Source organism: Microcystis sp. 0824, from assembly GCF_003112475.1.
Taxonomy (GTDB): domain Bacteria; phylum Cyanobacteriota; class Cyanobacteriia; order Cyanobacteriales; family Microcystaceae; genus Microcystis; species Microcystis aeruginosa_C.
In genome coordinates, this window is record NZ_BDSM01000070.1 from 61,133 (window position 1) to 110,027 (window position 48,895).

A 48,895-nucleotide genomic window follows, 5' to 3' on the forward strand; every position below is an offset into this window, starting at 1 on the left:
GACTACTGCGCTTGGAATATTTGGGCGAGTTTCCACGATAAACCAGCTTTACCCTTCCGTTATCAACCTTTAGGCGAAATGTTGACCCTCGGAGTCGATGAAGCTACCATTAGCGGTTTAGGACTAGAATTAGCCGGTCCCCTTGCCCATCTTACCCGTCGCTTAGTCTATCTCTACCGTCTGCCCACCCTTAACCATCAAATCGCCGTAGCATTCAACTGGATTACCCAACCGCTTTTATCCCTCATTTCTGAGTAGCGAGTTCAGATATTCCTCCACTAACAAACTATCTCGATCGGTCAATTCCTGACCATCGAGACGATTTAAAAGCATTACTGCACCAAATAACCGATTATTAACCCTAATTGGCACAGCTAAAGCCGTTTTTATCCCCAAAGCCACCGCTATATCCTGACGAATGCGATTATCTCCTCGGGTTTGTCCCACCACCACCGGACAACTACCCCGGTAAACCACCGTACACAATCCCGACGTGGCAATATCACCCCTTTTGCCCACAATTGCCTGGCTGTTTTTACCCGCACCCGCGCGATAATCAATACTATCACCGTCAAATTCGGCAATGATAACCGTTTCTGTTGGAATTAAACCTAAAATTTCTTCAGCAATGCGATCGAGATTAGTTAATTTTTCCATAATGGGTTAGGGGTTGAGGAAATGGGGTGTTATACTCAAAAAAAGAGCAATTCATTAACTTTAGTCTATAGTTTGTGAACTGAAGTCACTAACCCCGCCCTAAAAGGGACGGGGTTTGCCTAAACCAATTTAGGCGACGCAAGTAGAGACTACCGCATCGAGACACAATCTGGCACAGACCTCCGAATACTTCCCTAGTTCGGATTCCCTCTCAGCTTTATTGGTAAAGCGTTGTTAGACAAGACATCTTGATTGTGTTGCGGTAAGGGACTTTAACTTTACTCTTAAGGATTATCTCCATGGCAAGAGTTCCTGTTATCTCAAAAGACGGAAAACCGTTAATGCCCACCAAACCCAGTCGGGCTAGACGGTGGATTAAAGAAGGAAAAGCTATCGGCAAATTCAACGACTTAGGTATTTTCTATGTCCAGCTAATCGATGAACCTTCCGATAGTAAAACCCAAACGATTGCTATTGGTATTGACCCAGGTAAATTATTCTCTGGAATTGGCGTTCAATCCTCTCTTTTTACTCTTTGGAAGGCTCACTTAGAACTTCCTTTTAAACGAGTAAAAGAGCGGATGGACAATCGGTGCTTAATGCGAAGAGGACGTAGAGGAAGACGGATTAACCGCCAACTTCCTTTTAATCTAAGAGCGCATCGACAAAAACGATTTTCAAATAGAAGACAAGGAAAATTAGCTCCCTCAATCAGAGCTAATCGTCAACTTGAACTTCGAGTCGTTTCCGAACTAACCAAAATCTATCCAATTACCGATATTTATTTTGAGTACATCAAAGCCGATATTGATCTAACTTCCGGTAGAAAAGGAGCTAAGTCTGGAAAAGGTTTTTCGCCGGTTATGGTTGGACAAAAATGGGCTATTGAGCAACTGTCTCAATTGGCAACAGTCCATACTCGCGTTGGTTGGCAAACCTCTAATCTCAGAAAACATTTGCGACTAGAAAAGTCTAAAAATAAAGCAGAACAATCACCAGAAAGTCATGCTAACGATGGAATTGCTCTTGCCTGTTTTCAATTTTTAGATTATTTGCCATTCCATACTTCTAATGGACATGGATATGATTGGAAGGGTTATGTTAAAGTAACAAACGCTCCCTTTGCTGTCATCAAACGTCCTCCTGTTAGTCGTCGTCAACTTCACCTGATGGTTTTTTCTAAAGGTGGTAAACGACGTAAATATGGTGGCTCTACCACAAGACATGGGTTCCGTAAAGGAGATTTAGTTTCTTCTCCCAAAGGGATTGGTTATGTAAGTGGAGATACCGAAAAACAGCTATCTGTAAGCGATACCAATGGTCAACGATTGGGACAGATAGCTGTTAGTAAGATTCAGTTAATTCGTCGTTCTAACGGTTTAATTGTTTCTCGCTAACTCATATAAAGCTGCCCTCCGCTATCGCTAAAGGGCGGGGTTTCAGACCCATTTTTTCGATGAAAGATAACACCCCCAAAGTAAAAAGTCTCAAATCTTATCTTCAGCATTTGCCTCAAGATGCGTCGGAAGCGATCGTTAGCACCAACTTTGCACCTTACCTGATATCATATTTAGGATTTTCAACCACGGAGATAATTCCACAGTACGACACGGGAGGCGGTGGGATTACCGACTTTGCCACTCGGAGAAACCTAGAAAACGATATTTTTTTGCAGACAAAGAGTAATCCTTTTCTGCTGATAGAGTTAAAAGGTAGAGATATTAACCTAACTGAAAATAGTCCAAGTTATAAGGCAACTGTCAATCAGTTAAAGCGTCAGTTATTAGGGAATAACTGTAAAGCATCCCAATGGGGAATTATCACTAACGGTTCACACATCCAGTTATTTAGAAAACATGGTAAAATCATTTTTCCTGCCACTACTTGCATAGCAATAACTCCTGAGAACATTGATGAGACCGTAGCTCTGATCAAGACAAAAATTGACAAGACTCCCAAAGCATTAACGGTTACTGTTTACAATAATAAAGGCGGTATAGGCAAAACCACCACCACCGTAAATCTTGCCGCTTTCCTTGCCCTTTTAGGTAAAAAAGTTTTAGTTTTAGACTTTGATTTTAATCAACGAGATCTAACTAAATCTATCCTAACTATAAACCCAGAAGATGGACTACTAGAAAAGGCTTTAACTGACCGCAATATTGATATAAAATCAGTGATCATTCCCTATATTTTTAAGAATTCAAAACGACAAATTACTTTCGATGTTGTTCCTGCTGATCCTAAAATGGCAGAGTATCCGGAATTTCAGTATAATTCTCAAATGAAAATATTCACTCTCCATAGAAAATTAGACTTAGCTAGATATGAATATGATTACATCTTTATAGATGCAGCTCCCAATTGGCGATTTCCTAGCCAGCTGGCTGTTTATGCTGCCGATGTTGTCCTCTTACCCACAAAACATAACAATTCATTCTCCCTTAATAATGCAGCCACTGCCATCAAGGAGTTTCTGCCGCAAATGCAAGAATTAAAAAAAGATGGGACTCCCATAGCCTTACCAATTTTTTTCAACGGTGAGAAGATTACTCAACCACAGTTAGAACTTGCCCAAAAAGAAATTAATCAAATACTAAAAAATGACAAAACCCTTGTACACTATTTTTATCCCAGATACACTAATGCCAGTAAAAATTTACATATTCATCACCTGCCAGAATACGCTATTATAGCCAGTGCTGCCTTCGCTCGCGTGCCTGCCGTCTATAAAAATCGTTCCGCTTATGACTACTACCAAGACTTAGCAAAGGAGTATTTTTTACAATGATGGAATATACCGATATTGGTACTTTGAAGTATCTCTACTTAGATGAAATAGAAATTACCAATGGGACCGATGCTGATAGTTTTTTAATTGAAGTTGCTGCCAAACTATTACAGCAGACAGGTGGACGCAATTGGCTGCCTGTAATCGTCAAAGAATTATCAGAGGATCGCTATGAAGTTATCGGCAACTCATTTGTTTATGCTGTGGCTGAAAGGGCTGGACTAGAAAGAATTTGGTGTATTATTGCCGATGGAACAGAAGATGCTAGGAATATATCCAGAGTTTTGGCAAGAGAAGAAACCCCAAAACTAAATCTGTCAACAGCTTCAAGAGAAGAAATTAAATCTGCTTTACAGTTCTTAATTGAACAACCGAATAGCCCCCTAAAAACAGTTAAATTAGCTACTGCTACTGCTAGGATTGATGAGGCTCCCCGTCAATTCTGGAAGAGTTTAGACTCAATTGTTGCCCTCAAGTGTGGAATTACAAAAGGGAAGGGATTAGATTTACTCAAAACTGTCTTTTATCTCACTCCTGAATCTCAACAAGATGCAGTGATTGAGGAGTTTTCAGAAGAAACTCTCAAACTTAAGACTGTTTCCGAATTAAAGACTCTAGCCAAAGAAAAAGGAATCGTTGGTTTAAGCAAGATGAAGAAAGCAGAGCTAGTCAGAATATTGGCGCAATAAGAAAAAGGAGTATGAATTATGAATTATGAATTATGAATTATCAATTGCTAGAAGATATTGAAAGTGAATTAAAATGGCAGCAAAGCCTTTCTAACGAAGATATGGAATTGGGAGCTTTTTCAACGTGAACCACTATCGAGTCATCCCGGGCTTGAGCATTGATTATGCTTGTGGAGTCCATCTGTTATCATCTTGGGTAGTTCTCTAAGGATTTAGTCCCTTTGACATCCTCGCCGCCGTAAAACGGACGGCGATTCCCAAACCTCACGATTTGGGTTTCTGCTTCTTTCCCGAAGGATTTTTCGCACCTGCCGCCCCAGTTTTACTCTGTTCTGGTCTTATGGTCGCTCTACAGACTGACACCGCAAGCCCTGCGGCCAAAATGTTTTTACTGGCGTTAACATCTCGGTCATGGTGAATCCCACAGTCTGGACAATCCCATTCTCGAATATTTAACGGCATTTTCTCAGCAATATACCCGCAATTACTACACTTTTTAGAGCTAGGAAACCATCTATCTATTTCGATGTAATTTCTTCCGTACCAACGGCATTTATAGGCTAACTGCCGAGTGATTTCTCCCCAACTAACGTCAGATATTGCCTGAGATAATTTAGGGTTTTTGACCATATTCTTGACGGCTAAATTCTCAACCACAATCGTTTGGTTTTCACGAACTAATTGAGTGGTTAGCTTGTGTAAATGGTCTTTTCTGTTATCAGTAATTTGAGCGTGAATTCTGGCTACTTTGATTTTTGCCTTTTCTCGATTCTTTGAGCCTTTCTGTTTTCTAGAAAGATTTTTTTGTGCTTTTCCCAGTCTCCGATAATGCTTTTTAAAATGCTTGGGATTAGATACTTTATCGCCATTGCTGGTAATTACTAGGCTACTAATTCCTAAGTCAATTCCAATGGCTTTATCTGTTACTGGTAAAGGCTTAATCCTTGGGTCATCAAATCTAATTGAAATATGCCAACGTCCAGAAGGATGTAATCTGACTGTTACTGTGCTTGGTTCACAGCTTTCTGGGATTTGTCTTGACCATCGAATAGGTAAGGGTTCCGTGCATTTGGCTAAATAGATTTGTCTGTCTTTAAATTTAAAAGCAGACTTGGTAAATTCGGCACTTCCTCCCTGATGTTTTTTCTTAAAGTTAGGATACTTAGTACGACCAGCAAAGAAATTAGTAAAAGCTGTTTGTAGGTGTCTTAACCCTTGTTGTAAAGGTACACAGCTAACTTCGTTTAAAAAGTCTAATTCTTCTTGTTTTTTCCAATCGGTCAACATTGAAGAAGTTTGAACATATCCTACTCTTTCTTGCTTTTCGTACCATGCTTGTGTTCTGAGATGGAGAGCTTTATTGTAAACTAATCTTACACAGCCCAATGTGCGCCGCAATAGCGACTCTTGTTCGGGTGTGGGGTAAAATCGAAACGAATAGGCTTTTTCCATACCTCACATTTTAGCATATAGCGTTTTTCAGTCTGCTGAGGTACAAAAGTTATGGGTTTTAGGCAAAAGGCAAGAGGCAAAAGGCAAAGGGGAAGAAAATAGGTGTACCTCACTAGCTTAGGAAACGCTATATATTTCGTAAATGTGCTAATATTTAACAGTAAAGCCGTCGTAGAACGACGGGGTTTCAGACCCAAATTTTCGATGAAATGGCGAGTGATACTTGAACCCGATCCCGATACAAACGAATGGGCAATTTGGTGTCCGGAACTGCCCGGATGCACATCTGCCGGTATTACACAAGAGGAAGCTCTCAATAATATACGCGAAGCGATCGAGCTTTATTTACAACCTGATGCTATCGACCTTCTACCAGGAGCAGTAATCCGTGAGGTTATGGTGGGATGACTCGACTCAGGAGAATGAATGCTGACGAGGTTGAGCGCATATTACGCAAGTATAACTTTGAACTGATCTCTCAGAAGGGTAGTCATAGAAAATGGCGTGGTAGGGATCAAGATACTCAAGTTATCGTACCTTACCATCAAGGGAGAGATTTACCTACTGGAACATTGCGTAACATCATGATTACAGCCATGATCCCAGAAGGAGAGTGGAAATCTCCATAAACTTCATCTAAAGTCCATCTGTCTAACCAATCACTGCACCCGACCGAGAGTTAGACTGATAATATCATTCAAGGTTGGGCTTCGGCCGTGAGCTTTTGCCGAACGGTTGAAGCATGAAACCCAACGCCCGATCATGTTAGGCTACTGCTAACCCATCCTACAAATAATTGTGTCTCCCTACTTATAACAAATCACTCCAGTATCAATTATGAGTTAGGAAGTGGGAAGAAAAAAGCTGCCGACTGCCTCCTGACCTACCCTTTCAGCAATAAATCGCTAATTTCCGACTGACAATGACCAATTAAACGATTAAGGGCTTTTTTTCCTTGTTTACCTTGATAATCTGAGCGATCGCTCTCAGTAATTCCATAGGGACGACCGATCGCCACCTTGACACGATGATAAAAGACAACGGGATGCCAACCATCTTGATCGAATAAAGGTTCCGTGGTATCTAACCAGCGCAGCAAACGCACGGGAAAAGGACTAATAACAGTTTCCGACTCGGAGAGAATAGCCACAGGTAAGACAAATAAATTCTCCACGGGACAACGCAGGGCTAAATGGGCAAATCCGCTCTGAAAACGGCTAATTTGACGAGGAGCAGTCAAATTTAACATCGGCGATCCACCTTCTGGAAATAAACCGATCCATCGTCCGGACTGTAAAAAATCCGTTGCTTGCCGAAAAAAAGTCCGGTGGCGTTTTTCAGGGGTATCAAAGGGAAAACATCCCAATTCTCCGATTAATTCCCGCAAAAGCGGCGTTTTTCCCATGTAGTGATGACAGGCGATCGGGAGAGTTTTGCCCAAAGCTTGAATTAAGATCGGCGCGTCCAAAAAGCTACGATGGTTACTTACCACGATCGCCACTCCTTGGCCGGGTAGATTTTCTTGACCGACGGTAAACAGACTCGTGCGCGTGGTATCAAGAATTAAACGAGAGGTGGATAGGGGGGTAAGCAGCTTCATGGAAAAAAAAAATCGGCCTTAAGATTGTTTTTATTGACTTAGACTACAACTAAAGGATAAAACAGAATTAGAGGATCATAAAATATAAGGGATTATGTCCCAATCATCTACGGACCAGCCTCGGGGCAGCCTCGTCTATTTAAAAAAATAAATTTCATGAATGATTTGAATGAGCGAAAAACATTTGCTTTAACAACACCTCTTTATTATGTCAACGATATCCCTCACATCGGTAGTGCTTACACGACGATCGTAGCGGATGTTATGGCACGATGGCAGCGGTTACAGGGCAATTCTGTCCTCCTAATTACAGGAACCGACGAACACGGACAGAAAATCGAACGGACTGCGGCAGCCAAAGGACTCAATCCCCAGGAACACTGCGATCGCATCGCCACCAGTTTTGCCAATCTCTGGGCCAAGCTACACATCCAGTATGATCGCTTTAGTCGCACCACTGCCCCCCGTCATCAGGCAATTGTTAACGAATTTTTTGAAAGAGTCTGGGAAAAAGGCGATATCTATCTCGATCGCCAACAGGGTTGGTATTGCGTCGCCTGTGAAGAATTTAAGGAAAAAAGAGAACTGTTAGATAATGGCTGTTGTCCCATTCATACTAATCTGGCCGCCGAATGGCGCGACGAGGAAAACTATTTTTTCCGTCTCTCTAAATATCAGACGCAACTAGAACAACTTTACCAAGAGCAACCCGATTTTATTCAACCGGAAAGCCGACGTAATGAGGTTCTCAACTTTGTCAACCAAGGACTACAGGACTTCTCCATCTCTAGGGTTAATGTGGCTTGGGGGTTTCCCATTCCCCACGATGGTAAGCATACCATCTACGTTTGGTTTGATGCCCTTCTTGGCTATGTTACCGCCCTTCTCGACCCCGAAGACGAACCCACCCTAGAAAATGCCTTGGCCAAATGGTGGCCGATCGATCTGCATCTGATCGGTAAAGATATATTAAGATTCCATGCCATTTATTGGCCGGCTATGCTAATGTCGGCGGGTTTACCCTTGCCCAAAAGAGTGTTCGGCCATGGCTTTTTGACCAAAGACGGGCGGAAAATGGGCAAAAGTCTCGGTAATACCCTCGATCCCTTCGATTTGGTTGATCGCTACGGGGCCGATGCCGTCCGTTACTATTTCGTTAAAGAGATTGAATTAGGACAGGATGGCGATTTTCAGGAAACCAGATTTGTTAATATTCTTAACGCGGATTTAGCCAACGATTTAGGCAACCTCCTCAATCGCACCCTAGGCATGGTCAAAAAATACTGCCAAAATATCCCCCCCCAGTTGACTGGCGTAGATATCCCCAACGATAATCACCTTAAGAATATGGGGATCAATTTAGGAGGCATTGTTGAACAGAAGTACAATGCGCTACAATTTGATCAAGCCTGTGAGGAAATATTGGCGTTAATTCGTGCTAGTAATAAGTTTATCGATGAGAGTGCGCCCTGGAGTTTATTTAAACAGAAACAACAAGCAGCGGTAGAACAAGTCCTCTACGCAGTTTTGGAATCAGTAAGACTCTCTGCCTACCTACTTTCACCGATAATACCGACCTTGAGCAGTAAAATTTATCAACAACTGGGTTTTGTTATTGATTTTAATACTTTCAGGTCGGAGGACGGAGAAAACTCCCCTGATCGTGTCTCTTTTTCCCAACACTGTCAATGGGGATTACCCACAAATCCACAACTGGGAACACCTGAACCGATCTTTTCTAAACTAGAACTGCCGTTAAACGATTCCTAAAGGAATTTTTTGATAACTCTATTTTTTAAGGTCTGTTGTCCTTTGGGACACAACTGGCAAACACCCAACACTAAACTTTTAACAAACGAGGAAAAATAAAATGTTTGATGATTATGACACAGCCCCAGTCTTTACCCCCGAACAAGTGCTAGAAAATCGCGGTCGTGTGGCGATTTTCATCGATGGTTCTAATTTATTTTATGCGGCTCTGCAATTAGGTATCGAAATTGACTACACTAAATTACTTTGTCGTTTAACTGCCGGTTCTCGTCTCCTGCGCGCCTTCTTTTATACTGGAGTTGATCGCACTAACGAAAAACAGCAGGGGTTCCTCCTCTGGATGCGTCGCAACGGCTATCGAGTCATCGCTAAAGATCTAGTACAATTGCCCGATGGTTCCAAAAAAGCCAATCTCGACGTGGAAATCGCCGTGGATTTAATGGCGCTAGTGGGTTCCTATGATACCGCAGTCATTGTCAGTGGTGATGGGGATTTAGCCTATGCTGCCGATTCCGTTAGTTACCGTGGTGCGCGAGTGGAAGTGGTTAGTTTGCGATCGATGACCAGTGATAGTTTAATTAATGTAGCCGATCGCTATGTTGATTTAGATCAAATTAAAGAAGAAATTCAAAAAACTAGCAAACATCACCTTGGTTATAATAATTTCCCCGTCAGCGTCTTGGATCAAGATCGAAGCGGTCGCTAGAAAAATTCAGCAAAAATCAAGTTTAAGGTGGGTAATTCCCACCTTTTTCAGTTATCAGTTATCAGTTATCAGTTATCAGTGACCAGTTATCAGTTATCAGTGACCAGTTATCAGTGACCAGTTATCAGTGACCAGTTATCAGTGATCAGTTATCAGTGACCAGTTATCAGTTATCAGTTATCAGTTATCAGTGACCACTCCCCATCTGCTGCCTCCTCAATTAAGCGATACTACTGCGCTTTCTCGCTTCCTTATAAGATGTTCCCACATCCTGTAAACCGACTTTAATCATTTGTTGTTCCAAAAGGGCAAAAAAACGCAGGCGATCGCCACCTTTAATCACCGCTAAATTGTGCGCTTCCGCTAAGGCGATCGGATAACCATAACCTTTTAACACCTGGGCCAGTAAAATACTCAAAGAGCGATCGAGTAATTCTCGATCCTCCACCACCCAAGCAGGAACCTCTACCCTAGCGATTTCCGTCCCCACATGGAGATAACAGAAGTAAATACGATGCTCATCCCCATAAAGATCGAGTATTTTCAAAGAACTGCGCCAAAAAGGACTTCTTTGCCCCGGTTCCAATAAATAACCCCAGACAGAGGCATCCCGGAGAGGATCGACAACGCGACAAGGGGTTTTGTCTGGCTCTAAATCACCGCAATTGATCAAGCAATTGGGAGTATCATGGGGACAAGATTGTAAACGCAGGAAATTTAAGCCTTCCGTGCTGCGAGAAGCACTAATATAACCTATAAGCGGGATTCTAGCTGATTTTAAATCGTCCCAAGACTGAAAAATCGGTGGCAAAATTAAATCTTTTGCTTCCGGGGGGAGACTATCGATAAACCAATAGATCAAAGAACCATCCACGAGGGCTAAATTTGGTTCATAATGGGCGCCGGGGGGTTTTACCCAACGAGTAGCCATTTCTGCTAACATTTGGCTTTCTAATACCGTCCGACGATAACTCATCCACTCATCCACGCGAATACCCCACTGTTTAGAAATGTAGAGGTCTTCTGATTTGTAATAGACTTCGGGAATGCTATCGAGGAGAGGGTGTAAATTTTGACCATAGTGCAACATGATCCTACCGATATTAATTAGATAACAGTAGGCGATTTCGTGGTGAGAAGGGGCAATCTGGGAACCATCCGTGGCAAAAACGCTATGACTTTCGGGGGGGGGAAGGATACTAATGCGGGTGTCGAGAGGTTCGATCGGTAGCGCGACAGAGAAAATTAGGCGATCATGCCAGTTATGATAGAGTTCTAGCAGTTTTTCCTGTTGCTGTTGAGCCTGTTCTAAAAGAATTTTAGCCCGTTGCACTCGCTCACGACTAGCTGTCACTTCCTGTTGAAAATGTTGACTGATTCCTGGCATTTTTGCCGCTAATTTCGCAAGATCGAGCATAGCTATCCTCTCCCTGACTTTTTTTGATTTTATCGCAATTTCCTGTCTCTAAAGATAATTTTGTCAATTATTGCCAAATTTATCCATAATACCTGCGGTTGCCGCCTTTCCTTCCACAGCCACCCAGATTTTGCTATCTAGCCAAAAAGACAATCTCTAACCTCTAAACCGGAGAAAAGCACAATCGCTGACTTGACAACAAGAGCGACAATTTGCTATAATGACCTTTTGTCAACGATTTGACCTTCGGTAATAGGAGTTCAGAGTAACCTTAGATACAGCCCTATCATGCCCACCATTCAGCAATTAATACGCGACGAAAGATCCAAAGCGAAAAGAAAAACCAAATCTCCCGCCCTCAAACAATGCCCCCAACGCCGGGGAGTTTGTACAAGAGTATACACCACCACACCGAAAAAACCCAACTCAGCCCTACGGAAAGTGGCCAGGGTACGTTTGACCTCTGGATTTGAGGTGACAGCCTACATCCCGGGCATCGGTCATAACCTACAAGAACACTCGGTCGTCCTCATTCGCGGCGGTCGGGTCAAAGATCTACCCGGAGTCAGATACCACATCATTCGCGGCACCCTCGATGCCACCGGGGTGAAAAACCGTCAAAAGGCGCGGTCTAAGTACGGAACCAAACGCCCCAAACCCGCCGCTAAATAAACAGGAAATTGATTAACCAAAAAAATACTCCCACCGAGTCGGTCAAAGTTAACCCAAGAGACTGAAAACTCGCAGGAGAGGGTTTGAGATGGGCTGTAATCATCCGACTGTCAAGCAAAAGTTAAAGTTAACCTAGAAAATTCAGGAATATTCCGATGTCTCGCCGTAAAAACGTCAAAAAACGTCCTATTCCCCCCGATCCCGTTTACAATAGCTGTTTAGTCAGCATGACTATCCGCCGGATCATGCGATCGGGCAAAAAATCCCTGGCCGCTAACATCGTCTACGATGCCCTGAAAACCGTCGGCGAACGTACCGGTCAAGAACCCCTAGAAGTATTTGAAAAAGCCGTTAAAAACGCCACCCCCCTAGTGGAAGTGAAAGCCCGTCGGGTCGGTGGAGCCACCTATCAAGTGCCGATGGAAGTACGCAGCAACCGTGGTAGTACATTGGCACTGCGTTGGTTAGTCCATTATGCCAGAACCAGAGGCGGCAAAACCATGGCAGGTAAACTGGCCAACGAGATCATGGATGCCGCCAATGAAACCGGCGGCACAATCAAAAAACGGGAAGAAACCCACCGGATGGCAGAGGCAAACAAAGCCTTTGCCCACTATCGTTACTAAGAAAGATACTTTAAAGATACTTTAAGGGCGGTGGACCACACCGCTGCCGCCAAAAAACTGTCAAGAAAAGTATAGAATTGTAAATAGTGTAAAAAATCCTAGAACAAAACCCCATCACTGGCAAGCAAAGCAAGGAGGTTGCTGTGGCACGGACTATCCCGCTAGAGAGAGTGCGAAACATCGGAATCGCCGCTCACATAGACGCGGGCAAAACAACGACAACAGAAAGAATCCTGTTCTACACGGGAGTCGCTCATAAACTGGGCGAAGTCCACGACGGAACGGCAATTACCGACTGGATGGAACAGGAACGGGAGCGAGGAATCACCATCACCGCCGCCGCCATCAGTACCAGTTGGCAAGATCATCGCATCAACATCATTGACACCCCCGGCCACGTCGATTTCACCATTGAAGTGGAACGTTCCATGCGGGTACTCGATGGCGTGGTGGCGGTTTTCTGCTCTGTTGGTGGTGTACAACCCCAATCGGAAACCGTCTGGAGACAAGCCGATCGGTACAAAGTACCCCGGATTGCCTTTATCAACAAAATGGACAGAACGGGAGCGAACTTCTTCAAAGTTTACGAACAATTAAGAGATCGCCTTAGAGCTAACGCCGTTCCCATCCAAATGCCGATCGGCGCAGAAAGCGAACTGAGCGGGATCGTTGATCTCGTCAAGATGCGCGCCTATATATATAAGGACGATCTAGGGAAAGACATAGAAGAAACCGACATTCCCGAAGACTTATTGAAAAAGGCCGAAGAATTCCGCCTGCAGCTGGTGGAGGCTGTAGCAGAAGCGGATGAAGAACTCCTAGAAAAATATCTAGAAGGTGAAGAACTCACCGAAGCCGAAATCAAACGCGGTCTGAGAGAAGGGACGATTGCTGGTACAATTGTTCCCGTCCTCTGCGGCTCGGCTTTCAAAAACAAAGGGGTACAACTGCTCCTCGATGCCGTGGTAGATTACCTACCCTCGCCATCGGAAGTAGCCGCCGTTAAAGGGATTCTCCCCGATGGTAGCGAGGCAATCCGGGAAGCCAAGGACGATGCGCCCTTCTCGGCCCTGGCCTTCAAAATCATGGCGGATCCCTTCGGTCGTTTAACCTTCCTACGGGTCTATTCCGGTGTGTTAGCCAAGGGCAGCTACGCCTACAACTCCACCAAAGGAACCAAAGAACGGATCGCTCGCCTGATCGTCCTCAAATCCAACGAACGGATCGAAGTGGATGAACTGCGCGCCGGTGATCTGGGAGCGGCGATCGGACTGAAAAACACCATTACCGGGGATACCCTCTGTGATGAGAAAAACCCAGTTATCCTAGAATCCCTCTTTATCCCCGAACCGGTGATCTCCGTGGCGGTGGAACCGAAAACCAAACAGGACATCGAGAAACTCAGCAAAGCTCTGCAAGCTCTCTCCGATGAGGATCCCACCTTCCGGGTCAAAGTTGATCCCGAAACCAATCAAACGGTAATCGCCGGGATGGGAGAACTGCACCTGGAAATTCTCGTCGATCGAATGCTGCGGGAATACAAAGTCGAAGCAACCGTGGGCGCTCCCCAAGTTGCCTATCGGGAAACCGTCCGCAAACCCGTACGGGCCGAGGGTAAATTTATCCGTCAAAGTGGCGGTAAAGGACAGTACGGCCACGTCGTCATCGAACTCGAACCGGGTGAACCCGGATCTGGCTTTGTCTTCGTCTCCAAAATTGTCGGTGGTGCTATCCCCAAAGAATACATCAACCCGTCAGAACAAGGGATGAAAGAAGCTTGCGAATCGGGGATCGTTGCGGGTTATCCCGTCATCGACCTGAAAGCAACCCTTGTGGATGGTTCTTTCCACGATGTGGACTCCTCCGAGATGGCCTTTAAGATTGCCGGTTCCATGGCGATCAAGGAAGCGGTGATGAAAGCTACCCCCGTTCTCCTAGAACCGATGATGAAGGTCGAGGTGGAAGTACCCGAAGACTTCATCGGTAACGTCATCGGTGATCTTAACTCCCGTCGGGGACAAATCGAAGGTCAAGAAACCGAGGCTGGCATCGCCAAAGTGTCCGCTAAAGTCCCCCTAGCGGAAATGTTTGGTTACGCCACTGATATTCGCTCCAAAACCCAAGGACGGGGCATCTTCACCATGGAATTTAGCCATTACGAAGAAGTCCCCCGCAACGTGGCCGAGGCGATTATCACCAAAAGTAAAGGGAACGGCTAATCAGTGACCGGTGAGCAGTGAGCAGTGAAGACAAACCGATCATTTAAATTTGATCGGTCAACCCTAATAACTGCTAACTTAAAACTGATCTCCGGTGACTGATTAATGTTCACCCACCTGAAGAAGAAAAAAAAACAAAGGAACAGAAAGTAAATGGCACGCGCTAAATTTGAACGGACGAAACCCCACGTTAACATCGGTACGATCGGTCACGTTGACCACGGCAAAACTACCCTCACCGCCGCCATCACGATGACCCTAGCGGCTCTGGGTAATGCCCAAGCTAAAAAATACGATGAAATCGATGCCGCTCCCGAAGAAAAGGCTCGCGGGATCACCATCAACACCGCTCACGTTGAGTACGAAACCGCCAGTCGCCACTATGCACACGTGGACTGCCCCGGCCACGCGGACTATGTAAAAAACATGATCACCGGTGCGGCACAGATGGACGGTGGTATTCTCGTGGTCTCGGCCGCCGATGGCCCGATGCCCCAAACCCGGGAACATATCCTGCTGGCTCGTCAGGTGGGGGTTCCTAACCTGGTGGTCTTCCTCAACAAAAAAGATATGGTGGACGACGAGGAGTTACTGGAACTGGTAGAACTGGAAGTGCGCGAACTTCTCAGCAGTTACGACTTTGCTGGCGACGAAATCCCCATTATTGCCGGTTCTGCGAAAGAAGCCCTCGACTACATGACCAAAAATCCCAAGGCCCAAAAAGGCGATAACGAGTGGGTGGACGCAATTTATGAATTAATGGAAGCGGTGGATAGCTATATCCCCACCCCCGAACGGGATATCGATAAACCCTTCCTGATGGCGGTAGAAGACGTATTCTCGATTACTGGTCGGGGGACGGTGGCTACCGGTCGGATCGAACGCGGTATTGTGAAAGTGGGTGATAACGTGGAATTGGTCGGGATCAGAGATACCCGCGCCACCACCGTCACCGGGATCGAAATGTTCAAGAAAAGTCTCGACCAAGGGATGGCTGGTGACAACGCTGGTATCCTCCTGCGTGGTATCCAAAAAACCGATATCGAGCGCGGCATGGTGATCGCTAAACCGGGTACAATCAAACCCCACACCCAGTTTGAAGGTGAGGTGTATGTGTTAAGTAAAGAAGAAGGTGGTCGTCACACTCCTTTCTTTAAAAACTATCGTCCTCAGTTCTATGTACGGACAACTGACGTAACTGGCACTATCCAAGACTACACCGCCGATGATGGCAGCACTGTAGAAATGGTCATGCCGGGAGACCGGATCAAAATGACCGTGGAACTGATCAACCCGATCGCTATTGAACAGGGTATGCGCTTCGCTATTCGCGAAGGTGGTCGCACCATCGGTTCCGGCGTTATCTCGAAAATTATCAAGTAGGCTAATCTACTAATTAACGGGGCAGTGAATTTAAAAGCTGCTCCGTTACTGTCTTGATCTTGTACCTTGACAACTGCAATAGGTGAAATTATGGCTACGTTACAACAACAGAAAATTCGCATTCGTTTGAAAGCTTTTGACCGCCGCCTACTCGATACTTCCTGTGAGAAGATTGTCGATACTGCCAATAGAACTAACGCCACGGCGATCGGACCGATTCCCCTACCGACAAAAAGAAAGATTTATTGTGTCCTGCGTTCCCCTCACGTTGATAAGGACTCCCGTGAACATTTTGAAACCCGCACCCATCGCCGCATTATTGATATTTACCAACCCTCTTCTAAGACAATCGATGCTTTGATGAAATTAGATTTACCCGCAGGGGTTGATATTGAAGTTAAATTGTAAAAAATGCCAAAAAGATGTTATCGCTAACATCTTTTTTTCTTTCCCACTATCCTATACTTTTTAAACAAGATTTAGTATAAATAGGATTTTTTATAAAAAAAAGTTATTAAACGAGGGCCAATACAATTGCTAGGGGTGCATCGCCAAAGATGCACCAGATTGCTAAACCCTTTGTAGGGGAAAACCTAAAGCTTCTCGTTGCTGTAAATACAATTGAGCAACCTGTCGAGCTAAATTGCGAATTCTGCCGATATAACGGGTTCTTTCAGCTACAGCAATCACACCTCTAGCATCGAGTAAATTAAAAGTATGGGAACATTTGAGAACATAATCTAGACTGGGAATCACCAGAGAGCGATCAATTAATTGTTTAGCTTCCTGTTCATATAAACTGAATAAACTAAATAATAACTCAGGATTAGAAGCCTCAAAATTGTAGGTACATTGTTCGATTTCATTTTGTAGAAAAATATCGCCGTAGAGGATATTTTCATTCCATTGAATTTTATTAATTGCCTCCACATCTTGCAGATACATAGCTAATCTTTCTAAACCATAGGTAATTTCGATTGCCACGGGACGACAATCGATCCCCCCACACTGTTGAAAGTAGGTAAATTGGGTGATTTCCATACCATCTAACCACACTTCCCAACCCACACCCCAAGCACCGAGGGTGGGAGATTCCCAGTTATCTTCCACAAAGCGAATATCGTGATCTTCTGGGTTAATTCCTAACACCCGCAGGGAGTCTAAATAGATTTCCTGAATATTATTAGGAGAGGGTTTAATTAGGACTTGATATTGATAGTAATGCTGAAAACGATTGGGATTTTCGCCATAACGGCCATCCGTAGGACGACGACAGGGTTCCACATAGGCAACGGCCCAAGGTTCCGGACCAATTGCCCTTAAAAAGGTATGGGGACTCATGGTTCCCGCGCCTTTTTCGGTATCATAGGGTTGAGCAACTAAACAACCACGAGCGGCCCAAAATTCATTTAATTTAGCGATAACAGCTTGGAAAGTTAAAGACATGGGAAAAAGTAAAAAAGCGGGTTAGGGGTTGGGGAAGTGGGAATTATAAATTATAAATTATGAATTATGAATTGGGAAGTGGGGAAGTGGGGAAGTGGGGAAGTGGGGAGCTTTTCAGTGATCAGTAAACTGATAACTGATAACTGATAACTGATAACTGTCTCCTGACGGTTAAAGTCATTGACTTACTTTTAACTGCAAGCGAAAGTGAACGGGGGTAGAAGATTGGGGGAGAATAACTAATTCATAAAATCCCTCTTCGGGTAATTGACCGGACCATTGCCGATCGCTAGACTTGTCTAAAAGGGTAATATTACCCGTGGGAGAGTAGAAAGATAGTAAAACTTCGCCTTCCGTCTCTAAATTTAAGTCTAACCGATCACTGGAACGCAATTTTATTGCATAGGCTTTTCCTTGTCCCTCGCTGAGAATTGCCTCGATAACTTCCTCTCCCCCCGCGTCTAAACTTTCGATCGCTTGGTAGGATAGGCCAGACTGTAAAGATTGTAACTGATTCCAGGCCAAACCACTCCATAGTTGACCTAGGCTCTTATCAAAACTTGGTCTTTCTGTTAATTCGGGAAATAGCTGAAAAAAAGCAGTATCAGTGAGTAAATTAAGGACTCTACTGCTTAAACGTAACTGATTTACTTGTTCTCGCCATTTTTCTCGCTGTTGCTCGTTGTAGCTACCCAATGCTTCTCTAGTGCCAGAATCGAGACCTTCTAAGCGATCGAGGATTTCTGCTGCTAAAATATCTCTTTGTTCCTGTTTCTGTTTTTCCTCTTTGATATCCCCATAGCGGAGGCTAAACAATTCATTGACGAGATTTTTAAAAAACCGACCATCAATTCTCAACTCTAGACGGCGCTTTCTCATCTCGGCTTTCCGTTGCCATGCCGTATCTGTGGCAGAATTAAAATTATTTTCCTCCGTGGCAAAAACGGGTTTAACGGTTTCGGGTTGATTACTGTGTTTAACCCACTGTTTCCCGATTAACCAGCCTATTGCCGCCGATAATAACATCAAGAGGCAAAAAATAGCGATCCTGCCGGAACAGCCGAGAAAAACGGGCGATTTATTCCGAGAATTAGCGGCCATTGTCTCCTGAGACGATTTGGGGTTTTGATATGTAAAGATGAGATTACCACAAATAATAGGCTAGGACGCATTTTAACCGCCTATCCTTAGATTAGCTGAATCTCCCCCAATCCCTTTACTGTTGCCCCTTGTCTCATCTCATACTAAATTGTTTAAAAAGTATAGGATAGTGGGGTGTGGGGTGTGGGGTGTGGGGTGTGGGGAGAAACAATTAATAACTTGAGAGTTAATCACACTATTAAAAACGGATTTGGTATCAACAAGCAGTTTAAATACACGGACAGCTTATTATTCATAGCAGATAACCATGACTACAACTCAACCCCTATCCCCTAGCCAAACCGCCCGAAAAGATCAGATAATCTTCCCAAAGGGTGAATTTTGGAGTGATGAACCGCCCTTGGAAAGTAATTTACATCTAACTCAGATTATTTTATTGATAAAATGCCTAGAATGGTTATGGCAAGATAGAGAAGATTACTTTGCAACCGGGAATTTAACCATCTACTACAGACCAAATCAGAAAAAATCAGAATACTTTAGAGGACCCGACTTTTTTGTAGTATTACTAAGATTAAACAATTACCTGAACCGCCACAGGATGAATACACTAAGATGATTTTAGAAATGCTTAAGGTGCAAAAGGGCGATTTTGGGTATGAGTTAGCAATGAATTAGTTAATTTAGGTGTTCCCAAAGAGGATATTATCTTAGCTTTTCATCAACCTTTAGTTAGACCCTATACAGGGTTTACAGTCGGTTAATTTTTTAGATAAGCTAAGACGTATTTAAACCGCTTATTCTTGGATTAGCCGAATCTCCTGCAATCCCTTACTGTTGCCTCTTGCCTCTTGCCTCGTCTCAACAAGCAATTTAAATTACGAACAGCTTGCCAGCGCAGCAACCGAACCACCGACCTTTAAACTTTGACCCCTTTCCGAAAACCCCATCACCCTATTTGTCTAAAAATATTAAGAGATGTAACTATTTATGCCTAACCTAGAAAGTGATTACTCAACAGGGGTGAGATCAGGATAGTCTAGATCGAGCAGTCCGATAGATGTTTAGTTAAATTCCTACTTCAGATATGTCCGTTTCTAGTCCTCCTCGTTCCCTGCGTATCGGTTCGCGTAAAAGTCAGTTAGCCCTAGTACAAACCTATTGGGTACAGGCAGAATTGAGTAAACACCACCCCCATCGACAGTTTGAGGTGGAGACGATGAGTACCCAAGGCGATAAAATTCTCGATGTGGCCCTAGCGAAAATCGGTGATAAGGGTTTATTTACCAAAGAACTAGAAGTGGGAATGTTGGATAGATCGATCGATCTTGCTGTCCATTCTCTCAAGGATCTGCCCACTAATTTACCGGAAGGCTTAATCTTGGGTTGCGTCACGGAAAGAGTTAATCCGGCCGATGCTTTGGTGGTAAATAGCCAAAATCAAGACTATCAATTAGACACTTTACCGGAAGGTGCGGTGGTGGGGACTTCTTCCCTGCGGCGATTGGCCCAGTTGCGTTACCATTATCCCCATCTGACTTTTAAAGATGTGCGCGGCAATGTCAACACCCGTCTGGCAAAACTGGACGCGGGAGAATACGACGCGATTATTCTGGCAGTAGCGGGATTGGAAAGGTTAGGATTAGGCGATCGAGTTCATCAGGTTATTCCGGCGGCAATTTCTCTCCATGCGGTGGGACAGGGGGCTTTAGGGATAGAATGCCGCGATGCTGATCCGGAGGTTTTGGAAGTCCTAAAAGTGTTGGAACACGCCCCTAGCCGCGATAGATGCTATGCTGAACGCGCTTTTTTACGGGAGTTGGAAGGGGGTTGTCAAGTTCCCATCGGAGTGAATACGGCGATCGAGGATGGTATCCTAACTTTAACGGGTATGGTGGCTAGTCTCGACGGTAAGCGCCTGATTAAGGACTCGGTTAGCGGTGATCCTAGCCATGGGGAAGTCTTAGGACGAGATTTAGCCCATAAAGTGCGCGACGCTGGTGCTGGAGAGATTTTAGCCGAGATTTTCGCTGAAGTGGGCCGATAATCAGTCATCAGTGATCGGTTATCAGTTATCAGTCTTAACTAGGGTTGGCTGAATAAATCTAACCTTTTCCGCCGGGATGAGAGAATGGCCTTTCGGAGTCAGGAAATTGTGCAGGATGTGACGATTTTGAATTAAAACTAAAGTTGCGATCGCTAAGAGAAAATAACCAAAACCTTTTTGTAACTGTTTTGCGGACACAAACTGTCCCAGATAGGAACCGATAAAAGTACCGAGAGCAGCCGCAAAAGCAAAGGATAGGGTTAACTGCCAATCGACGCTAATATGACCTAAATAGCCCAGTAATCCGGCTACAGAATTGAGGGAAATAATCAGCAGGGAAGTTGCGATCGCTTGAACCATGGGGATTTTACCCAATAATACCAGTGCGGGAACGATAGCGAAGCCTCCCCCAACCCCAACTAATCCCGTCAGGACACCCACAGCAATTCCTTCGCTCATTAACCAGAGCCAGCAATATCGGCACAATGGTTGGGGGTAGAGAGTCAGATCTTTTTGCCGATCGCGGGCCTTATAATCAGGATTATCTATCTGTGCTGATCTGCGGATCATAAAGGCTGCCGCTATAAGCATTAGTGTCGCAAACAGGAGCATCTGGAAGGTTGCAGTGACAAAGGGTAATGTGGCTAATCTTGCTCCCAAAAAAGCCCCTACCATCGTCGCAGAACCGAAGATAAAAGCGGTTTTTAAGTTAATGTTGCCTTTTTTCCAGTGGGGAATCGTGGCGAGTAAACTGACACTACCGATGACTAGAAGCGTCATAGCGATCGCCGATTTGGTCGGTACTCCCATCACATAGACTAGAATCGGTAATGCTAGTACAGAACCTCCTCCCCCCAGCAATCCCAGACTAATCCCCGTACAAACGGCTAATAAATGTCCAATTAACCAAGTCATTTCAGTTATCAGTTATTTTAGCGATCGGTCGTCAGGAGGCAGGAGATACGGTGATAGGGTTTTAGGGTGTTGGGGTGGTCACTGCGTGCGCGACGTTCGGCGACGCTCAGTCGAGCCGTTGCGGGGGGTGTTAGGGTGTTGGGGTTTTAGTTGAAATTCCCCCACTTCCCCACTTCCCAATTCATAATTTATAATTCATAATTTATAATTCCCACACCCCTCACCCAACCCCCTATTTCCCCCGATGGGGTTGATTATAAGGAAGTTTAGCCAGAAGCATAGCTAAAGCACAGGTATTACTAATCCCCGCAAAAACTAGACCAGAACCGACAAAACCGCTTAAAATCAGGAACCAAGGCGAGAGAAAGGCTCCTAATACTGTTCCGAGGACAACTAGGGAACCAGCAACGATCTGCACCTGACGAAATAGGCTAATTGGCGCATTTTGGTCTTTTTCGGTGGCATAACCCGCACTTTTCCAAGTATTTAAGCCGTTTTTTAGCTGGGCAACTTCGCTAAATCCTGCCGCAATCAGTTTTTGTGCCGCTAAAGTAGACCGGCTGCCGGAATTACAGTAGAGAACTAGGGTTTGATTGGGGTCAAAAGCGATCGAATTAGGGTTAAAACTGGAAAGTGGTACTAATTTCGCCCCTGGAATGCGATCGCTGGTGTACTCCCCCGGTTCTCGCACGTCAATTAAGCAAACTTCTCGGCGCTCAATTAAGTTTTTTAAAGTATGGGCATCAAATTCTAGTAATTTTGCTTGATTTGTGGTATGGGTCATCGTTAATCTCCTGAATATATCTTTAAGCTAAAACAACTCCTAAATTACCGCAGCCTTGGTTAGCGGGAACTGCCTCCATGATCTTTTTGGGATCGGGTAAATTAAGACTGTTCATAAACTCGATAAATTGTCTGCGGTTACGTCCGACAAAACGGGGATTGTATTGTTTTTCTTCGGCAATGGTGGAGACAGTTAAACCGCGATAGTCGTGGCCGGGATAAACTAGGGTACTATCGGGAAGAGTGAAAAGTTTTTGCGTGACCGAATCAAAGAGAGTACCAGCATCGCCGCTTTGGAAGTCGGTACGACCACAACCTCGGATAAATAGAGCATCTCCTGTCAAAATATGACTGTTATTGAATAAATAGGCTAGATGACTATCGGTGTGGCCGGGAGTAGCGATCGCTTTGATGGTGATATTTCCTAGTAACAATTCCTCTCCATCCGTCAGATGGCGATCAGCACAGGCTACTTGGGCATTTTCGGGAACTATACCCAGACAGCCTGTGATTTGCCTTAATTTTCCAGTTCCTGTGACGTGATCGGCGTGAATATGGGTTTCTAAACAGTATTTTAGTGTTAATCCTAGCTCCCGTAATTGCCGATCATCCCTTTCCACCTGTTCCCGCACTGGATCCACCAATACCGCTTCCTTGCTGACGGGATCGGCAATCAAATAAGTATAAGTGCTGGTTTCGGGATCGAACATCTGACGGAATAGCATGATCTCTTACTCCCTTTGTATAACTTTATAACTATACTACCATATACTTATAAATTTGTAGGAACCCTCTAGCAGGATTAATTTTTTGGCTGTATCTCACCGTCGAGTCAAGAGGCAAAAATACAAATAAAGCGAGAACTGTCGCCCTTGCAGTTCCCGCTCTATTATTGTTGGAGTATCTAACCCCCAAATATTGAGTTAAATTAGTACAAATCTTCTTCTTTGTGGGTGACGATCACACAGTCAGAAGTAGGATAGGCGACACAGGTGAGGACATAACCCGCCTCAATTTGATCGTCATCTAAGAAGGATTGATCGGACTGATCAACGCTACCAGATTCGAGTTGACCAGCGCAACTAGAGCAAGCACCAGCACGGCAAGAAGAGGGTAGATTTAATCCTTTTTCTTCTGCTGCCTCGAGAATATATTCATTACTGGGAACATCAATTGTATGCTCGCCATCGGGTGTTTTCAGGGTGACTTTATAAGTTGCCATAGGTTGTTCCTCTTAATCAATCTAGTGAAAACGGCAGTGTCAAAATTGCCTTTTCTCGCCGTTTAGACTGAACGGGTCGAATGAGTTTCCTTTCTGATACTACGCGAAAATTTACCCAGCTTAACTTAGCATTAGTAATCACAGCCTTAAATAAACTTAAAATAATATTTACTTATCACTTTAGCAGATTAGCTGTTTAATTAAAAGTTGATACAATAGCCTTGTCTCGTAAAACAAAAGTCTGCATAGCCCATCCTTCCCTAATGCCTTAAAAAGGGTTGATTCGGGCAAATAGCGCAAAGAGCGTCAGCAGACAACTGATAACGCACCAAATCGAAGAAAATCTAGTAGAAATGATTTGGCTACAGTTAACAACTCTTTTGAGCAGATTTTATGGGATGGCGAAAAGTTTTCTTGTGGTTAAACGACTGTTCGAGTTTTTTGTAAATTTCAATTATTGAATTTTCCTAACCTTAAAAAATACGAGACCTTTTCACATTTTATTTAGGGATGCTATAGCTAAAAAAGTTAATCTGGCTGGGGATTTTAAATTGTACTCGTCACTATTTAAATTGTCATCGTCATGATCTAATCAGTCTTATTTTAAGACAAAAACAAGCTATTAAGAGATTTAGCAAAATTCTAGGGGGTCAGTTTTAGTAACTGCATAATGATATATTGTCTTAAGCGATCGCTGCTTTGAGCCTGTGCATTAACAAACAAACTATAATCCGCTGGACAGCATTTCTCATAATTTGAACTGCCTAGGAGAAATTTTAGTACAAATGCTCGGAATTACCACTCTGGTACTCATTAAGATAGTCAACAGCTGATCCCAGCCACCTCTTTTTTACCATATTTGGCTACACTTTGCTTCTCATAGGGATTGTAGACTTCCTTGTCACCCCGTCAGAGTTAAGAGCAAAACAGAGACAGAAGCGAAGCTCAACCCGATGATTAGCTAATGGTATCGATAAACATCTTCAATGCTGCTTTTGAGAAGGAGAGGGGTTGCTAAAGCCTCTATAATAAGTAGCCATAGAGATGCCGACAACTTCCCCTGTCGATAGCGAATAAGGAGAAAAAAAACCCAGTGTTTGTCCTCAAAGGTTACGAGTATTTTCTAGGATTTCTGCTCGCTTGCAGTTTAGTACCAATCCTATCCCTAACTGCCTCCAAAGTCCTGCGGCCTAGTGGTGGCGGTCCGGAAAGACGCACTACCTATGAATCGGGGATGGAACCGATCGGCGGTGCTTGGATTCAGTTTAACATTCGTTATTATATGTTTGCCCTCGTTTTCGTGGTTTTTGACGTGGAAACCGTCTTTCTCTACCCTTGGGCAGTGGCTTTCAATCAATTGGGCCTATTAGCTTTTGTAGAAGCACTGATCTTTATTGCTATCCTTGTGGTTGCTCTCGTCTATGCTTGGCGGAAAGGAGCCTTAGAATGGTCATAGCGGCCATAATTTTCCTTATTTTTGACTTTTCATGAGAGGATAACCCGATGAGTCCCAACCCTACCAGTGAATTTAAGCAAATTATCGAACAACAAAGCGAAAAAATCCTCAATCCCATCGAACGCACCAAAGTTACCCAGGATTTATCGGAAAATGTCATTCTCACTACCGTTGATGACCTGTATAACTGGGCGCGTTTGTCAAGTCTTTGGCCGATGCTATACGGTACAGCTTGCTGTTTTATCGAGTTCGCGGCCTTGATTGGTTCCCGTTTTGATTTCGATCGCTTTGGTTTAGTTCCCCGTTCTAGTCCCCGGCAAGCCGATTTAATCATCACTGCCGGTACAATCACCATGAAAATGGCCCCCGCTTTGGTGCGTCTGTACGAAGAAATGCCGGAACCTAAATACGTTATCGCCATGGGTGCCTGTACGATTACGGGGGGAATGTTCAGCAGTGACTCCACCACCGCAGTTAGAGGGGTAGATAAACTTATCCCCGTCGATGTCTATATACCCGGTTGTCCCCCCCGTCCGGAAGCGATTATCGACGCGATTATTAAACTGCGGAAAAAAGTCGCTAACGAATCTATTCAAGAACGTGGGACTGTTCTCCAGCAAACCAATCGTTATTACAGCACCACCCACAAAATGCAGGCCACGGAACCGATTCTTACGGGTAAATATCTACAATCGGCCACCCGTCAAGCACCTCCGAAAGAGTTACTAGAAGCCACTGGTATGCCTGTTCCCCCCGCTCTTTTGACCACGAAACAAAAGGAAGAAATCTAAATGACTGAAGAAACCACAGCTATTGTGCAAGCTGGCCCCACTTCGATTTGGTTAAGCGAAAATGGTTTTGATCATCAAGCTTTAGAAGCTGACCATAGTGGTGTGGAATTGATTAAAGTAGAAGCAGAATTTTTAATTCCTCTGGCCACTGCTTTATTCGCTTATGGCTTTAATTATCTCCAATGTCAGGGTGCTTACGATTTGGGACCGGGTAAGGAATTAGTTAGTTTCTATCATCTGGTCAAAGTAACCGATAATGTCGATAGTCCCGTGGAAGTGCGCTTAAAAGTCTTTCTTCCTAGAGATAATCCCAGGGTTGCTTCGGTTTACTGGATTTGGAAAGCCGCTGACTGGCAAGAACGAGAAAGTTATGATATGTTCGGCATTATTTATGAAGGACATCCCCACCTGAAACGGATTTTAATGCCGGAAGATTGGGTCGGTTGGCCTCTACGTAAAGATTACGTTTCTCCCGAATTCTACGAACTACAGGACGCTTACTAAGTCGAGAATTTAATCACTAATTAGGTTATTGATCCTATGGGGTTGGAAGATATTTCTAGCCCGATTTTTTTTTGATACTAAATCCGCTGAGTATGGACTACATATCAGGAGAGACACTCCTGCAAGGGGAGTGACTCTTATACTAAATTCGGTTATTAAAAACTGATTATTTATTCCCCCTTTTGCCCCTTGCCTTCTGCCTCTTGCCTCTCCTCATAAGTAGCCTATGCTCAACGGATTTAGTATAATTGCATCATCTGGCAAAAGTAGCCCGATCAGTAAAGTTTTTTCACTATAGCTCCTCAAGCTCCTGCTTTTCTGGTAGATTAAAACCATTGGGTTGCTCAAAAATCAACGAGTTAAGCAGTAATTTGATTATGATCTCGATTATCTATTCCGATGAATTTCTCGATCACGATACAGGTATTTACCATCCCGAAAAAGCGGCACGTTTAACGACAATTGTCGAGGCTTTAAAACAAAGAGAATGGCAGTCAAAATTAACATGGCATTTACCCACACCCATCGAAATTCGTGACGAAGTAATCCCTTTGATTAAACAAGTTCATAATCAAGATTATGTTGATAGATTGCGGCGAATTTGTCAACGGGGCGGGGGAAGATTGGATGCCGATACTCCCGTTTCTGCGCGTAGTTACGATGTGGCGTTACTAGCGGTTAGTGGCTGGTTAGATGGAGTCGATCGAGTTTTATCCACTGGCGATCCTGCCTTTATTTTAGCCCGTCCACCCGGACATCATGCCACTTCTAATTATGGCATGGGTTTCTGTCTGTTTTCTAATGCTGCTATTGCCGCCTATTATGCTTTAGAAAACAAAAGAGTGCAAAAAGTAGCGATTCTCGATTGGGACGTACATCACGGCAATGGCACCCAGGATATAGTCGAAAATCATCCCCAGATTGCCTATTGTTCCCTTCATCAATTCCCCTTTTATCCCGGCACGGGAGAAGCGAGAGAAAAAGGGGAGTTTAATAATGTTTTGAATATTCCCTTATCGGCGGGAAGTACGATTAAAGATTATCAAGAACATTTTGAGGGGCAAGTCATACCTTTTCTGAAAAATTTTCAACCGGATTTAGTGATTGTTAGTGCTGGATATGATGCCAATCAAGCGGATCCTCTGGCGGGAATTTGTTTACACCCACAAGATTATGGAATTTTAACCAAATACCTCTTAAGTCTCAATAAACCGCTGCTTTTCGGCTTAGAAGGCGGTTATGATTTAGAAACTTTAGCGGCTTCCGTCGTCGCCACCTTAGAAGCTTTGCTCTGATCCTATTCCGGGTAATCGTTACATTTCTTTAAAAAGATTGGTAACAAAGCGATCTAATGCGGTAAGGTAAACGATCGATAGAAAAAAACCCTTGACCTAGTTGCCTTTTAAGATTATGAACTCCCTTGCGCCACACCTCAAAGCCAAAGCCCTCAAGCCCAATAGTCGTCGTCCTGCCAAAGAATTGTGCAGCGAGTGCGGACTTTGTGACACTTATTATATTCACTATGTTAAAGACGCTTGTGCTTTTCTTAATCAACAAATCGCCGATTTAGAAGCAGAAGCACACGGCAAAAGTCGCGACTTAAATCAGGAAAATGATCTCTATTTTGGCGTTCATCAAGAGATGATGGCTGCCAAGAAAAAACAAGCTATCCCTGGGGCGCAATGGACAGGAATCGTCAGCACAATTGCCTGTGAAATGCTCAATCGTGGTTTAGTAGAAGGGGTGGTTTGTGTGCAGAATACCGCCGAGGATCGCTTTCAACCGCAACCGATTCTCGCCCGTACCACGGAAGAAATTCTCGCCGCTAAAGTTAATAAACCGACTCTTTCTCCCAATTTATCAGTCCTAGAAGAAATTGAAAAATCGGGCATGAAACGGTTATTAGTTATCGGAGTTGGTTGTCAAATTCAAGCCCTAAGAGCAGTAGAAAAAAAATTAGGCTTAGAAAAGTTATATGTCTTAGGAACTCCCTGCGTCGATAATGTCACCCGCTCAGGACTGCAAAAGTTTCTAGAAACTACCAGTCGTTCCCCAGAAACTGTGGTTCACTACGAATTTATGCAGGATTTTCGGGTACACTTTAAACACGAAGACGGCTCGATGGAAATGGTTCCCTTTTTTGGCTTAAAAACTAATAAATTAAAAGATGTTTTTGCCCCTTCCTGTATGACTTGTTTTGATTATGTTAACTCCCTTGCTGATTTAGTTGTGGGCTATATGGGCGCACCTTTTGGCTGGCAATGGATTATGGTTCGTAATGATACGGGCAAGGAAATGTTAGAGTTAGTTAAAGATCAATTAGACACCCAAGATGTTATGTCTAGTGGTGATAGAAAACAGGCGGTACAAAATAGCATTCCTGCCTACGATAAAGGTGTAACCTTGCCGATGTGGGCGGCAAAAATGATGGGAGTAGTAATTGAAAAAATCGGGCCCAAAGGGTTAGAATATGCTCGCTTTTCCATCGATTCTCACTTTACCCGTAATTACCTTTATGTTAAACGTAATTATCCTGAAAAATTAGCGGCTCATGTTCCTGAATATGCTAAAAAGATTGTGGAACAGTATAAATTGCCCGATTAATTAGGGTATGCTGAAAAAGTAGGGGCGCAACATTCGGATAGGAAATCTACGGTTTCAGCGATGGGTTATCCCCCGAATGTTCACCCCTTCTTCGACAATCTCTTATCAGTTATCAGTTATCAGTTATCAGTTATCAGTGAGCAGTGAGCAGTGATTAATTCAACCACTGTCGATGGTGGTGGGTTACTGGACTAGGTAATAGGTGTAGGGGTAATTCATGAATTACCCCTACAATAACGTTTGTCTGGATGTTGTCAAATTTTCTCTTGACAAAGGCGACTTGACATGATACTATATTCATAATGGAAAATCCTTGCGCCTACAGACCCTATTTTCAAGTCTCAATAATCGCCAATAAAAGCTTAGATAGCGATAATTTTTTTAAGGATTGAGAACCATGAACCATCAAAGAGAGTTTTATGTTGTCATTGAACGGGATGAGGATGGATATTATGTTGGGGAAGTTCCTCAACTTCGGGGTTGTTACAGTCAAGGGGAAACGATTGATGAATTGATGAAGAATATCAGGGAAGTGATTGAACTTTGCTTGGAAGATGACAATCCTGAAGATGTGTCGGAGTTTGTTGGAATTGAAAAGGTGTCTATCTGATGCCAAAATTACCGATATTAACCGGTGATGAAGTTATCAAAGCTTTAACTAAAATAGGGTTTCAATCTATCCGACAAAAAGGAAGTCATCTGCGCTTAAAACATGAAGATGGAAGAGTTGTCACCGTACCAGTTCATCGGGGGAAAACTGTTGGGAAAGGATTACTCTTAAAAATTTTACGCGATGCTGAACTGACACAAGAAGAATTTATTCGTCTGCTGTAATTTCAATCTTGATTTAAGCTTAATGTCCCCGTTTGTCTGGATGTTGTCAAAATTTCTCTTGACAAAGGCGACTTGACATGATACTATATTCACAATGGAAAATCCGTGCGCCTACAGACCCTATTTTCCAACGCTCTTAACTATGATTGGTTCATTCAATCAATCTTCATCTCTAATCTACTCTTAACTAGGTTCCTAGTCATAGTTCATCATTCAACATTCCAATCACAGTTAATGGTGGTGGTGCGTTACGACGGATTGTTAGCTTCAAGTTAAAGCGGAAATTTTTGCCGTCTAACGCACCCTACGTTTGTCTGGATGTTGTTAAATTTTCTCTTGACAAAGGCGACTTGACAGGATACTATATTCATAATGGAAAATCCGTGCGCCTACGAACCCTATTTTCCAACGCTCTTAACTATGATTGGTTTATTCAATCAATCTTCATCTCTAATCCACTCTTAACTAGCTCCCTAGTCATAGTTCATCATTCAACATTCCAATCACTGTCAATGGTGGTGGTGCGTTACGACGGATTGTTAGCTTCAAGTTAAAGCGGAAATTTTTGCCGTCTAACGCACCCTACGTTTGTCTGGATGTTGTTAAATTTTCTCTTGACAAAGGCGACTTGACAGGATACTATATTCATAATCGTAAATCCGTGCGCCTACAGACCCTCTTTTCCAACGCTCTTAACTATGATTGGTTCATTCAAGGCTCTCTTGGATTTGGTGGGTAAAATGTATTCTAAGATACAGTCCTACTGGCGAGGGAATGGAAGGAACCACAAAGGCACAAAGGACACAAAGATCGATTATGTTGTAGGTTAAGCTTATCGCACAGAGTCTGGAAGATTCCTATAATAAGTCTAAGCTGTGATTTGAATGATTGAGTGAATGCTATGATTGTGTTGTATTTGGCAAGTCTTTATCAATGATCAATTATAGTCTATCCCATAATTCCATAAATCACAGTTAAGACTGTTTTCAGGGATGAGGGGGTTTTGGTTTCAACATCTCCACCACCTCATCGGGAAACCGTTGTCTTAATTCTGCTTCGGGTAATTGGGATAACATCCTCAGATAATTCTGATAAACGGTTTGGGTATGGGGATGATTTTCCCCTAATGCTTGGATAGCAATATTAATCGCTTCTAGATAGAGAGGTTCCGCTTCTTTGTACCTGCCTTGGGAACGGTACAATTCTGCTAAATTGTTGAGGGAAAGTGCCACATCGGGATGATTGTCTCCTAAGAGTCGTTTATACAAATCTAATGCTTCTAGATAGAGAGGTTCCGCTTCTGTGTACCTGCCTTGGCAATCGTACAATGCTGCTAAATTGTTGAGGGATTGTGCCACATCGGGATGATTGTCTCCTAAGAGTCGTTTTCTCAAATCTAAAGCTTCTAGATAGAGAGGTTCCGCTTCTGTGTACCTGCCTTGGGAATTGTACAATAGTGCTAAATTGTTGAGGGAAGCTGCCACACGGGGATGATTGTCTCCTAAGAGTCGTTTACACAAATCTAAAGCTTCTAGATAGAGAGGTTCTGCTTCTGTGTACCTGCCTTGGGAATAGTACAAGTATGCTAAATTGTTGAGGGAAGTTGCCACATCGGGATGATTGTCTCCTAAGAGTCGTTTTCTCAAATCTAAAGCTTCTAGATAGAGAGGTTCTGCTTCTGTGTACCTGCCTTGGGAATCGTACAAGTGTGCTAAATTGTTGAGGGAAGTTGCCACATCGGGATGATTGTCTCCTAAGTGGGTTCGAGTTGCGGTTAAACAAGCTTGACAGTAAGGTTCAGCAGTAGCATACAATCCTTGTCCGTTATAGTACCAAGCTAAACCCGTATAGGACCATAATAAATCCTCATCAGCGATATATTGGGGATATTCCCCGACAGATGTTTGTAGATGGAGAAGGAAAGGTTTAAATTCTTCAACGATTTCTATAGTGGGATTCTGTGGCATTTCTGCCGATTTTTTGGCCATAATCCCACAATAACGGCGTTTTGCTGGTTCTGCGTGGGGTGATGCTTCTAACTTATCCCGAAAGTAGCGACGCAACAGGGGATGAATTTCATACCAACCATCACCCTTATCCTGAACTAAACTCAGGTGAACTAAACTATCGGTTAACCATTCCTCCACTGTATCCCCATCCTCATCGGGAAATAAATCCAGAATCATCCCCTTGGGAAAGGGCGCAAGAGCGAATAAACTGAGGTAAAGTGCCAAAATTTGCGCTTCTGGTTCGCTATGCAACTCCTCCCAACTGAGATTAAAGGCAGCTTTTAACCCTCTTTCCGCAGTCATTTCCCCATGAAACTTGGGATTTTTGTCTAAGATTGGCTCATCTAAGCCTTTTTCGGCTAATTTCTGCCGTATTTTGCTAATTTTCCAATCCTGTCGTCGTACCAGCAACCTTGCCACCAATTCTAACGCCAAGGGTAAATAACCTAAATCCTGACATAATAATTTAGCTGCCTCGATTTGTGTGTCAATTCTGTTGTCTTCAAGGTAGGAACGCAATAAATCAAGTGCATCTTTTTCTTTTAATACTTCTACCCGAAAAGTCGCAATTGTCGCTGATAAATATTCCTTGCGAGTGGTAATTAAAACCTGAAAGCGTTTGTCTTCTTGCGGTGGTAAATAATCCCTAATTTGCTGATAATCCCGCACATCATCAAAGATAATTAGGACATTTCCCGCTAACCAGTTTTGCCAACAATAACGAATTTTTACGTCTAATTCTCCCTCATCCGGTAAAGTTAATTTGAGATGTACCCGCGCAAAATCTAAAATAGAAGTACCGATAAAACCGCCGTCACTTTCTGCCACATTTAACCAACATATACCCCCGGGATAGGCTTTTTCTCGCCATTGTTGCCAGCCAAACTGTCTGGCTAGTTCGGTTTTACCTATGCCTCCCATTCCCGTTAAGGTAGATATAGCAAGCTTTTGGGATTGTTGTAATTGAGTTTTTAAGTCAATTAATTCCTGATCCCTACCAACAAATCTAGGGATATTACTATTAGATAAATTGTGAGGATGTTGTTTAACCTGTTCCTTAACAGGCGGCTGCAGTCAGGTTTTATTGATGTTTATATTTTCTGCTTGATAAACTTCACTAACCTGACCCTGATTCTGTAAATTTTGACCTCCAGAATTAGCCTGGTTCATACTACTACTATCCTGAATTTTCAAGGATTGAATTTCTGTTGCTAAACCCTTGACTTTTTCGGCGAAATCTGCTTCATCATTCATGGCAACCTTTAAATAATCTGCTACTTTTTCTAGATCAGTTTTTGACCCTTTTTCAGCAGCTTGTAAAGCTTTTTCAGCATTAGGATTAGCTTTAAGTTTATTCCAGATGATTTGCCGCAAAGTATTAATTTTTTCTAGAGCAGCTTCGGTAAATTTTTCTACAGTAGTCTGAAATACCAAAGCAACAATTGTCGCCACTGTTATCGGTTCCATAGATAAAATCGGGGTGATGAGGGTTAACTTATTTATCTGGTTTTTGGGGGGTTAAGTTGCCAACAATTAAACAACTCTTACCCCCATCATAGAACTTGTAATTTCATTTAGGCGGGTACTTCAATTTTACCCTGTCCGGCTAATCCAAAAGCGGCGTGAACCACTTGTAGGGCCCTGACTCCATCTTCCTGATTCACCACACAACTGATTTTTATATCAGAAGTAGCAATCATCAAAATATTAATTTTCTCCTTTGCTAAAGCTTCAAAAAAGCGTGCTGCTACCCCCGGTTGTCCTTCCATTCCTGAACCAACAATGCTCACTTTGGCCACATCATTATTAACCACCACTTCCTGTAAACCCAAACTTTCCGATAGTTCTAAGAGGATTTTTTGGGCTAAATTAGCATCAGCTTGGGGTAAAGTAAAAGCGATATCCCGTCGGGGAATACCATCGACAATGCGGCAGCGTTGGGATTGAATAATCATATCAACACTGACATTTTTTGCCGCTAAAACCGAGAAAATTCTCGCCGCCATCCCCGGGCGATCGGGGACGTTACGAATGGCCATTTGGGCCTGATTATTATCTAGGGCCACTCCCCTGACTGGGACTAAATTTTTAGGGATTTCGCAATGAGCAACTTTAGCAGAATACTCCACTTGAAAAGCATCACAAAGGACTTTAATTGCTTTTTCTCCGTCCGCTTCATCGATGACACAACTGACTTTTACTTCAGAAGTGGAGATCATTTCGATATTAATTGCCGCTGCGGCCAAAGTGCTAAATATTTGGGCAGCAATTCCCGGCCGGCCGATCATACCAGCGCCGGTAATGGCGATTTTAGCGGCCCCGGATTCGATGATCACTTCCGCTTCCTCTGTATTAGTGGGATGGGAACGTAAAACTGGTGCGATCGCTTCGGCCACGGATTGGGCTTTTTTCAAGGCATTTCCCATCACCGTAAAGGCGATATCGTTGCTGTCCCCCTCGTGAATCGATTGAATAATTAAATCCACGTCCACCTGTTGATGGGCAATTTCCCCGAATAAACGGGCAGCGATACCGGGACGATCAGGAACCCGTAAAAGGGAGATTTTCGCCTGATTACCGTCAAATTCCACCGCATCCACTGCTTTTGTCAATTCCAATCCTTGCAGGGTGCGCGGTTTCGGTGCTGGGGATGTCACCCAAGTACCCGGATCCTCTGTCCAACTGGAGCGGACAACCAAGGGAACCCCGAAATTTTTAGCGATTTCCACCGCTCGCGGGTGGAGAACTTTCGCCCCTAAACTGGCTAATTCGAGCATCTCATCGCAGGTGATTTGGTCTAAAAGACGCGCTTCGGGGACTAAACGGGGGTCAGTGGTGAGAATACCGGGTACATCGGTGTAAATTTCGCAAAAATCGGCTTTTAAGGCGGCCGCTAGGGCTACGGCCGAGGTATCGGACCCACCGCGTCCTAGGGTGGTAATCTCTAGTTGATCACTATCGCTGACACCTTGAAAACCGGCGACCACAACTACTTTACCCTCCGATAGATGACGGGAAAGGCGATCGGTTTTAATTTCTAAGATACGGGCCCGACTATGTTCGGATTCCGTGACAATTCCCACTTGAGCGCCGGTTAGGGAGATGGCCGGTTGTCCGATTTCCTCTAGGGCCATACTCATCAAGGCGATTGTTACCTGTTCCCCCGTGGATAATAACATATCCATCTCCCGGCGCGAGGGTTCGGCGGCGATTTGTTTGGCTAAATTGACCAATCCATCGGTGGTTTTACCCATGGCAGAAACGACCACCACCACGGTATTTCCTGCTATTACCGTATTTTTGACCCGTTGAGCGACCGATTGAATGCGTTCCACGGAACCTACCGATGTACCACCGTATTTTTGGACAATTACAGCCATAGTTGTCAGCGCTAGAGACTTTCTATCTTTGTTCAATCTCCAACTTATCAAAATTCCTAACGATAAGTGGTTTTGGTTAACATTCCTTATGTTTTATCAAATGCCGACTATCTGAATTAATCCTTAAGACTGCACCGGAGAAGGGAGCGCCGGAGCTAGGTTAAGGCAGTCCGATCATTTGTACTAAAATGTCAATAGGCAGTTTAAATACAGTACATTTATGCTATTAATAATATTTTGGCTCTCTTAGGTTTGGTGGGTATTATGAAAGATATTTTAATGTTAGATACAGTAATAATTATCAATTCTGATCCCCCCGCCTATCGGCACCCCCCTTATCAAGGGGGGCAGGGGGGATCGAACCTAAAATCCATTTTTAATTTAATTATAACCAGCTATTTAGATACAGTAATAATTATCAATTCTGATCCCCCCGCCTATCGGCACCCCCCTTATCAAGGGGGGCAGGGGGGATCGAATCTTTAAGGGCAGCAAATAAATAATTAGCTAAAGTCACTCCATCTACTCCTAATTCTGTCCTTTCTTTGGCTGCTAAAATGCCGGCTTGAGCGTGTAAATAAGCTGCTAATGCGGTTGCTTCCGGGGCATTATCCGGCATTTGGGTTAAGAATCCGCCGATTAATCCCGTTAAAACATCACCACTACCACCTCGCGCTAAAGCGGAGGTACTTTCGGGGATTATATACATTTTACCTTCCGGGGAGGCGATTATAGTTCTGGCTCCTTTTAATAAAACAATTGCACCACTTTGTCGAGATGCTTTTTGAGTGATATTAATCCTGTCTTGAGAACCTGATAAGTTAGGAAATAAGCGTTTAAATTCTCCCCAATGAGGCGTTAAAATTGTCTTATTTTGGCGAGATGATAATTTTTCTATACCCAATTGAGCCAAAATATTTAAAGCATCGGCATCAAGTATAATCGGTTTATCACTGTCTAAAACCTGTTCGATAATAGCAGGATTTTCTGTGGTTAATCCAGGTCCACAAGCGAGGACATGATAATTATTTAATTCGAGGGGAAGTTCGGCAATAGCTCCCGTGGCAGTTTCGGGACAATCGATAATTAATGCTTCTGGTAAATGACTAATTAATAAAGATTTAAGGGCAGCAGGAACAGCAATAGAAAGCATTCCTACACCACTACCTCGCGCTCCTAATCCGGCAAGAATTGCCCCCCCCGCATAACGACGAGAACCACAGATAATTAATAAATGTCCCTGCTGATATTTATGGGTAAGGAGAGGACGGGGTAAAGGTAAATAAGGGCGAATTAGAGCGGGATTAACCCTCAGAATTGGCGGTGAATCTTGTAAAATTGTTTCTAGGTCAAGGGGACTAATTCCTATATCAATTAACTCCACTTTACCCAGATAGGGTAAGGCCAAATCCTGGAAAAAAGCTCGCTTCCAGAGTCCCAAACAAAAGGTATGAGTGGCTTTAATTGCCGTGCCTAAAACCTCTCCGGTGTCGGTGTGAATTCCCGAAGCAATATCGATACTAATTACCTGTTTTTGCCAACTATTAATTTTATCGACTAATTCGGCAATCTCTCCCGATAAAGTCCTTTCTAAACCAAAACCGAAAAGACCATCGATAATTAACTGACAATCCCGCAAACATTCTAAAGTTTCCTGAAAAATTAAGCCTAAATGCTTGACATAATTCGCCTGTTGTGCTGTTAAATCCTTGAGTTTGGCGATCGGACAAAAAAGAGATACTTGATAACCGGCGAGATGTAATTCTCTAGCAATCACGAGAGCGTCGCCGCCATTGTGACCAGGGCCAACGATAACGCCAATTTTGGGGAAATTAGCCAAAGAATAGGACTTTTTAAGCTGTTGTGCCGTTAACAGGGCTGCCTTTTCCATCAAAGCGGCCACAGGCATACCAGAGGCAAAAATCGCCCCTTCAATGCGACGCATCTGCTCACTATTAACCACGTTTGACCGATAATTGTAGCTCATTCGGGGGATAAATTGCCTGTTAACAGGTGTGGATAACTTTTTTGCCGAAAAATTGCCAATTAGCCCGCATTTTCACCGGCTCAAGGCTGGGTTGGGTGATAATAGCCAGATCATTCTGTCTAGTTTTAGCTTGACGGTGAGCGGCGGATATATTAATTAATTTTAGTAGTTGCTGACAACAACTATACTCGACGACGACTAAGACCATTTTTCCAAAGTAATGGCAGCTCTGGTTAATTGTCCTCACCCCCAAACCTTTTCCGAGAGAGGAAGGGGGTAGTAATCGGAGTTTTCTTTTCACTGATTACTGGTTACTGAAAAGACTCCCCAACAGCCATCTCACCCCGGGGAAAACCGCTATAGAATAGAGAAAAAAGAGAATTGCGAGGAAAAAACCCTGTCTTTTAACCCGATTGTCATTCCCCCTTCCCCAGAAAATCCCGCTCGCTATCTAGTGATCATGCTGCACGGTTGGGGTGCGGATGCCATGGATCTGGCCCCCCTAGCGGCTATGTTGGATCTGGCTGATTGTCAATTTTTGTTTCCTAATGCTCCCTTCGATCATCCGCAAGTGCCGGGGGGACGCGCCTGGTATGCGTTAGAAACCTCCGATTATCAAGGTTTAGTCGCTAGTCGTCAACAGTTGCACGATTGGATTATTTCCCTAGAAGCAACTACCGGTATTCCCCTAGAGCGGACTTTTTTGACCGGTTTTTCCCAAGGAGGAGCGATGACGCTGGATGTGGGTTTATCCTTACCCTTGGCGGGATTGGGTTCCCTGAGTGGTTATCTGCACGGTGAACCCCATCCCCAGGGTCCCCAAAATGTCTTAATTGTTCATGGTAAGCAGGATTCCGTCGTTCCTATCGCTGCTGCTCGTCAAGCCAGAGATTTACTGCTTGGTTTGGGGGTTAACGTCGAATATCACGAGTTAAATATGGGTCACGAAATCCCGATTCCGGCGCTGACTATTTTACGCCAATTCCTCCGCAATCGTCTAGAAACTGCATGAATAATGCTCGTCAGCTGGCTTTGCTGATTTTACGCGATATCGATCGCTCCTCCGCCTATCCCGATCGCGCTCTTGATCGCCATTTGTCCGCTAGTTCCTTAAATTGTCTTGACAAAGCCTTGACAACGGAGATTGTTTATGGTATAGTGCGCCGCCAAAGAACTCTGGATGCGCTGCTCGATCGCCTGGGGAAAAAAACCGCGGCCCAGCAACCCCCGGATTTACGGCGAATTCTCCATATTGGTCTTTATCAACTGCGTTATCTATCCCAGATTCCCCCATCGGCGGCGGTGAATACGGCGGTAGAATTAACTAAAATCAGTCATTTAGGCAAATTAGCGGCGGTGGTTAACGGAATGCTGCGGCAATATCTCCGTTTAACTGCTAATGGCGATGATCCTTTAATTTTGCCAGAAAATACCGCTTCTAGATTGGGTATTCTCCACAGTTTCCCCGATTGGTTGGTGCAATTGTGGTTAGATCGCTTTAGTGTTACGGAAACGGAACAACTGTGTCAATGGTTTAATCGCTCTCCTGACCTCGATATTCGGATTAATCCCCTGAAAACTAGCCAAGAAGCCCTAGAAAATGAGTTAGAATCAGCCAATATAACTTTTCATCATCTTAAGTTACCTCTAGCTTGCCGTTTAACCTCTGGTTTAGGCAATATTGAGCGTTTAGAGGGATTTCGAGCCGGAAATTACACCCTACAGGATATTAGCGCCCAATTAGTCACCTATCTACTCGATCCCCAGCCCGGAGAGACAATTATCGACGCTTGCGCGGCACCGGGGGGAAAAACCACTCATATCGCCGAATTAATGGGCGATCGGGGTAGAATATTAGCCTGTGATCAAACGCCATCCCGTTTAAGACAGTTAGAAGCCAATATTAAAAGATTAGACTTAAAAGCGATCGAAATACATCTAGGGGATAGTCGCGATCGTCCCCAGTGGTGCGGCATCGCTGATCGTGTACTAATTGATGCTCCCTGTTCAGGATTGGGAACCCTGCACAAGCGTCCTGATATACGTTGGCGACAAACACCCAAAAATTTACCTGTACTAGCCAAACGACAGGGGGAACTTTTAGCCTCGGCTGCCACTTGGGTAAAACCGAAGGGAATCTTAGTTTATGCCACCTGTACCTTAAATCCGTTAGAAAATGAAAGAGTGATCGAGCAGTTTTTAGCCGCTCATCCCGATTGGAAAATGGCCCCTCCTGACTCTAATTCATCTTTCTCAGAATACTATACAGAAACGGGAGCGATCGAAGTGTTACCCCATCGGCATAATCAAGACGGTTTTTTTATGGCTAAGTTAGTCAAGGAAGTGTGAGATGAAAAATAAACAATTACTGAAAATTCTCATCGGTGTTGCTTGGATTGATGGTGTAATTCAACCATCAGAAAGAAGCTATTTAAGACAGGTAGCTGTGAGGGAAAAACTTGATGATGATCCGGAGATTAAACCACTATTATCCGAACTAAAACCAGTTAAAACTGGTGAATGTTATCGATGGTTAGAGTCCTATTTAGGCGATAATCCTAGTCCAGAAACCTATCAAGATCTAATAACATCGATTAGCACCTTAATCTATAGCGATGACGACGTGGATATACAGGAAGCGAAATTATTAACCAAAGTGCAGAGTCTTGATCCGACTCACGATAGCCATCGATCGATTTTAGATAAATTAGTGACGGGAATTCAAAAATTGTACCACAAAGCAATTACTGAAAGTAATTAAGGAGTAGCTATCAGTGGTCAGCAGGTCAAAAAATTCCCCGATAAAAACTGATAGCCGCTCCCTAGATTTTAGGTAATAACCGTGGGTTGTTCCCGTCCGGTAGATTGACGAATTTGACCGATTTCTTCAGCTAAATCAATTAACGGCTGTAGGGCCTTTTGGGTGTCGATATCGTGTTTACTTGCGTCCGGTTCATAACTTTCTAGATAAACCCGGAGAGTTGCCCCTTTAGTTCCCGTACCCGATAGACGATAAATAATCCGAGAACCATCGGTAAAACCAATGCGAATCCCTTGATTTTTACTGATACTACCATCCACCGGATCCGTATAGCTAAAATCATCGGCATATTCCACTTCATAGTTACCAAATTGTTTACCCTTAAGGTCTAAAACCAGCTTCTGGAGACGTGCCATCATCTCTTTAGCCGGTTCTAAGGCGACTTCTTCATAATCATGACGAGAATAGAAATTGCGGCCAAATTCTTGCCAATGACTGCGAACAATTGCCTCTACAGATTCCCCTTTAACTGCCAAAATATTTAACCAGAAAAGAACCGCCCATAAACCATCTTTTTCGCGAATATGATTGGAACCCGTGCCGAAACTTTCCTCACCACAAAGGGTTGCTTTCCCCGCATCTAACAAATTACCGAAGAATTTCCAACCCGTGGGAGTTTCATAACAGTCAATTCCCAGTTTAGCCGCTACTCGATCGGCCGCCGCACTGGTGGGCATCGATCGCGCCACTCCCGTGATACCATTTTGATACCCCGGTACTAGATGAGCGTTGGCAGTTAGTACAGCTAAACTATCACTGGGGGTGACAAAAAAATTCTGACCGAGGATCATATTGCGATCGCCATCTCCATCGGAAGCAGCCCCAAAATCGGGTGCATCTTGACCAAAGAGAATTTCTACCAGATCATGGGCATAGACTAGGTTAGGATCGGGATGACCCCCACCAAAGTCCTCTAAGGGAACGCCATTTAATACTGTACCCTTGGGCGCACCTAAACGCTGTTCAAATAGAGCATAAGCGTAGGGACCCGTCACTGCATGGAGAGAATCCATGCACATTTTAAACTTACCGGAAGTGAGTAGGGCCTGAATGCGATCAAAATCAAAAATCTTTTCCATCATTTTGACGTAGGGAGTGACCGCATCAATCACTTCCACATCCATAGTTCCCAGTTTAAAGGAACTGGGGCGATCGAGGTTAATATCGGCCCCTGAGAGGATTTTATAACTGCTAATCACCTTCGTCTCGGCATAAATTGCATCGGTGATATTTTCCGGGGCCGGTCCGCCGTTAGTAATATTGTACTTAATGCCAAAATCCCCCTCTGGACCGCCGGGGTTATGACTAGCGGAGAGAACAATACCGCCAAAAGCGTTATTTTCGCGAATTAACCCAGAAATAGCGGGAGTGGAGACAATACCATCGGTTCCCACGAGTATTCTACCGATACCGTTAGCGGCGGCGATTTTCAGGATAGTTTGAATAGCTTGACGGTTATAATAACGACCATCTCCACCGACAACTAGGGTTTGACCCTCGATACCGTCTAAAGTGTTGAAGATAGCTTGAATAAAATTTTCCAGATAATGGGGTTGTTGAAAAACGGGAACGGATTTTCGCAGTCCGGAAGTCCCCGGTTTTTGGTCACTAAAGGGTTTTGTGGCAACGGTTTCAATCGTCATAGTCTTTTCTTGATAGGCCGACGCAATTCTCAACTTAAGTATATAGCAGTAGGTTGACAGCCAAGAAATCAGGTAAGAAAGACAACAGTTGGGGAGTCCCCTGTCATAGTAAATCCTGTTTAAAAAGTCTAGGAGAGTGGGGAGACCACTTCGTGCGCGTTGCGGGGGGGAGATGGGGAGATAGGGGAGTGGGGGGAAGGGAGCAGGGAGAAAAAAGCTGACTCGGAGAATACTGTCTCCTGTCTCCTGTCTCCTGTCTCCTGTCTCCTGTCTCCTGTCTCCTGTCTCCTGTCTCCTGTCTCCTGTCTCCTAACCCCACCAACAAACTTTTTGCCGCAAACCCTAGCTATAAATCGCTTAATCGGCCCCTTCAATCGGTGCAAATCCCTGACGTTGAATATTCTCGCTGATGTGACGAGGTTCGAGGAATTGCAGCAGATAATCGGGACCCCCAGCCTTGGAACCTACCCCCGACATCTTGAAACCCCCGAAGGGTTGACGGGAGACAATCGCACCGGTGATTCCCCGGTTAATATAGAGGTTTCCCACTTCAAATTCCTGCATAGCTCGGTTAATATGGGCAGGAGTGCGAGAATATAAGCCACCGGTTAAAGCATAGTCGGTTCCGTTAGCTACAGCTAAAGCTTGCTCAAAATTGCTCACTTTGATAATCGCCACCACCGGACCAAAAATTTCCTCCATCGCTATTACCGCATCAGGGGGAACATTCTTAAAGACGGTGGGACTGACGAAGTAACCCACTTCTGGAATCGGCATCTCTAGAGCCAATTCTGCCTCTTTTTTCCCAGTTTCGATATATTCCCGAATTCTTGCTTGAGCTTTCTCGTCGATAACCGGTCCTACTTCCGTACTCGGTAAATCCGTCGGCCCGATATTGAGGGACCTGGTAGCCTCGACAAAGCGATCAACAAAGCTATCATAGACGCTTTCCAGAACAATTATCCGCGAACAGGCCGAACATTTCTGGCCGGTGTAGCCAAAAGCGGACTTAACCGCACCGACAACGGCCTGATCTAAATCGGCACTCTCATCGACAATTAGGGCATTTTTGCCGCCCATTTCGGCGATAACTCGTTTTAGGTGTTTTTGACCCTTTTGCACGATGGAGGCATCTGTATAGATGCGACAGCCCACTTCTCGTGAACCGGTGAAGGCGATTAGGTGAACATCGGGATGGCTAACTAAATGCGCCCCCACCTGGGAACCTTTACCCGGGATATATTGGAAGACTCCGGCAGGAATACCCGCTTCTAGGAGAATCTCGGCAAATTTCGCCGTAATCACCGAGGAAGTCTCGGCTGGTTTCAATAGCGTGCAGTTACCGGCTACTAAAGCCGCTACTGTCATCCCCACCGCAATCGCAAGAGGGAAATTCCAGGGAGAAATCACTAAAGCAATACCCCGGGGTTGGTAGGAATAACGATTATTCTCACCTGCTACGTCGAAATTATGCCCTAAATCCAGTCTTTCCATCTCGGAGGCGTAATAACGGCAAAAATCGATCGCTTCTGACACTTCTGGATCCGCCTGTTGGATAACTTTGCCCACTTCCAAACAAATCCAGGCCGATAACTCGTGTCGTCGCGCTTCCATCAAATCTGCCGCTTTTCGCAGTATTTCGGCTCTTTTAGCCACTGGAGTGCGTTTCCAAGCGGGAAAAGCCTGTTTTGCCGCTATTATCGCTTTTTCTGCCTGTTCCACATCAATTAAGCCCACTTTACCCACTATTTCCTGTGGGTTACAGGGATTAACGGAATTAATTTGAACATTGGTGGCGACGTATTCGCCGTTAATTAGGGGTAAATAGGTTTTACCGAGGGAATTTTTGACAAAAGTAAGGGCTTGATTGGCTTTATTTCTTAATTGCTCGTTGGCATAATCTGTATCAGGGGCGTTAGGAAAACCGGGGATAATCGGGTTATCATTGCCTAAAACCCGGGGGGCTGCGATTAAATCTTCCACGGGACGATCCTCCAAATTTTGCCGTAGGAAGGAACTATTAGCGGTATTTTCTAATAAACGGCGGATTAGGTAGGCCATACCGGGTAAGAGTTGTCCGTAGGGGGAATAAACCCGCACCCGATGACCCCGCTTCACTAAGGCTTTGGCTAATTGGTCGCCCATGCCGTACAATACCTGCATTTCAAAGCGACGACGGGGAATTTCTAAACTTTCTGCGATCGCACAGGCCAAGGCTTGCGATCGCACGTTATGACTACCGATGGCGGCGTATAAATATTGATGATTTTCCAATAATAACCGCGTCATCCGTTCATAATTGGCATCAGTGGCTGATTTTTCGTTATATACCGGCTGTGGCCAGTGATTTTGGCGAGATTTAATTGTTTCCTGATCCCAGTAAGCGCCTTTGACTAGCCGGACAGTAAGGGGATAACCGCGCTTTTTGGCCCAATTAATTAAATCTTGTAAATCTTGGGCAGAATCTCTTAAATATGCCTGTAGGGTGATGCCAATATCGGTACGACTGCGAAATTCTTCTTCTAGGAGTAATTCTTTCAGGATAGCCAGGGTGAGGTTTTTATAAACGTACTGTTCCATATCAAAATGGACTGCCACCCCTAACTCCTGAGCGCGTCGCAATAGTAGGCGAATGCGATCGCAAACTTTCTCCTTGCTACCAATCGGATCCATGGGATCAAACTGAGAATAAAAGGCAGTTAGCTTGACAGAAACCTGCACTTGTGGTAATAAGTCGCCGTCCGCTTCATCAATTTGGCTAACTTTATTCCATTTGCTCGCTTCTTGAGCCAAATGGGTCATTAAATCCAGATAACTTTGTAGATAAACTTGGGTTTCCGCTTCAGTAATTACCGCTTCACCGAGGAGATCTATGGTAAAAGCCATTTTTTCCTTCCGCAGACGGGTGACAGTGCGAGTAATTTGTCCTAGGTCTTCCCCGGCGATATACTTACGAGCTAAGGTTTCTACGGATTTACTGATCAGACTGGCGGCCGTTTGAGCCGGTAGGGAGTTAGGATCACTAAAGTTGAGGATACTTTTCAGCGCACTGGGCAGTTCTACGGAAGCATCACCGAGGTATTGTTGGAGATGATTAGCGATCTCGGCATTACTGCGTAAAGCGGGTAAACAGTCAATAAAACGGAATAATTGTACTCGTAAATTGGGGTTAGACATGGCCCAATCGAGTAATTTATCATCCCAACGCATTTGATCCTGTAAAGCAGACCAAAGACCTTTTTTTTCCCGAGTTTCGGCTAAAAGTTGTCTAGCTATCTCTTGGGTTTTGGTTTCGTAGTTTTGAGTTGATTCGATTTGGATAACCACGGCGATTCAAGTAAAAAAATTATCAACGGGATTCAGCTTTCAGCAAGCTAAGGTCAGCCTTCAGCCTAAAATTCAGTTTTTGAGCTTTTTCAGCTGATTGCCGCTCTTAATGGCTCTTTTCTCTGGTTTATAACTCTTACCGAAGGACTAATCAAAGCTAATAGCCGATCGCTTTTGCTGAACACTCTATTGTACTCGATCGAGTGGGGAGAGGGAATTATGAATTATGAATTATGAATTAGGAAATGGGGAGAATAAATAAAAATAATCTCCTGACTCCTGTTTCCTGACTCCTGACTCCTGCCTCCTGATACCGGATAGTCCTTGTGTATTGTCAAGGCGTTTACTTATAATAACTTTAAAAAGATTTTCGGGATCATCGGTAGCCCTATGGCAAAAATTGAAACGAGAACAGAACCCATGGTTTTAAACATGGGACCCCATCACCCGTCAATGCACGGAGTTTTGCGCTTAATTGTCACCCTTGACGGGGAAGACGTGATTGACTGTGAACCCGTGATCGGTTATCTTCATCGGGGCATGGAAAAAATTGCCGAAAATCGCACTAATGTCATGTACGTTCCCTACGTTAGTCGTTGGGATTACGCCGCAGGGATGTTTAATGAGGCGATTACGGTCAATGCTCCCGAAAAATTAGCCGATATCGCCGTTCCCAAACGAGCGCAATATATCCGGGTGATTATGTTGGAACTCAACCGCATCGCTAACCATTTACTCTGGTTAGGCCCCTTTATGGCGGATGTAGGCGCACAAACTCCCTTTTTCTACATTTTCCGGGAACGGGAGATGATTTATGACCTCTGGGAAGCTGCCACGGGAATGCGGTTAATTAATAATAATTATTTCCGTATTGGTGGCGTGGCGGTAGATTTACCCTACGGATGGGTGGATAAGTGCGAGGATTTCTGTGACTATTTTGACCCCAAAGTGGACGAATACGAGAAATTAATCACTAATAACCCGATTTTCCGCCGTCGTATTGAAGGGATAGGCTGCATTACCAGAGACGAAGCGATTAACTGGGGTTTATCCGGTCCGATGTTGCGCGCTTCTGGGGTGAAATGGGATTTAAGAAAAGTTGACCATTACGAGTGTTACGACGATTTTGACTGGGAAGTGCATTGGGAAACCGCCGGCGATTGTTTTGCTCGTTATCTGGTGCGGATTCGGGAAATGCGCGAATCGGTGAAAATTATCCGGCAAGCACTGAAAGGTTTACCCGGTGGTCCCTACGAAAATCTGGAAGCAAAACGGATGGCAGAAGGGAAAAAATCAGCTTGGAATGATTTTGACTATCAATATATCGCCAAAAAAGTCGCCCCCACTTTTAAGATTCCTAAAGGTGAACATTATGTGCGCTTGGAAAGCGGTAAAGGGGAATTAGGTATCTTTATCGTCGGTAATGATGATGTTTTCCCTTGGCGTTGGAAAATTCGGGCCGCCGATTTTAATAATCTTCAAATTCTGCCTCATATCCTCAAAGGGGTAAAAGTTGCCGATATTATGGCGATTTTAGGCAGTATTGATATTATTATGGGGTCAGTTGATCGCTAAATCTCTTTCAGGGTGGGTTATCTTATTAACTCACCCTCGTTTTGGCCCAGTCTTATGTAATACTTTACAATACTAAAAAATCAACAAAACCCTTAGGGAGCGTCTCAGAAAAAATTGAAAAGAGGCTACTGGGTACATTTTTCGCTTGAAAATGTCTGTACCGTTGACTGTATCTGGAGTAGAGCGATTCCGTAGAGTTGGCTGTATAGCGATCGCTAACCAGATTGTAACAGATAGTGTCATTAATCTCTAGAGTAAGCGATTCCCTCTGTAGCCATGTTTTTGCTGGTTTTCTGCCCCGAAACAAGCTATAATGGTCGAAGGGTCAAATTTGAAAACTTTTACCTCAAACCCTATCTGCGTAAGGACTTCAGAAGTTTGCATCCAGTAGGATATTTGTATTACATAGCTTTAACTCAGGCTCTGTAAGACTTTTAGCCATAGCCAGTATGTTTATACGGGGGAAGTCCAGTTATCCATGACTACAATGCACAGCAAAGCAAAGGATTAAGCCCCCATCGCTACTACCGAATCACCCCCCTCTTAGGCTTCGCAGAACAACAACAGGAAGCTTAGGCTTTGAAAGACCCCTAGTGGCAGTAGGAGAAGATTCTCCCACTGCCTGCAAACTTAAATGATCTCTCAATCTAGATCACTACCACTGGTGTAGCGGCAGCAATGTTGTAACCACTCAGTTGAATGATCGCATCACTAGCGGCTTGGAAACCGGCCGCTCCATTATTGAGAGCGATAAAAGTACCACTTTGACCTGTCACGTTAAAGGCCGCCGCCGTGTTAGCAGCAAAGGCCGCATTAGTCAAGACCAACTGAATCGCCGCTTCGGTTAAAGCAGTAGCTGTGCCTTTCGATGCGGTCAAAGTGATTGGCGCAATAGACCCAGGGGCATTAATGCTATCAAGACTAGCACCCGTGCCACTGTAGCTTTGAATAACATCAAAGCCACTCAGCAGCGACTCACCCAGAGAATTGTAATTCAAAGTATCCAATCCCGTGCTTCCCGTCAGGCTATCTTTGCCAAGACCACCTGTAAGAGAATTAGCCAGACTATTGCCGACGATGTTGTCGTTGAGGCTACCACCAATAACATTTTCAAAGGCAGTGGCACTAGCTAGGGTGAGAGTGAGATTCCCAGCGGTGACGGTTTGGGCGACGGTACTGCCGAGATTGAGGTTGATGGTTTTAGTTGTGGTCGCCGCAAAGTTGAGGGTATCGATTCCAGAGGCATCAATGAGGAGATCGCTATTCAAGACCAGATCCGTGTCGAAGAGGTAAGTGTCGTTATCGGCCCCACCATCGAGGGTGTCGTTGCCTCCTAAACCGCTAAGGGTGTCATTACCTCCCACTCCAGCCAGGGCATCGGCAAAGCTTGTCCCGACCAAGTTGTTACTGGATGAGTTACCATCATTGTCAAGAATGGTGGCCGTAGCGGTGCTCGGTCCACTGATAGTGTAGCCGGCGGGGGCGGTAATTGTGGTGATGATCGTTTCACTGGGATCACTCAAGAGGTCATCCTTGGTGGGCAGAGTGATGGTAGCAGTGGGGGAACCTGCCAAAAAGGTGACGGTATTAGGAGTAGTACCTGTATAGTCAACACCTGGAGTGGCTGTCCCCGCTAGGGTGTAGTTAACCGTTAAGGCACTGGAGAGGTCGCCGGTGCGGGTGAGGGTAAAGACACTGCTTACTGAACCGGCTTCGTTACCATCGGTGGTTTTGGCGATCGAGATTGATTTTGTCGCCGCGCCCCCATCACCATAGATTTTGACATCATCAACGTTCCAGGAACTTACTGTATATACACCAGTGCTACCAACATTGAACCCGAAACGAATTTGAGTTGAGGCACTCTTGTGGGCGCTAATATCAAATTGTTGAGGGTTCCAAGCGTTATCTTGCACTCCTGGAGAAGCTCCTGAACTCCAGAGATTGACCCAGCTAGAACCGTTGAAGATATCCACTGTGTTCTGCATATAGGGAGTGTAGTCACTGTTGAGCCAACGGGCATATTCAAAGAACAACTGATTGGCCGTGCTGGTGTTGATGATCGGACTGGTTAAATAATAGAAGCCGTGCAAGGCTGTAGAGGCATTTCCCCCAATAACAACCCCAGCTACACCATTATCGGCTGTGGGAGTATTGTCGGTTCCGGGATCAGGGTTGCCATATACGTGACCCGTAGAAGCTGTGGCAGCACCGATTTGCCATTCTGTCCCCAGAGTCCAACCCTTGCTGTTATTGGCAAAATCATCCGAGAAGTAGGTGGTAAACTCGTTGTCAAGAATGGTGGCCGTAGCTGTGTTAGGTCCACTGATAGTGTAGCCGGCGGGGGCGGTAATTGTGGTGATGATGGTTTCACTGGGGTCTACCACACTATCGTCGATGGTGGGCAGAGTGATGGTAGCAGTGGGGGAAAGTGCCGCAAAGGTGACGGTGTTAGGAGTAGTGCCTGT

General features: G+C 44.4%; 44 protein-coding genes and 2 pseudogenes (1 of these 46 only partly in view). 27 read left to right on the plus strand and 19 right to left on the minus strand.

Going from position 1 to position 48,895, the window contains the following annotated elements; genetic code table 11:
- Positions 1 to 258, plus strand: the 3' portion of a protein-coding gene (locus N0824_RS19540) for an NAD(P)/FAD-dependent oxidoreductase (protein WP_108937955.1). Its footprint begins 936 nt before the window's first position; only the last 258 of its 1,194 coding nucleotides appear in the window; the start codon falls outside the window, past its left edge; the stop codon is at positions 256 to 258.
- Here the strand turns inward: N0824_RS19540 and N0824_RS19545 are convergent.
- Positions 238 to 657 carry a GAF domain-containing protein gene (locus N0824_RS19545; protein ID WP_108937956.1) on the minus strand — a complete coding sequence of 140 codons (420 nt, stop codon included), beginning with the start codon at positions 655 to 657 and terminating at the stop codon, positions 238 to 240. The two genes, N0824_RS19540 and N0824_RS19545, sit on opposite strands and share 21 nt — an antisense overlap.
- A 299-nt stretch (positions 658 to 956) precedes the next feature.
- Between N0824_RS19545 and N0824_RS19550 the strand changes: the two genes are divergently transcribed.
- From N0824_RS19550 to N0824_RS19560, 3 genes are read left to right on the plus strand one after another with little or no spacing between them, the layout of a single operon-like run.
- The gene (locus N0824_RS19550; RefSeq protein WP_108937957.1) at positions 957 to 2,054 is read left to right on the plus strand and encodes an RRXRR domain-containing protein; all 1,098 of its coding nucleotides are present in this window, start codon (positions 957 to 959) and stop codon (positions 2,052 to 2,054) included.
- 59 nt (positions 2,055 to 2,113) lie between these two features.
- On the plus strand, positions 2,114 to 3,448 hold the full coding sequence (locus N0824_RS19555; RefSeq protein WP_108937958.1) for an AAA family ATPase: 1,335 nt from the start codon (positions 2,114 to 2,116) through the stop codon (positions 3,446 to 3,448).
- Positions 3,445 to 4,137, plus strand: coding sequence for a Rho termination factor N-terminal domain-containing protein (locus tag N0824_RS19560; RefSeq protein ID WP_046663352.1), 693 nt, complete (start codon positions 3,445 to 3,447; stop codon positions 4,135 to 4,137). Before N0824_RS19555 ends, N0824_RS19560 begins: the two co-directional genes overlap by 4 nt.
- 264 nt (positions 4,138 to 4,401) lie before the next feature.
- On the opposite strand, the gene N0824_RS19565 is transcribed toward N0824_RS19560, so the two are convergent.
- Positions 4,402 to 5,589: an RNA-guided endonuclease TnpB family protein gene (locus N0824_RS19565; protein ID WP_108937959.1), complete on the minus strand. Its 1,188-nt coding sequence runs from the start codon at positions 5,587 to 5,589 to the stop codon at positions 4,402 to 4,404.
- A gap of 204 nt (positions 5,590 to 5,793) precedes the next feature.
- On the opposite strand from N0824_RS19565, the gene N0824_RS19570 reads away from it, so the two are divergent.
- Both N0824_RS19570 and N0824_RS19575 read left to right on the plus strand, forming a co-directional pair.
- Entirely contained in the window at positions 5,794 to 5,997 is a 204-nt protein-coding gene (locus tag N0824_RS19570) for a type II toxin-antitoxin system HicB family antitoxin (RefSeq protein WP_002776494.1), read from the plus strand.
- A gap of 14 nt (positions 5,998 to 6,011) precedes the next feature.
- Positions 6,012 to 6,218 (plus strand): type II toxin-antitoxin system HicA family toxin, encoded by a 207-nt coding sequence (locus N0824_RS19575; RefSeq protein WP_012266944.1) that lies wholly within the window; start codon positions 6,012 to 6,014, stop codon positions 6,216 to 6,218.
- 254 nt (positions 6,219 to 6,472) lie between these two features.
- Here N0824_RS19575 and N0824_RS19580 read toward each other — a convergent pair whose 3' ends face one another.
- On the minus strand, positions 6,473 to 7,189 hold the full coding sequence (locus N0824_RS19580; RefSeq protein WP_046663353.1) for a 1-acyl-sn-glycerol-3-phosphate acyltransferase: 717 nt from the start codon (positions 7,187 to 7,189) through the stop codon (positions 6,473 to 6,475).
- A gap of 156 nt (positions 7,190 to 7,345) precedes the next feature.
- Between N0824_RS19580 and metG the strand changes: the two genes are divergently transcribed.
- Together metG and N0824_RS19590 are read left to right on the plus strand one after the other, a co-directional pair.
- Complete coding sequence (gene metG, locus N0824_RS19585; RefSeq protein WP_108937960.1) at positions 7,346 to 8,959, plus strand: methionine--tRNA ligase; 1,614 nt, start codon at positions 7,346 to 7,348, stop codon at positions 8,957 to 8,959.
- Positions 8,960 to 9,059: 100 nt separating this feature from the next.
- Positions 9,060 to 9,665, plus strand: a complete 606-nt coding sequence (locus N0824_RS19590; RefSeq protein ID WP_002776500.1) for an NYN domain-containing protein — start codon at positions 9,060 to 9,062, stop codon at positions 9,663 to 9,665.
- Positions 9,666 to 9,885: 220 nt separating this feature from the next.
- Here N0824_RS19590 and N0824_RS19595 read toward each other — a convergent pair whose 3' ends face one another.
- Positions 9,886 to 11,082: a DNA double-strand break repair nuclease NurA gene (locus N0824_RS19595; protein ID WP_108937961.1), complete on the minus strand. Its 1,197-nt coding sequence runs from the start codon at positions 11,080 to 11,082 to the stop codon at positions 9,886 to 9,888.
- A 288-nt stretch (positions 11,083 to 11,370) separates the two neighbouring features.
- Here N0824_RS19595 and rpsL point away from each other — a divergent pair, with 288 nt between their 5' ends.
- The 5 genes from rpsL (at position 11,371) to rpsJ (ending at position 16,390) form a co-directional block, all read left to right on the plus strand.
- The gene (gene rpsL / locus N0824_RS19600; protein ID WP_002740176.1) at positions 11,371 to 11,754 is read left to right on the plus strand and encodes a 30S ribosomal protein S12; all 384 of its coding nucleotides are present in this window, start codon (positions 11,371 to 11,373) and stop codon (positions 11,752 to 11,754) included.
- 155 nt (positions 11,755 to 11,909) lie between these two features.
- Complete coding sequence (rpsG, locus tag N0824_RS19605) at positions 11,910 to 12,380, plus strand: 30S ribosomal protein S7 (RefSeq protein WP_002758831.1); 471 nt, start codon at positions 11,910 to 11,912, stop codon at positions 12,378 to 12,380.
- A gap of 143 nt (positions 12,381 to 12,523) precedes the next feature.
- Positions 12,524 to 14,599 carry an elongation factor G gene (gene fusA / locus N0824_RS19610; RefSeq protein ID WP_108937962.1) on the plus strand — a complete coding sequence of 692 codons (2,076 nt, stop codon included), beginning with the start codon at positions 12,524 to 12,526 and terminating at the stop codon, positions 14,597 to 14,599.
- A 153-nt stretch (positions 14,600 to 14,752) separates the two neighbouring features.
- Positions 14,753 to 15,982, plus strand: coding sequence for an elongation factor Tu (gene tuf / locus N0824_RS19615; protein WP_108937963.1), 1,230 nt, complete (start codon positions 14,753 to 14,755; stop codon positions 15,980 to 15,982).
- 90 nt (positions 15,983 to 16,072) lie between these two features.
- The gene (rpsJ, locus tag N0824_RS19620; RefSeq protein WP_002800099.1) at positions 16,073 to 16,390 is read left to right on the plus strand and encodes a 30S ribosomal protein S10; all 318 of its coding nucleotides are present in this window, start codon (positions 16,073 to 16,075) and stop codon (positions 16,388 to 16,390) included.
- Positions 16,391 to 16,552: 162 nt separating this feature from the next.
- Here the strand turns inward: rpsJ and glyQ are convergent, their stop codons facing one another.
- The gene (glyQ, locus tag N0824_RS19625) at positions 16,553 to 17,428 is read right to left on the minus strand and encodes a glycine--tRNA ligase subunit alpha (RefSeq protein WP_108937964.1); all 876 of its coding nucleotides are present in this window, start codon (positions 17,426 to 17,428) and stop codon (positions 16,553 to 16,555) included.
- 177 nt (positions 17,429 to 17,605) lie between these two features.
- Complete coding sequence (locus tag N0824_RS19630; protein ID WP_108937965.1) at positions 17,606 to 18,529, minus strand: serine/threonine protein kinase; 924 nt, start codon at positions 18,527 to 18,529, stop codon at positions 17,606 to 17,608.
- Between the two features lie 307 nt (positions 18,530 to 18,836).
- Between N0824_RS19630 and N0824_RS19635 the strand changes: the two are divergent.
- The 3 genes and pseudogenes from N0824_RS19635 to hemC all read left to right on the plus strand — a co-directional run.
- Positions 18,837 to 19,097, plus strand: a pseudogene (locus tag N0824_RS19635) (Uma2 family endonuclease); the annotation flags it as partial.
- A 94-nt stretch (positions 19,098 to 19,191) separates the two neighbouring features.
- A pseudogene (locus N0824_RS21500) lies at positions 19,192 to 19,293 on the plus strand (element excision factor XisI family protein); the annotation flags it as partial.
- A gap of 323 nt (positions 19,294 to 19,616) precedes the next feature.
- On the plus strand, positions 19,617 to 20,576 hold the full coding sequence (gene hemC / locus N0824_RS19645; RefSeq protein ID WP_108937967.1) for a hydroxymethylbilane synthase: 960 nt from the start codon (positions 19,617 to 19,619) through the stop codon (positions 20,574 to 20,576).
- Between the two features lie 21 nt (positions 20,577 to 20,597).
- Here hemC and N0824_RS19650 read toward each other — a convergent pair whose 3' ends face one another.
- The 4 genes from N0824_RS19650 to N0824_RS19665 all read right to left on the minus strand — a co-directional run bounded on the left by N0824_RS19650 (position 20,598) and on the right by N0824_RS19665 (position 23,496).
- Positions 20,598 to 21,491, minus strand: a complete 894-nt coding sequence (locus N0824_RS19650; RefSeq protein ID WP_108937968.1) for a sulfite exporter TauE/SafE family protein — start codon at positions 21,489 to 21,491, stop codon at positions 20,598 to 20,600.
- 232 nt (positions 21,492 to 21,723) lie between these two features.
- Entirely contained in the window at positions 21,724 to 22,275 is a 552-nt protein-coding gene (locus tag N0824_RS19655) for a rhodanese-like domain-containing protein (RefSeq protein WP_108937969.1), read from the minus strand.
- A gap of 22 nt (positions 22,276 to 22,297) precedes the next feature.
- Entirely contained in the window at positions 22,298 to 22,999 is a 702-nt protein-coding gene (locus tag N0824_RS19660) for an MBL fold metallo-hydrolase (RefSeq protein WP_108937970.1), read from the minus strand.
- A gap of 203 nt (positions 23,000 to 23,202) precedes the next feature.
- Complete coding sequence (locus N0824_RS19665) at positions 23,203 to 23,496, minus strand: ferredoxin (RefSeq protein ID WP_108937971.1); 294 nt, start codon at positions 23,494 to 23,496, stop codon at positions 23,203 to 23,205.
- Positions 23,497 to 24,589: 1,093 nt separating this feature from the next.
- Between N0824_RS19665 and ndhC the strand changes: the two genes are divergently transcribed.
- From ndhC to N0824_RS19690, 5 genes are all read left to right on the plus strand, one after another.
- Positions 24,590 to 24,952, plus strand: a complete 363-nt coding sequence (gene ndhC, locus N0824_RS19670) for a photosynthetic/respiratory NAD(P)H-quinone oxidoreductase subunit C (RefSeq protein ID WP_002739390.1) — start codon at positions 24,590 to 24,592, stop codon at positions 24,950 to 24,952.
- Positions 24,953 to 24,999: 47 nt separating this feature from the next.
- A complete protein-coding gene (gene ndhK / locus N0824_RS19675) occupies positions 25,000 to 25,743 on the plus strand; it encodes a photosynthetic/respiratory NAD(P)H-quinone oxidoreductase subunit K (protein WP_002760976.1) in 744 nt (247 codons plus the stop codon).
- On the plus strand, positions 25,744 to 26,247 hold the full coding sequence (locus tag N0824_RS19680) for an NAD(P)H-quinone oxidoreductase subunit J (RefSeq protein ID WP_002738424.1): 504 nt from the start codon (positions 25,744 to 25,746) through the stop codon (positions 26,245 to 26,247). It begins immediately after the preceding gene.
- A gap of 377 nt (positions 26,248 to 26,624) precedes the next feature.
- Entirely contained in the window at positions 26,625 to 27,542 is a 918-nt protein-coding gene (locus tag N0824_RS19685; RefSeq protein WP_108937988.1) for a histone deacetylase, read from the plus strand.
- 115 nt (positions 27,543 to 27,657) lie between these two features.
- On the plus strand, positions 27,658 to 28,851 hold the full coding sequence (locus tag N0824_RS19690) for a Coenzyme F420 hydrogenase/dehydrogenase, beta subunit C-terminal domain (protein ID WP_108937972.1): 1,194 nt from the start codon (positions 27,658 to 27,660) through the stop codon (positions 28,849 to 28,851).
- Positions 28,852 to 29,005: 154 nt separating this feature from the next.
- Here the strand turns inward: N0824_RS19690 and N0824_RS20815 are convergent, their stop codons facing one another.
- Positions 29,006 to 29,152 (minus strand): hypothetical protein, encoded by a 147-nt coding sequence (locus tag N0824_RS20815; RefSeq protein WP_158269568.1) that lies wholly within the window; start codon positions 29,150 to 29,152, stop codon positions 29,006 to 29,008.
- A 96-nt stretch (positions 29,153 to 29,248) separates the two neighbouring features.
- Here N0824_RS20815 and N0824_RS19695 point away from each other — a divergent pair, with 96 nt between their 5' ends.
- Together N0824_RS19695 and N0824_RS19700 are read left to right on the plus strand one after the other, a co-directional pair.
- Positions 29,249 to 29,461: a type II toxin-antitoxin system HicB family antitoxin gene (locus N0824_RS19695; RefSeq protein WP_002749012.1), complete on the plus strand. Its 213-nt coding sequence runs from the start codon at positions 29,249 to 29,251 to the stop codon at positions 29,459 to 29,461.
- A complete protein-coding gene (locus N0824_RS19700; protein ID WP_108937973.1) occupies positions 29,461 to 29,685 on the plus strand; it encodes a type II toxin-antitoxin system HicA family toxin in 225 nt (74 codons plus the stop codon). The genes N0824_RS19695 and N0824_RS19700 overlap by 1 nt, the downstream gene beginning before the upstream one ends.
- A 986-nt stretch (positions 29,686 to 30,671) precedes the next feature.
- On the opposite strand, the gene N0824_RS19710 is transcribed toward N0824_RS19700, so the two are convergent.
- From N0824_RS19710 to N0824_RS19735, 5 genes are all read right to left on the minus strand, one after another.
- Positions 30,672 to 32,633: a tetratricopeptide repeat protein gene (locus N0824_RS19710; protein WP_373456636.1), complete on the minus strand. Its 1,962-nt coding sequence runs from the start codon at positions 32,631 to 32,633 to the stop codon at positions 30,672 to 30,674.
- A 135-nt stretch (positions 32,634 to 32,768) separates the two neighbouring features.
- The gene (locus N0824_RS19715) at positions 32,769 to 33,161 is read right to left on the minus strand and encodes a hypothetical protein (protein WP_108937975.1); all 393 of its coding nucleotides are present in this window, start codon (positions 33,159 to 33,161) and stop codon (positions 32,769 to 32,771) included.
- Positions 33,162 to 33,268: 107 nt separating this feature from the next.
- Positions 33,269 to 35,074, minus strand: coding sequence for an aspartate kinase (locus N0824_RS19720; RefSeq protein ID WP_108937976.1), 1,806 nt, complete (start codon positions 35,072 to 35,074; stop codon positions 33,269 to 33,271).
- Positions 35,075 to 35,492: 418 nt separating this feature from the next.
- Positions 35,493 to 37,061 carry an NAD(P)H-hydrate dehydratase gene (locus N0824_RS19730; protein ID WP_108937978.1) on the minus strand — a complete coding sequence of 523 codons (1,569 nt, stop codon included), beginning with the start codon at positions 37,059 to 37,061 and terminating at the stop codon, positions 35,493 to 35,495.
- A 19-nt stretch (positions 37,062 to 37,080) separates the two neighbouring features.
- On the minus strand, positions 37,081 to 37,269 hold the full coding sequence (locus N0824_RS19735) for a hypothetical protein (RefSeq protein WP_108937979.1): 189 nt from the start codon (positions 37,267 to 37,269) through the stop codon (positions 37,081 to 37,083).
- Between the two features lie 210 nt (positions 37,270 to 37,479).
- Here N0824_RS19735 and N0824_RS19740 point away from each other — a divergent pair, with 210 nt between their 5' ends.
- The 3 genes from N0824_RS19740 to N0824_RS19750 are packed head-to-tail and all read left to right on the plus strand — an operon-like array spanning position 37,480 to position 39,822.
- The gene (locus tag N0824_RS19740; RefSeq protein ID WP_306438777.1) at positions 37,480 to 38,073 is read left to right on the plus strand and encodes an alpha/beta hydrolase; all 594 of its coding nucleotides are present in this window, start codon (positions 37,480 to 37,482) and stop codon (positions 38,071 to 38,073) included.
- Entirely contained in the window at positions 38,070 to 39,410 is a 1,341-nt protein-coding gene (locus tag N0824_RS19745; RefSeq protein ID WP_108937981.1) for a 16S rRNA (cytosine(967)-C(5))-methyltransferase, read from the plus strand. The genes N0824_RS19740 and N0824_RS19745 overlap by 4 nt, the downstream gene beginning before the upstream one ends.
- A gap of 1 nt (position 39,411) precedes the next feature.
- Positions 39,412 to 39,822: a TerB family tellurite resistance protein gene (locus N0824_RS19750; RefSeq protein WP_008202144.1), complete on the plus strand. Its 411-nt coding sequence runs from the start codon at positions 39,412 to 39,414 to the stop codon at positions 39,820 to 39,822.
- Between the two features lie 68 nt (positions 39,823 to 39,890).
- On the opposite strand, the gene N0824_RS19755 is transcribed toward N0824_RS19750, so the two are convergent.
- Both N0824_RS19755 and pruA read right to left on the minus strand, forming a co-directional pair.
- Positions 39,891 to 41,525 carry an alpha-D-glucose phosphate-specific phosphoglucomutase gene (locus N0824_RS19755; protein ID WP_108937982.1) on the minus strand — a complete coding sequence of 545 codons (1,635 nt, stop codon included), beginning with the start codon at positions 41,523 to 41,525 and terminating at the stop codon, positions 39,891 to 39,893.
- Positions 41,526 to 41,882: 357 nt separating this feature from the next.
- Positions 41,883 to 44,852 carry an L-glutamate gamma-semialdehyde dehydrogenase gene (gene pruA / locus N0824_RS19765; RefSeq protein ID WP_108937984.1) on the minus strand — a complete coding sequence of 990 codons (2,970 nt, stop codon included), beginning with the start codon at positions 44,850 to 44,852 and terminating at the stop codon, positions 41,883 to 41,885.
- 390 nt (positions 44,853 to 45,242) lie between these two features.
- On the opposite strand from pruA, the gene N0824_RS19770 reads away from it, so the two are divergent.
- Positions 45,243 to 46,427 carry an NAD(P)H-quinone oxidoreductase subunit H gene (locus N0824_RS19770; protein WP_002754423.1) on the plus strand — a complete coding sequence of 395 codons (1,185 nt, stop codon included), beginning with the start codon at positions 45,243 to 45,245 and terminating at the stop codon, positions 46,425 to 46,427.
- A 647-nt stretch (positions 46,428 to 47,074) separates the two neighbouring features.
- Here N0824_RS19770 and N0824_RS21505 read toward each other — a convergent pair.
- The coding region (locus tag N0824_RS21505) for a Calx-beta domain-containing protein (protein ID WP_233256489.1) at positions 47,075 to 48,895 on the minus strand (1,821 nt) is incomplete at its 5' end.

Coding starts and splice junctions, on each gene's coding strand:
- N0824_RS19770 (WP_002754423.1), top strand. CDS start 45,243: ATGGCAAAAATTGAAACGAGAACAGAACCCATGGTTTTAAACATGGGA.
- N0824_RS19630 (WP_108937965.1), bottom strand. CDS start 18,529: ATGGCCGCTAATTCTCGGAATAAATCGCCCGTTTTTCTCGGCTGTTCC.
- N0824_RS19745 (WP_108937981.1), top strand. CDS start 38,070: ATGAATAATGCTCGTCAGCTGGCTTTGCTGATTTTACGCGATATCGAT.
- N0824_RS19580 (WP_046663353.1), bottom strand. CDS start 7,189: ATGAAGCTGCTTACCCCCCTATCCACCTCTCGTTTAATTCTTGATACC.
- N0824_RS19680 (WP_002738424.1), top strand. CDS start 25,744: ATGACTGAAGAAACCACAGCTATTGTGCAAGCTGGCCCCACTTCGATT.
- N0824_RS19560 (WP_046663352.1), top strand. CDS start 3,445: ATGATGGAATATACCGATATTGGTACTTTGAAGTATCTCTACTTAGAT.
- N0824_RS19655 (WP_108937969.1), bottom strand. CDS start 22,275: ATGACCCATACCACAAATCAAGCAAAATTACTAGAATTTGATGCCCAT.
- N0824_RS20815 (WP_158269568.1), bottom strand. CDS start 29,152: ATGAATATAGTATCATGTCAAGTCGCCTTTGTCAAGAGAAAATTTGAC.
- N0824_RS19545 (WP_108937956.1), bottom strand. CDS start 657: ATGGAAAAATTAACTAATCTCGATCGCATTGCTGAAGAAATTTTAGGT.
- N0824_RS19660 (WP_108937970.1), bottom strand. CDS start 22,999: ATGCTATTCCGTCAGATGTTCGATCCCGAAACCAGCACTTATACTTAT.
- rpsG (WP_002758831.1), top strand. CDS start 11,910: ATGTCTCGCCGTAAAAACGTCAAAAAACGTCCTATTCCCCCCGATCCC.
- rpsJ (WP_002800099.1), top strand. CDS start 16,073: ATGGCTACGTTACAACAACAGAAAATTCGCATTCGTTTGAAAGCTTTT.
- N0824_RS19730 (WP_108937978.1), bottom strand. CDS start 37,061: ATGAGCTACAATTATCGGTCAAACGTGGTTAATAGTGAGCAGATGCGT.
- N0824_RS19665 (WP_108937971.1), bottom strand. CDS start 23,496: ATGGCAACTTATAAAGTCACCCTGAAAACACCCGATGGCGAGCATACA.
- ndhK (WP_002760976.1), top strand. CDS start 25,000: ATGAGTCCCAACCCTACCAGTGAATTTAAGCAAATTATCGAACAACAA.
- N0824_RS19565 (WP_108937959.1), bottom strand. CDS start 5,589: ATGGAAAAAGCCTATTCGTTTCGATTTTACCCCACACCCGAACAAGAG.
- N0824_RS19650 (WP_108937968.1), bottom strand. CDS start 21,491: ATGACTTGGTTAATTGGACATTTATTAGCCGTTTGTACGGGGATTAGT.
- N0824_RS19555 (WP_108937958.1), top strand. CDS start 2,114: ATGAAAGATAACACCCCCAAAGTAAAAAGTCTCAAATCTTATCTTCAG.
- hemC (WP_108937967.1), top strand. CDS start 19,617: ATGTCCGTTTCTAGTCCTCCTCGTTCCCTGCGTATCGGTTCGCGTAAA.
- N0824_RS19595 (WP_108937961.1), bottom strand. CDS start 11,082: ATGCTCGATCTTGCGAAATTAGCGGCAAAAATGCCAGGAATCAGTCAA.
- N0824_RS19720 (WP_108937976.1), bottom strand. CDS start 35,074: ATGGCTGTAATTGTCCAAAAATACGGTGGTACATCGGTAGGTTCCGTG.
- rpsL (WP_002740176.1), top strand. CDS start 11,371: ATGCCCACCATTCAGCAATTAATACGCGACGAAAGATCCAAAGCGAAA.
- metG (WP_108937960.1), top strand. CDS start 7,346: ATGAATGATTTGAATGAGCGAAAAACATTTGCTTTAACAACACCTCTT.
- N0824_RS19750 (WP_008202144.1), top strand. CDS start 39,412: ATGAAAAATAAACAATTACTGAAAATTCTCATCGGTGTTGCTTGGATT.
- N0824_RS19685 (WP_108937988.1), top strand. CDS start 26,625: ATGATCTCGATTATCTATTCCGATGAATTTCTCGATCACGATACAGGT.
- glyQ (WP_108937964.1), bottom strand. CDS start 17,428: ATGTCTTTAACTTTCCAAGCTGTTATCGCTAAATTAAATGAATTTTGG.
- N0824_RS19700 (WP_108937973.1), top strand. CDS start 29,461: ATGCCAAAATTACCGATATTAACCGGTGATGAAGTTATCAAAGCTTTA.
- N0824_RS19570 (WP_002776494.1), top strand. CDS start 5,794: ATGAAATGGCGAGTGATACTTGAACCCGATCCCGATACAAACGAATGG.
- N0824_RS19735 (WP_108937979.1), bottom strand. CDS start 37,269: ATGGTCTTAGTCGTCGTCGAGTATAGTTGTTGTCAGCAACTACTAAAA.
- tuf (WP_108937963.1), top strand. CDS start 14,753: ATGGCACGCGCTAAATTTGAACGGACGAAACCCCACGTTAACATCGGT.
- N0824_RS19695 (WP_002749012.1), top strand. CDS start 29,249: ATGAACCATCAAAGAGAGTTTTATGTTGTCATTGAACGGGATGAGGAT.
- N0824_RS19550 (WP_108937957.1), top strand. CDS start 957: ATGGCAAGAGTTCCTGTTATCTCAAAAGACGGAAAACCGTTAATGCCC.
- N0824_RS19590 (WP_002776500.1), top strand. CDS start 9,060: ATGTTTGATGATTATGACACAGCCCCAGTCTTTACCCCCGAACAAGTG.
- N0824_RS19575 (WP_012266944.1), top strand. CDS start 6,012: ATGAATGCTGACGAGGTTGAGCGCATATTACGCAAGTATAACTTTGAA.
- N0824_RS19715 (WP_108937975.1), bottom strand. CDS start 33,161: ATGGAACCGATAACAGTGGCGACAATTGTTGCTTTGGTATTTCAGACT.
- N0824_RS19755 (WP_108937982.1), bottom strand. CDS start 41,525: ATGACGATTGAAACCGTTGCCACAAAACCCTTTAGTGACCAAAAACCG.
- N0824_RS19690 (WP_108937972.1), top strand. CDS start 27,658: ATGAACTCCCTTGCGCCACACCTCAAAGCCAAAGCCCTCAAGCCCAAT.